Source organism: Deinococcus planocerae (genome assembly GCF_002869765.1).
Lineage (GTDB): Bacteria > Deinococcota > Deinococci > Deinococcales > Deinococcaceae > Deinococcus > Deinococcus planocerae.
Genome location: NZ_PNOR01000030.1, coordinates 1 through 55,353, shown reverse-complemented (window position 1 = coordinate 55,353; position 55,353 = coordinate 1). Strand labels below are relative to the sequence as shown.

Below are 55,353 nucleotides of genomic sequence, written 5' to 3'. Positions count from 1 at the left end.
GCTCTGGCACTGATGACGGTCATGCCAGACGTTCATTTGAACCGCCTGCTCCTGACGTTCAGCAGAAACTCGGAATTTCTCCGCCAGCACGGCTATTCACTGCGCTATGCGAGGTGCAACTCCTGAGTATGAGCGCGGCCTCCATATCAATAAGGCCGCAGAGGGCACCAGGATTCGCGGCATCGGCTTCGCGCACTACGCCGGGGAGGGCTTAAAGTTGGAGGGACCCAACGTCACCCTCGAAAACAACACGTTTTCCTGGAATGCCATCAGCGGCGTGAGAATCAGGGGCGGCTACGGCGGGACCAACGCGACTGTGAAGGGCAACTCGTTCGTTCGCAACGGCATGTTGGGGTTGAGAGGCGGCCAGACGACTGGCAGCGTTTTCGACGGCAACCAGTTTACCGGGAACAACAGTTTTGAACGCTTCGCGGCCACCTGGAGCGCGTCGGGAATAAAGTTGACTGATTCCGAGAATGTCGAAATCTACGACAATGTTCTCGAAGGCAACTGGGGCCACGCCATCTGGATGGACGGAGGTGTGGTTCACCCCACCATCGTCCGCAATACGGTCAGGGGGGTGGGCAGCAACGCTGGCATTCACCTTGAAATTTCCCCGGGTGGCCCCAGGGGCGCCATCATCGCCAGCAACGTCATCAGCGGCGCCGGGGCGGGAATTCAGATCTCCAACTCCAACGACGCCAGAATCTGGAACAACACCCTGGTCGGCAACGACACGAATTTGATCGTGAACAAGGGTGACCGGAGAGGTGGAGGGGAAGAGGGGACCCGAGTTCTGCCGGTGACCAACACCATCGCCAAGAACAACCTGTTCTCCGATCCCACCGGGGGCACGACCTTGAAGGCGAGCAAGTTCGACGCCTGCACCGACCAGACCCCGTTGTTCGACACCCTGAACTTCAACGTCTACCACCGCAGCAATGCGGGCGACCCCGCCACCCTGATCCACTGGGCTCCCGTCGCGGGCACGGCGGGCTGCACACGCTCCTTTGCCAGGCTGACGCAGGCGGGCGGTTTTCAGGACGTGATCGGTCGCGAGCCGAACGGGTTGGCCCTGGATAACGTCGCCAGGGGAGCTTTGTTCGTGAACGCGTCCGCCGGAAACTACCGCCTCGTTTCGGGCTCCCCGGCAGCCAGGGGCGGGGACGCCCTCCCGGCTGATATCGCTGCCGCCGTGCGGCTGGGCCTCAGCTCGGCGGACGCGGCGAGCATCGACGTCGGCGCCAACACTTCGCGCGGCGCGCTTCACCTGCACCTCAGATAGGCAGGCAGCCCCCCTCTTTCCTCGCCGGCAATGGCCGGGAAGTGTTGGACGATCCATGATCCGCGGGAGACGACCGAGGTTATGGGCGAGGAGCGTCTTCACAGCGGTGACCACACGATTTCGAGGAGCACCCTTCAGATCATGGGACATGAGAGACGGACGGAGCGAGTGACCGCGACAGACTGTCGTGAGCGTGGGGCCCTGGGGAGACCAGCTCCTCCCGGGGCTCCAGGGCAGGCGGGGTGAGACCGCCCGGTACCGGCCCGGCGCGTGCTGAATAGCACGGAGACCGGGCTCGAGGCGGCTCCATTCCCGCCGTCCGTGGGGGACCGCCACCCGCCGGACGCTGTGCCGCACCACGTGGAGCGCCTTTGCCGACCAGAAGCACTGCCGCCACCGACGTCACGGGGACTGGCCGCTCCAGGCTGACCGCGGCACGGAGCATCCAGCCCGAACAGGCCGCTCCTGTCGCTCCTGTCGTCCACAGCTCCTCCGGACGGCGCACGGTGGGTTGATGGACACCCAGTCGGCCTCCGGGGGCGCGAAGGTCTGGTCCTCCCGCCGAAACGCCAGCGTCGGCAACCGTCGCTCAGGGCCACGGGCCGACCACGTTTCCTCTCTGCTCTTTGCGACTGGGCACTCAAGTCATGAAGAGTCGGGGCATTCGAGCGGGAATCCTTGCCGACCGTCAAAACTTGAATTTCGTGGGCGAATCGGGCCTCGTCCGTCCCCTGAGCCGGGTGACGCGCGGGGGCAGTTGTTCCTGCCCGGGGAAGCCGGCCACGTCCTTAGGGGAGTCTCGCCGGGGGGACCGGTGCGGGCGGACTCACGGCGACACCGGTCGCCAGACCCCAGAGTTCGAGGACGTCCAGATTCACTCCCCTGCGTTCTTTGCCGAAGCGCAGCGTATTCACGCCGGCGCGCAGCACGACCTGCACGTCGACGTTGGCGTACCTTTCCCAGCCGCCCGTGACCGGATACCGAACCGACGACGTGCTGACCTCATTGACCCAGAGGGGTTGAATCGCTGTTTCCGGGCTGCCGTTGGCATACCTGATCCGGAGGGTATAGGTGCCGTTGCTGGGCGCACGTACGGAGGGGAACGTCACCCGACTGTCGACGGAGTTGATGTACCCCACATGCTGTCCGCCCTCCGCCGTACTCGAGGGAACGACCCGCGCCCGGTACAACACGGCCCGTTCCGCCTCATAGCGCCCGAGCAGGCTGGCGACTTCGGCGGGACCCGTGACCGGCGCCACCGCCACTGGGCGAACAGGCTGGGCCGGCACTACCGCCGCCGGACGAGCAGGTTGGGCTGACACCACCGCCGCCGGACGAACAGGTTGAGCCGGTACCATCGTCGGGCGAACAGGCACCCGGGCGGCGACGGGGCGGGACGGGGGGGCGGGGGTCTGAGCAGCGGGGACGTCCTGAACGACGGCGTAGCGCCGGGGCGCCTGCCCCTGCCCGTCGATCTGCACGACGAACATGGCGACGCGTCCGCCGGTGGTGACCAGCAGGTCGGTCTGCCCCGCCGTCTTGGCCGCCGAGAGGACCACCCGGTTGCCGATGACCTCGTTCCTCAACAGCAGGCCGTTGCCGCTCACGACCTTGGTGACATCAGCCGGGAAATCGAGCAGCGTGATGTAACCCGGCGAGATCGAGATGTTGGCGGGCCGCTGTTCAAGCCGACTGAGCTGAAACGGGGCGGGCGACGGGACAGCGGCAAGACCAGGCGAGAGAGCCAGACACCACAGCAACGGCAGAACTCCTCTCCCCCTCCAGCGTCCTCCCTGCAACATATGGCCTCCTTGAATTCATTTCATGGGGCGTCCAGTGCCTGAACAGGACCTATAACGCTGCCGTGCGGCCTCGGACTCTCCGCGCAAGTTCGCCAGGCACAGGCACCGAGTCTATGTTCCTAGACTGTAAGAATAGTTTGGGCGGGAGTGCTCCAGCGCCTTTTTCCCACAATGCCGTCCGGAGCATCGGCAGAACTGGAAACGCCGTGCTGGAGACGCGGCGCTCAGCACAGGACCGGAAGGGGCTCATCGGCCAAGGGTCGGCGCGTGGGTCCCTCGGCTCTCCCGCGCCAGCCCCTGATCCAAGCTTTCCTCACACGGCCCTCTCACCCCCACCCCTCAAGGCATGGGGAGGGTCTTCTCCGGTGGCGCCGGAAGTTCCCCGCGCACCTCCAGCAGCCCGACGAGGGGGTCCACGAGGGCCTCGACCCGGCCCGGCACCTCACCGAGCGTCTGCGGCGTGAGGGCGAGGAGCCGCTCGACCTGCCCCGTGAAGTCCTCGGGCACGAGCGGCAACCCGGCCGCGAGGGTGAGCAGACGCTTCTCGCCGGGGTGCGGCGTGCGGTTCAGGGCGAAGAGCACGTCGAAATACGAGGCGAGAAACTCCGTCAGGCGGTGATTGACGGCCACGAGGTCCCCCCGCCGCACGGCGAGCGCGATCTGATTCGGGTACGCGCCGAAGGCCCCGCGCAGGAGGGGAAAGTTCAGGGCGATGATCGCCCGCGCCAGTCCGTCCGGGTAGGGCTGGTCGGCCCGCCATTTGAGATCCGCGAGCCAGCCCTCCCGGTCGAAGAGGACCTCGCAGGTGCGGAGGTTGTGCCACAGCGCCGTCGTGTAGCCCAGCCTCGCCTCATGCCGCTCCAACAGGGCGGTGAGGTGGGCGTCGAAGTCGGCGGCGCGGCGGAACATCACGTCGACGTGCAGGCCGTCTCCTCGCTCCAGCCACTCGTCGCCGGGTTCCCACCAGCGGTTGTCCACCTCGGCGCGGCTGCCCCGGCGCTCGGCGACGGCGCGGCGGGCGGCGACGGGCACCTCCTCCCGGCTGTAGACGTACAGGTCGAGGTCGGAATGTCCGTCCCGGTTCCCGGCGGCGCGGGAGCCCCCCAGCGCGACGGCGAGGACCTCCGGAAGGGCGGCGTACTCGGCGGCGATCTGCTGGGCGCGGTCGTCGGTGCTCATCGACCCCCATTCTCTCCCGAACCAGGGAAAATCGCAGAAAGGTTGCCAGAAAGCGGCAACCTTTCCGAGCAGAGCGAGTGGCGAACAAAGGGCGGCGCTTCGTTACGTTGGCGCCTGACACATGCGACAACGTGATGGAGCGCCGCCCTAGAAGTCCTCGACCTCGCCCATCACGTCGTCCTCGGGCACGGCGACGTAGCGGCGGGTGGTGTCCACCGAGGCGTGGCCCAGGAAGAGGCCGACCCGGGTGAAATCCTTTGTGGCCCGGTACAGCCGGGTGCCCGAGTGCTTGCGGGCCGCGTGGAAGCCCCGCCACACGTCCCCGTGTCCGGCGGCGCGAAAGGCCTTGCCCATGCGGTAGGTCGCCTGAGCGTAATTCCACTCGAAGAGGCGGGCGTCCGGCGCGGCGGGGGGCAGCGCGGCGAGCGCCGCCCGCACCCGCCGTCCCAGGGGCACGGTCCGCACCCGCCCGCCCTTGCCCCGGACGGTGACCCGGTTGGGCTGGGAGGCGCTGGGAGAGAAGTCCCCGCCGAGCAGCCCCAGCGCCTCGCCGACCCGCAGCCCCGCGTGGGCGCACAGGAGGAGCAGCGCGGCCAGCCGGGGCTCGCAGTGCGTGAGGGCCGCGTCCACCTCCGGCCCGTACGGCGGGTTGCGGACGATGCCGGGGGTGGGGTCGGGGGGAACGTGCGCGTTCTCGAAGGGCTGGGCGTCCGTGGCCCCGGCCCAGCGCAGCGCCCGGTACAGCGCCCGCGTCCCGGCGACGTACTGCGCGACGGTGGCGGCGGAAAGACGGCCCGCCCTGCCATTGCCCTGCGACGCCCGCGTCTGGAGCCAGGCGACGTACCGGCCACCGTCGCGCCGTCCCGGGCGCAGGAGCTGCACCCCGTTCTCGCGCGCCCACGGCACGAAGTCGCGCACGGCGAGGGCGTAGGCGTCCAGCGTCTTGCGGCTGGTGCGGGCGCCCTTGCGGCTGGCCGTCAGCATATACGCGCGGGTGACGGCGGCGAGGGCCTCCCCGTCGTAGAGCGCCGCCGCCTCCACGGCCCGCACCCGCAGCGCCTGATCAGAGAGCCCGGCCAGCGCCAGCTCACCCTGGACACGGACGAGGGTCACGGGGCGCCGTTCTCCCGAACGTGGGGTGGGGCGAGGTGGGGTGACCGGCAGAAGGTATGGCCCGATTTTCGCACTAAGATAGATTAGCGTGAAAAGACAGGCTGCCCGACGCGGCGAGCGCGCGGGCACCTTCAGGGGCGCCTACCCGGCTGCACGCCCCGGAGAACCACGAGGGGTCGGGCACTCCGAAGCGCCTGGGATGCCCGCCCCCGTCTTAGGTGCCCTCCACCGGGTCGCGGTGGCCGACCTGAGGGGCGAGTTCGCGGTACAGGGCGTCCAGGCGCCGCCAGGTGTGCTCGATGTTGAATTCCTGCCGGGCGCGCGCGTAGGCGGCGTCACCCAGGTGTCGGCGCAGCTCGGGGTCGGCGAGCACCGCGCCGAGGGCCCGGGCGAGGGCGGGCTCGTCTCCGGGGGGCACCAGGCGGCCACTCACGCCGTCCTCGATCATGTCGGGGATGCCTCCCACCGCGGTGGTGACGATGGCGACACCGCGCGCCATGCCCTCCATCAGGGCGAGGGGCTGGCCCTCGAAGAAGGAGGGGAGCACGAGCACGTCGGCCTCTTCCAACAAGCGGGCGCTTCGAGCGGCGTCTACCCAGCCGAGGAGGTCCACGCTCTCCGAGAGGCCGAGGTCACGGACGAGGGCCTCCACGGCGGGCCGCTGGGGGCCGTCTCCGGCCAGCAGGAGCCGCGCTCCCGGGGGGCGCGTGATCCCAGCCCAGGCGCGCAGCAGGCCGAGGGGATTCTTGCGCTCGATCAAGAGGCCCAGGAACAGGACCCGGGGCGGGCGTTCGGGGCGGCGCGGCGCGGGGCCGACCGCCACGCCGTTGGGAATGGAGGTGACCCGGGCGCCGGGCGCGATGGCCGAGACGGCGCGCGCCAGGGAGGGCGAGAGGGTCACCACCCGGTCGGCGCGGGTCAGGGTGGCACGCACGAGGGGACGCAGGGGGCGCGGGCAGCGGGCGTAGAAGTCGGCGAACTCCCCGGCGTGCAGGTGCAGCACCGTGGGGAGGCGGAAGACGAGACTGGCCACCCACAGCAGCAGCCCCTTGCGCGCGAAGCTGCCGTACGCGGCGGAGTGCAGGTGCACGAGGCGCGGGCGGGTGGTGGCGCAGCGCCAGACGAGTCGGCCCGCGCCCGACGCGAAAAGGGCGAGCCGCCGCCGGGCGGGGCCGTCGTCGTGGGTCACGACGGGTTCGACCCGCCAGCGGGTGAACAGCGGGGTGGCCCGCAGCGCGGAGACGTACCCGGCGATGCCGCCCCGCGCGGCGGTCGTGACCCACAGGACCCGGGGGGAGGTCATGCCCGGCCCCCCGCCTGGGCCCCGGGTGCTCTCCGGTCTTCCCTACCAGGAATGCTGCACATGGGTCCGCTCCTCCTGGCGGGGACGTCCCGCCGCGCGAAAGAACACGTCTTGGAACTGCGCGACCATCCGCCCGGTGGAGAAGACGGCCTCGGCCCGGGCCCGCCCGGCGCGGCCCAGGCGAGCGCGCAGCGCCGGGTCGGCGGCGAGTTCGCTCAAGCGGGCCGCGAAGCCCGCGAGGTCCCCGTCGGGCACGAGGAAACCCGTCTCCCCGGGAACGACGATCTCGTTGGGCCCGTAGCGGATGTCCATCGCCACGACGGGCAGCCCGCACGCCATCGCCTCCACGAGCACGTTGGCGAAGCCCTCCGCCCGGGAGGTGAGCAAAAAGGCGTCGTGTTCGGCGAGAAACGCGTGCGGGTCGGGCACGTAGCCCACGAAGCGCACCACGTCCTCCACGCCGAGTGCGCGGGCGAGGGTCTCCAGGGATCGGCGCTCGGGGCCCTCCCCGGCCACGTCCACCCGGAAGTTGGCCCCGGCACGCCTCGCCCGCTCGGCGGCCTGGAGCAGGCGGTCGAAGCCCTTGCCGGGCACGAGGCGGCCCATCGCCGCGAACCGGGCCGGGGCCGAGGCGGCGCGAGGGGCGGGCAGCGGCGGGATGGCGGTAGAGTTGTACACCACCGTGCCGCGCCCCGCCCGCGCTCCCCCCCGGACGAACTCGTCGAAGAGGCCGCGGGTGGGCACGACCCAGGCGTCGGCCTGCGCGACCACGTAGCGGCGCAGCAGCCGCTTGGCCTGTCCCCGGTCGTCGAGGTTGTCGAGGGCGTTTTCCTCGTTGGCGACGTGAAGAAAGCGGCCCCGGCGCGGCAGGCTCGCCACCGTCAGCCCGGCGTACCAAAGACGGGTGTAGACGATATCGGGCCGGAACTCGCGGATGCGCGCCGCGAGCAGAGGCCGGGCCCGCCGCAGGTTGCGCGCCGCGTGCAGGGCGCCCTGCTCCTCGTCGCGCATGGGGGCCACCGCGAGGTCACGCAGGGGGAGCGCGCGCACGTTCAGGCGGCGTTCGAGTTCGGGGTCGAGCCGGGCGCTGAAGAGCGTGACGAGTTCACACTCGAACTCCTCGCGCGGCAGCCCGTGCAGCAGTTGCGCGAGCTGGACCTCGGCCCCTCCGGGCGCGAGGCCGGGCAAGACGGCCATCAGCCGGAGCGGGCGGGTCATGGACTGTTCCTGACGGGAAGGGCATCGTTCATGGGATTCTCCTGCGGGGCCGAGGACCGGACTCCGGACCCGCCTCGGGAAGGGCCGCGCCGACCTGCAACAGGTAGGGGCAGGCCCCAGGAACAACCGGGCTTGCCCGCAGTGTTGTGCTTTTGCCGCCGGATAGAAAGGTCACCCCCGATGCACAACCGCTGTCCAGTGCCTGATCAACGGTTGTGCACCCCTCGGAAGGGCAACCCCGTCCCCGTCCACTTCAACCCGCGGGCAAGAGCGGACTGAAGCCACCGACGCCCCTGGGTCCTCTCCCCTCCCTCGGCTCACGCGGAAAACGTCTTTCCCGACACACTTCTTGGCGAGCGGAGAGCGCGGTGTCGGGGCGAGCCTGGGGCCTTCCCGGGAAGTGTAAAGGGAGAGAGTTGTGTCAGAAGTCCAGTCGGCACCCCTCTCGGCTCTCCACTTCGCCCCTGCCAGGGCAGGACCTGACCTTGCGAGCGTCGGACGACCGGGTTCGAACGCACGCATCACATCGTCTTCCCCTTATGCCTGAGCCTCACCGTTCATGCCGACACGTCTGCATTCGAGCAAGAGCCAGACGCACTCTTTTCATTGATTCGCTTGAATTCCAAGTCTGACAAGACTCTGACAACGACGACAATTCGTGGCTGATTTCGCGCATTGCCGTCACAGCTTTCTTACAAATTGCCGCTGTGCAGTACCTCATGTCCTTAATGTTTTCCTGTGGGGAAGCTAATAGAGGCGGGTAAAACGCTCATGTATCGTCCACAGTCATGAGCGCCATTAAGAAGCCTTCACTTTTCGTTCAAGGGTTCTTGACCTTCACGACACTTGCGTTGATGGTGGGGTGTGGAAGTACCCCCCCGGCGGTGCAGGGGCCGAGCAGCCTGCAACTGGAGGCGGAGGCGGGAAGCGCCGTGACGGAGGGGCTCTCCCCGCAGGCGAATGTCGAGGACGGCGGCGTCACGAACGGATACGTCTTCGACGACGCGGCGGCGAGCGGCGGCAAGGCGATGATGCTGCACTCGACGAACAGCGCGGTGCGCTTCACCGTGCCCAGCACGCTGGCGGCGGGCAGCTACACGGTGCGGGTGCGGGGGCGCGGGCAGAGCTACAACGGAAACCCCGTCGTGGCGCTCCGGCTGGGCACCACGGGGCTGGGCACCCAGGAACTCGCCTCGGCGACGTACGCGACGTCCACCTTCGGGACCTACGCGCTCAAGCCGGGCGACTCGCTGGACGTCGTGTTCACCAACGACGCCTACGGCGGCACGTCCTCCACCGACCGCAACGCCGTCGTGGACTACCTGATCCTCGACCCGGCGACGAGCGCGAGCACTCCCACGTCGACGTCGACGCGCAAGGTCGAGGCCGAGAGCGTGGTCACGGGGGGAGCCCGCGTCTACCGGGACGATCCCGCCGCGTCGGGGGGCGCCTACGCGGCCATCCTCGACCAGAACAACGGGCTGGCGTGGACCGTGCCGGGCGACCTCGCGGCGGGCACCTACGCGCTCTCGGTGCAGGCCCGCGAGACCTACTACCAGGGGGACGCGGCGCTCACCGTATTCAAGAACGGCGTGCAGACGTCGGTGACGCCGATCACCAACAACACGACGACCCTGAAATCCTTTGCGCTGGGCTCGCTGGCCCTCGCTCCCGGCGACCGGGTGGAGGTGCTGTTCAAGAACGACCTGTACGGCGGCGGCCTGCCGAACGACCGCAACGTGTACGTCGACTTCCTGACCGTCACGCCGGGCAGCGCGCCCGCCCCGGTGTCCGAACCCGCGCCGACGCTGGCCCCGGCCCCGACGCCCTCGCCGTCGCCCACCCCGACCGCTCCCGCCGACGCGGTGGACGTGAAGACCTTCGGCGCGAAGGGCGACGGCGTGGCCGACGACACGGCGGCGCTCCAGCGGGCCGCCGACAGCAAGAAGGCCCTGTTCTTCTCCCCAGGGACGTACCTGATCTCGAACCAGGTCAACTTCAGAGGGCTCAGCGGCGTCACGCTCTCGGGGACGGGCGCGACGATTGTCGCCAAGTCCAGCACGCCCGACACGGCGGCGCTGCTGCTGCTCGACACCCCGCGGAACGTGAAGGTGAGCGGGCTGACGCTGCGCGGCAAGGACGGCGGGAACCTCCTCGCCGCGTGGTGGCAAGACGGGCTGCGCATCCAGGGCGGCTCTGACGTGCTCGTGGACGGTGTGACGGTTTCCGAGGTCTCCGGGGTGGGCGTGGACATCCTGGCGTCCACCCGCGTCACCGTCCAGAACAGCGCCGTCTCCAAGATGGGTGCCCACGGCATCTGGGCGAACGGCTCGACCTTCCAGACCTACCGGAACAACACGGTCACGGGCCTGCTCACGGGCTCGACCACCTCGAACAGCCGCGGGATCGGCATCATGGGCACCGGCGGAAACGACTTCCTGATCGAGGGCAACACCGTGCGGCAGATCGCCAACACCGCCACAAAGACCGAGGGAGCGAGCAACGTCGTCTACCGGGGCAACACGGTCCAGGGCTACCGCATGGACGGGATCAAGATCATGGCCCTGCAAGACCGGGAGTGGAACGTGCCCACCGTCTCGAACGGCGTGATCGAGAACAACGTCGTGCAGGGCGCGGTGGGGGCCCCCGACCTCGGCGGGAGCGGGTTCAAGCTGGCCTCGGTGATCGGCGGCGCCGTGCGCGGCAACACCTACAAGGGGGTCTACGGCCTGGCCACCGCGGGGGCGCGCCCGCCGAGCGGGTACGAGGACGGGATCAACCTGGAGCCCTACAAGACCAACCCGCTTCCCCGCAACATCACCATCGAGAACAACGTCATCGACAACGCCTACGTGACCCTGCGGCTGAACGCGCAAGACAGCGTGGTGCAGAAAAACACCCTGACCCGCGCCGGGCAGCACGTCGTGGTGGTGCAGCCGAACTCCACCGGCAACCGCCTGCTCTCCAACACGCTGTCGGGCGGCGCCGGGATCAACACCATCCTGCTCACGGGCGCGGCCAGAAACACCTTCCAGGGCAACCTGTGGACGAGCCCCGACGCCGGGGTGTACTCGGAGGCGAGCGCGAACACGGGCAACGTCTTCACGAGCAACGACTTCGCCGCCACCCCGAAGCCGGTGCGCGTGCTCAACGTCTCCTACACCTGCTCGGGCAACCTCGGCACGTACGTCCCCACGAACTGCCGCTGAACGACCCACCTCCCCGCCCGCACCCCCCGGCCACCGCCAGGGTGCGGGTTGTTCGTGCTCACTCCCGTTCGCCGCGGCCCCGCCGGGTCTTGGTCAAGCCTTGAAATTGGGCGGTGGCCCGCACGCCTGCGCCGGGGCCCCCGGCAAGCTGGACCCATGCTCAAGCAGACCCGGCACGGCGACCTCGTGATCCACACCTCGGACGACCCCGGGCAGCGCACCCGCGCCGTGGTGGAAGACGGGGGCCGCTACACCCTGGTGGAGACCCTGGAGGCGACCTACACCGAGAACGAGGGGGCCGCCTACAACCCGGGGCAATTCCTGGAGACGGTCGCCGACTACTACCGCCAGGGCCGGGGCCAGCCCGTCGGGAGCCCGGGGGCGGCGCTGGGCGAGGGCGGGTAGGAGGGCCCCCGCTCCCCGGCGGGAATGCGGGAGGCGCCCCCCTGCCTGGGCAAGGGGGCGCCTCCCGGAGAGACGGACGGGCTTCAGGGCGCCCGCAGCGCGGTCCAGGTGGAGTCCACCTGGGTTCTGCGGTAGATCAGGTCGTCGGTGCCGCGCGCCAGGGTGGTGAGCCGCCCCGCCGAGTCGGGCATCGCGCCGATGAGGGCCACGAAAGACCCGCCGAGGTTGGTCCAGTCGAGCCAGCCGCCGTTCGGGCTGCCCTGCCGGACGCTCTGGACGCTGCCGCCCACGCTGCGCACCGTCGCGACGATGATTCCGTCTGGGGTGATCGTCACCGCCGGGGAGCCGCTGAACTGCACGTCGCCGAGCTTGCTCCAGCCGCCCCAGCCTCCCGAGGGCGTCTGCCAGCGGTGGTAGAGCTTGTCGTCGCTGCCCCGCACGAAGACCTCCAGGCGACCGTCCTGGTTCGCCCCGGTGACGGGATGGACCCCGGCCCCGAAGCTTCCTCCCAGGGACTGCCAGGCACCCCACCCGCCGTTGGGCGCGGTCTGCGAGACGGTGTAGATGGCGCCGTCCGTGGCGCGCACGAAGAGCACCAGGCGCCCAGAACGGTCGAGGGCGACCGCCGGGTTCGAGGTGAACTTCGGCCCGCCGATGCCCACCCAGTTGCCCCACTCCCCGTTCGGCGCGAGCTGCGACTTGAGGTAGACCTGGCCGTCGTTCCCCCGCACGAAGACGCTCAGGGCGCCGCCCGACTGCCGGGCCGCCACCGGGACCGAGGACACGACGCCTCCCAGGCTGACCCAGTTGCCCCAGGCCCCCCCGCTGCTGAGCTCGGTCTTCACCATCACGCGCCCGTCGTTGCTGCGCTCGAAGGCCACGAGGCGCCCGTCGGCCATACCGACCACGTTGGGGGGGGCGGGGTAGTTGCCCTTCAGGTCCTCCCAGGCGCTCCAGGTGGCTGCGCCGGGGCTCGTCTGCACCATCTTGAGGGGGCTGCTGCTGCGGTCGCCGATCACGAAGGCGGCCAGGCGCCCGTCCGCGAGGCGGGCCAGGGTGCCGCCCTGGGTCACGTCGACATGGAAGTACTGCCGCCAGCTCCACTCCACGTAGAAGCCGCCGGTTCCGCCCGGCACCACGCAGGCCACCCCGCCGGTCGGGGGGCAGATGATCGGGTCGTAGCCCGCGTACGTCTTGAAAGCCCCCAGCTTGGTGTCGAACTGCTCGGTCGTCACGTTGTACGGCTCCGCGCCGATGTTGTAGTCGCGGTGCTGCACGGTGACGTGGGGGGCCGCGTAGGCCCTGTCCGCCGCGTCGCCGAAGCGTCCGGCGGCGATGTGATCGGGGTGCTCGTTCCGGGTGCCGTACACGACCGGGGCCGTATCCTGGAGGTGGACGTACTTGGCCTCCGACACCGTGAGCACGTTGGTCAAGACGCCCAGCACCTCCTGACGGGTGAAGGTGTTGGAGTTGTCGAGGGCGGTGGCGGCGAGGGTGGGGTCTGTCGTCTCCCACAGGGCGCGCATGGTCACGCCGCTGCTGCTGCTCTCGCGCAGGCGCAGGAACATCAACCTCACCCGGGGGTTTCCCTGCAACACCGAGGTTCGGATCGCCTTCCCGGCGAAGGGGTAGATCTGCTGGGTCCAGGCGTTGGGCACTCCCGCCATGCGGGCGTAGGTGTCGCGCTCGCCGTCCTCCCGGCTGCGCCAGTACTGCTGGTAGTCCAGCCCGTACTGCCGGGTCCCGTACTCGTTGTCCCCCGCCGTCAGAAATACCGTGACCACGCAGTGCTTTTGCGAGATCGCCGTGGCGATGTCCGGGTTCATGAACAGGAGATCGTCATCCTGGTGGGCCACGAAAAAGACGTCCTGCGCGTCGTTGCACAGGTCGGGCGCGAAGCTCAGCGACTGCACGAAGGGCAGGGTCGTGATCTCGAAGTTGGAGGTCGAGTCGGGGGGCATATAGGCCGAGAGGCCGCCCTTCGGCGCGCTTCCCGAGGGACCGGCGGGCACGTCGGAAGACGGGTCGCTACAAGCTCCCAGCAGCAGGGCGGTGAACAAAGGGACGGCCAGGAGACGAAGACGGGGCATAGACGATGACCTCCCAGGGGGAGAACCAAAGCGTCCGGGTCCGGTCTCACCATTCGCTCTTCCGCCCCCCTTGGTGACCGTGCGGTGGAGGCGGCCTCGTTGCTACCCGATAATTCACTCTAGGCTAACTGGCGCCTCATGTAAATACCCCGCAGGGACCGGGAGTACCAGGGCGCGGAGGCTACCCGCCGCGGGACATGGCCTCCAGGTGCGGCAGCATCCGGTCGACGACGCGCTGCCAGGTGAAATTCTCCTGGACCCGCGCGTAGGCGTGGCGGCCCAGTTCGGCGGCGAGCGCGGGGTCACGCAGGAGTTCGAGCATGGCCGCCGACAGGGCCGGAACCGAGCCCTGGTCCACGAGCAGGCCGGTGCGGCCCTGTTGCACGATCTCGGAGGCGGGGCCGACGTTGAGCGCGACACAGGGCAGGCCGTGGCCCATCGCCTCGCAGAAGACGTGGCCCCAGGGCTCGAAGGACGGCATCACGAAGAGGCGGGCCCGGGCGTAGAGGTCGGCGAGCGCGGCGCGGTCACGGACGCGTCCGATCCACCGCACCCCCGGCTGGGGCGCGGCCTTGGGAAGGCGGGGACCCACGATCCAGAGTTCGGCCTCCGGAAGCTGCGACCGGACCTCCTGGAAGGCCCGCAAGACGTCCAGCCCCCCCTTGCGCTCGAAGTCGATGCCGACGAAGAGGGCCACGGGCTCGTCGTAGCGCTTGCCCTCCAGCGACGGGGCCATCAGGTTGGTGCCCGCGCCGACCCGGACAACCCGCCCCGGATCGCAGCCGTAGTCTTCGGTAAGCGAGCGGGCCGCGAAGTCGCTCCAGGGAAAGAGCCGCGCCGCGCCCCGGTACACGTCCCCCTCCAGGCGCAGCCACTCGTCGGTCGCCCGTTTCGAGAGGGGGTGGTCGACCGGGTAGTAGCGGCGCGACATCTCGAAGGTGGCGTCGAGGTACACCGCGTAGGGCGGGCGCCCTGGCCCGGTCCCCGGCGCGAATTGCAGGTAGGTCTGGAGAATGACGTCGTACTCCCCGCGCCGGGCGTCGAGGTACCGCCCCGCCGCCGCGGTCCTCTGCCGGAAGAGGAAGGGGTTGAAGTGCATGTTCCGGCGCCAGTTGGAGACGTTGGGCTGGAACTGCAACACCTTGTTGACGAGGTTGGCGGCGCGCGTCGGGGTGGGCGAGGTGCGCCCCACGACCTGCACCCGCTCGTCGAGCGCCCGGTAAAGGGCCGCGTTGCGCGAGAACTCCTTGCGGTGGTCGGTGATGAACTCCAGGTCGAGCCCCACGAGGCGAAGGGCCCGCGCGGGGTCGCGCACCTCGGCGCCGGCTGGCCGTTCGGTCAGCATGGGACGGCACCGCGCGGGGGGGCGAGACCGGGGGCACCCGGCACGTCGAGCGGGGTGGGTGTCCGGAAGACCCGGGCCGCCCCGCGCGGACGCCGGGCAGGTCTCCTCTCGGAACCTGGAAGAGAACGCATCGGGCAGACTGTACCGCAAGACGGGGACGGCAGGGCACCCCTTTGGGGAGCACCCCCACCCGGGGGCAGGGGCGGCGTCCTCAGCACGCGTCAGCACTCATTTGCACGGCACCCGCCCACTCCCCCCACGATGGGCTGCGGCACGCCCGCGCCGAATGAATTGCCCTTCACGGTCGTGCCGGGGTTGTCGTTGTCCGCGTAGAGGCCCGTCCCGGGATGGTTGGCGAAGCGGTTGTTCTCCACGCGGGTGCGGGCGACCCCACGGTCGAGCAGCACGCCGATGGCGGGACCGTCGAAGGTGTTTTTCGCCACGGTGACCTCGTTCGCCGACACGATCAACCCGGTGCGCGCCCAGGGGTCACGGCCCCGCACGGTGTTGTCCCGGAAGACCGTGCCGCTCGCCTCCAGCCTCACCCCGCGGCGGGTGTCGACGATCTCGTTGCCCTCGACCAGGATGTCGCGCGAGGTGGGCCCGCTCTGGTAGGCGTTCACCCGAATGGCGTCCTCCTCGAAAAAGGAGCCCGGGCGGTAGGTGCTCTCGATCCGGTTGCCCGTGATCCGGCCCCCCTGCACCGAGTGAAACAGGATGTACGAACTCCCGTCGGAGGCCCAGGGGTGACGGTTGAGGATGGTGTTGTTCTCGACCACCGCGTCTGACACCGCCGTGGTGTGGCCGGGCCGAGGCATGACCTTGATGCCGTCCTTGCCGAAGACGTCGATGGTGTTGCCCCGGTAGGTCGTGTGGTCAATGCCCTCGGTCTTCGTGGCGGTGTTGGAGAGGTTGCGCAGCACGTTGCCCTCGGCCAGGAAGGTGTCTCCCCCGTAGCCGAAGATGCCGATGCCGGGGGAAAAGCGGTACTTCGCCGGGTCACCCAGCCCCGTGACCGTGTTTTTCAGCACCTTCACGTCGTTGCTCATGGACGTCTCGATCCCGACCGCGTACGCCTCGTTCACGGCGTTGCGCTCGATGGTGACGTTGCTGCTCCGCTCGACGGAGATGCCGATGGAGTGGGTCCGCTGCACGCTCAGGTCGTGGAGGTGGACCCCCTGGCTCGCCTCGACCTGGAGACCGTCCACCCGGCTCGACAGCGGGTCGATGTTGTAGTTCGGCTTGCCGACGAAGGTCAGGTCGCGCACCGTCAGGCCGCTCGCGTTGGTCAAGGTGAGCAGGCCGCGGTCCTCGACGGGCGTGAAGTCGTCGCTCGCCCGCAGCGTGGCGCCGGAGCCGTAGACGACCTGATTTTTCAGGCCGTCGAGGCGAACGGGGCGGCGCAGCAAGTAGGTGCCGGGCGGGAAGTAGATGTTCTTCCCGCCCGCATTGCCGATCCGCGCGAGGACCGCCGAGTCGTCGGTCACGCCGTCGCCCTTGGCCCCGAAGGTCTTCACGTTCAGGACATTCTCGGCGGAGGCGGGCGGGGCCGCCGCCACGAGCGGGGTGAGGTCGAGGCGGTCCACGACGGCGTTGCGGTCCTTGGTGCGCGCGCCGCCGTACGCGTCGTTCACGAACACGACTTCGAGGCGCTGCCCAGGGCGCAGATCGACCTCCGCGAGGACTTGCGTCGAGTAGGCCTCCCCCTGCACGGTGGCGGTGGCGACCCGGCGCCCGTCGAGGCGCAACTCGACGGTGGGCCAGCCCTCGAACGCCTCGCCGCGGGCACGCAGACTCACGGTATAGGTGCCCGGCCTCAGGTGGTCGGGGAGAAGCTGCCGCACGGTACCCCCGTTGCTGGCGAGCATCACGGCCTGGCCGCCGCTGGCGGCGCGTTCGGACAGGACCCAGGCGGCGCCCGCTCCCGGCTGGGTGGGCAGCGGCTGGTTGTCCGGCCCCTGCGCTCCCTCGGCCTCCAGTGGCCACTGGGAAGGGTCCGGCGCGCTTTGGCCCGTCTGGAACAGCAGGGCGCCTCCCGCGATCAATCCGCCGAGCACCCGCAGGGTGCGGGCGGCAGTCGAGCGGGCGGGGGGGGCGCGGCGTGACGAGGAATGTGGTGGTGTGGAATTCGGCATGGGGATGCAGGGCCTCCAGGGTTAGGCTTGGACACAGGGGGAGCTTGGAGCGCGACAATACGCCTGAGAAGTTTCTCACGTTTTCCGATGAGGAACTTGCGTCCCGGGGACGGCCAGCTTTCCAGGCCGGGGCCGGACCCGCGTATGCCCCGCGCCGAAGGGGCGAGACCGCTCCCCTTCGCCTGGAAGCGGTCTCGCCCCTGATCCGGACGCCGGGGCTCAGGGGGTGAAGGCCCCCACGTTGAACCGGACGTCGAACTGCCCCCCGGGCAAGACGGTGGTGACGGGGGCGGTGGTGTCGAGGCTCAGCGCGTGGACGGCGACGTAGGACGTGTTGCCGGGCGTCAGGCCGGGCGCCGGGATGACCGCCGCGGCGTTCTTGACGTACAGGGGCGGCTGGAAGCCGATCACCTCGGCGAGGTAGCTTCCCCCCGGCGTCACGTCGTCCCACGCGGCTGTGACGGACGAGCCGTCGTACTTCGTCACCCGGATGTTGGTGGGCTGGGCCGACGAGTTTGTGAGCGAGGTGATCCGGGCAGAGGAGACCCACTCCTCGCCGTCGACGTTGAACCTCACCGCGTAGTCGCCGATCACCGCCGGGAGGGTCCCCGTCTTGGTCCAGCCGAACTCGAACCAGTGCAGGCCCGTACCGTCCCCGTTGGGGAAATAGGTCGACACGGCGGGAGCGAACGCTGGGCTTTGACCGCCGCCCCAGCCCGCCGGGCCAGTCACGGTGAAGCTGACCTGGGCCGGATTGCGCCCGGTCTTCGTGCGGTAACGGAAGAACATCGCGGTGTCGGAGCCGCCGTCACGGATGCCCGCGAAGACCTCCAGGCCGTACGTCCGCAGGGTGGCCGTCCTGTTGCCCGCCACCCCGTCCACCATGGCTCTGATGGTCGTCTCCCCGAAGTGTTTGGCCGTCACCACCCCGTTGGCGTCGATGCTCGCCACGTCCGGGTTGCTGGACTCCCACGTCACGGTCTTGCCCGTCAGGACGCTGCCGTCCTGGGCCTTGGCGACGGCGGTGAAGCGCGTGGTCGTGGCCGTGTCGTTCAGCTTCACGTTGAGGTCACTCGGGGCCGTGACCTCGACGGTCGCCACCGCCGAGGGGGTCCGGGTGCCGTTACAGGCGGCCAGCAGGAGCGAGACGCCGGTGACGAGCGCGAGGATTCGGAAGTTTTTCACGGTTGACCTTCTTTCCGGGCAAGGCCGGGGCAGACGGGAGTCGGGACTCCCTCGACTTGAGCGGGTCGGCGAGGCGACACCTGAAGCCTCGCCCTCCCTCCTAGTGGTTCTCTCGCTTCCCCGAAGTGTAAGACGGCACCGAAATGAGCGACGGTAACTCAGCCGTAGCCCGGTTCCTGGGCTGCGGGCCCGACAAAGGTCTCCCCACGCACAGGACTCGGCGTGGGGAGGGGGACAAAGGGGGCCGGTCAGAACTGGTAATAGAGGAAGGTGCTGTTCGCGCCGTTCATGAAGAGGTAGGCGAGGAGCAGGCTCAGGGCGTACACGGGGGCCCAGCGCACCGTCTTGGGAAAGCGGATGTCCCAGGTTTCGGGCAGGGTGTTCACGGCCACGAAACACAGCACGCACATCACCATCAGGGTCTGGGGCACGTCGCCGTTGCCGGTGCCGATGCCCACCATCTTACCCAGCCAGTCGAGGGCCATCGGCAGGCTCTCGGCGCGGAAGAACACCCAGCCGATGATCACGAGGAGGAAGGTGGACCAGCGGTAGAGCAGGGGCGGCCAGCGCGTGAGCCAGGGCTGGAGGGCGCGGTCGATCACCAGCAGGAGGCCGTGGTACGCCCCCCAGATCACGAAGGTCCAGTTCGCCCCGTGCCACAGCCCGCCGAGGAGCATCACGATGATCAGGTTGACGTTCGTGCGCGTGGGTCCCTTGCGGTTGCCGCCCAGGCTGATGTAGAGGTAGTCGCGCAGCCAGCTCGACAGGCTGATGTGCCAGCGCCGCCAGAAGTCACCTATGCCGAGTGCCCGGTAGGGCGCGTTGAAGTTCTGCGGAATGCGGATGCCGAAGAGGTAACCGAGGCCCACCGCCATGTCCGAGTACCCGCTGAAGTCGAAGTAGAGCTGGAAGGTGTACCCCAGCGCCGCCATCCACGCCCCCAGCATGGAGAGGTTTTCATGGTTGGCGAGCATGGGATCGACCATGCGCGCGATGGTGTCGGCGATGATCACCTTCTTGATCAACCCGACGGCGAAAAAGCCCACGCCGAGCGCCATCTGATCGGTCTGGGGCGGCTTGTCGATGCGCTCGAGGTCGGCCTCGATCTGCCGGAAGCGCACGATGGGCCCGGCGACGAGCTGGGAAAAGAGGCTGACGTACGTCAGGTACTCGAAGATGTTGCCCGTCGCCCGCACCCGGCCCGCCGCCACGTCCACCACGTACGAGATCGTGTGGAAGGTGTAGAAGCTGATGCCGATGGGCAAGATGATGTTCAGGAGGGGCGGCGCGATGGCGGGGTCGACGGCGTGCAGGCTCTCGGCGAAGAAGTTGTAGTACTTGAAAAAGCCCAGCAGCGCGAGGTCGACGCAGATCGTGCCGATCATCCACGCCCGCTTGGTCCTCTGCTCCTGGGCCCGCTGGATCATCAGGCCAGAGCCGAAGCTCACCAGGCTGGAAAACAGCATCAGGAAGCAAAAGCGCCAGTCCCAGTACCCGTAAAAGATGTACCCGCTAATGGTGAGCAGGATGTAGCGGGCCTGTTTTTCCCGCAGCAGCCAGAACAGCGCGAAGACGATGGGGAGGAAAGCGAAGAGGAAGATGTCGGAATTAAAGACCATTCGGGCTCCCCTCGGCGGTCAGCGGCGTCTTGAGAGACGAGGTGGGGCGGCCCGTTCCGGACGTGTCCTCTCCCTCGCCGAGCAGGCGGCTGCTCAGCAGCTCGGCGCCTCTGTTGTCGATGTGCGCGCAGTCGTACCAGTCCTGCGCGTTGCTGCCGAAGCGCTCGGGCGAGGCGTAGTCGCGCACCGTCACCCCCGTGCGGCGGCTGAGTCCTTCCAGGGCGGCGCGGGTCTCGGCGAGGAGCGCCGTGTAGCGCGTCTGGCTGGCGAGCAGCTCGGTGGTGGCCGGGTGAAGCGGGGAAATCCAGATCTCGACCTCTCCGCCGCCCTGCTGCACCTCGCGCACGAGCGTCTCGATGTAGCCCCAGCGCTGGGGCGAGAGTGAGCGCATCCCCCCGTAGATGCTGAGGTAGCCCGGCAGGCAGGCGCTCACCTCCCGCGTGAGGTCGAAGGTCCCGGCAGCCCGCTGCTGCTCGCGGCCCGGGTAGTGCAGGTAGCCGTTGGCCGTGAACTGCATGAAGGGCACCCGTTCCTCCGAGCGCGCCGCCGACGCGACCACCCGCAAGGTGTCGCGCAGGTAGTCCACGGTGAACATGTCCTTGAAGCGGCTTACGCTGGCCGACACGCCGACGAGCGCGGCGCCTCCCTGCCCCTGGCTCAGCATCCGCCGCAGCTCGGGGTTGTGGCGGAAATTGGTGAAGTACATGTTGTCGTCGTGCAGCGCCTCGACGTCGAGGCCGAGCATAACCCGCCGGATGGGCGCCCCCTGCGCCCTCGCCCAGCGGTAGATCGAGAGGTAGTCCTCGGCCTTGGCCGCGTCCACCGTGAAGTTGAAAAAACGCAGGCCCGTCCGCTCGCTGAAGACCGCCGGGTCGAGCTTCATGGTGCGGCTGGACCCCAGAATCAGACCCTCGACCGGCGCCTGCGCCTCGAAGGTCCGGAAGAGGTCCATCTTCTGGCGGCGGGCGTCCAGCGTGACGGTCGGAAAGCGCCCTCCCCCGAACTGCCCGCGCGGGTCCACGTACCACAGCACGGCGCCCAGGGCGAGCGTGAAGACCAGAATCCAGCCCAGCACCACCCTCAGGAAATGCATGGTCGCCCCTCCGGGGACCGGGGCAGGGTCCACCCCGCGCGGCGGCCCTGATGGGGAGCGGTGGGCCGTTTCTGTCTGCCGTGCTGCAAATTCATGTTCACCTCGGAGGATGCCGTGACCACCTGGACGCACGCCGGGACCCGTCTGGGGACAGACGTGGGGCCTGACGCGGGCTGGGAACGCTCGGGGAGTCGCTCGCCAAAGACGCCGCACCCGCGACACGGTCAGTATCGATTTCCTGCGACCTGAGCCACGGTTGCTCAAGGGGAGGGGAACGGGGGGACTCGCCCCACAAACGACGTGGACGCCCTTCCTGACGGGCGCCCACGTTCGGCGCGGTGTGCGTCGGTGGCCCGGACCCCGGGCAGGGTCCTTCCCGGCCTCAGTCGCCCGGCACCCGGGGGGAGCCAGACCGCGGCGTGAAGAGGCGGCCACTCGTCGCGGTAGCGGTGGTTTTGACGTTGGGCTGCGCGAAGCCCTCCCAGGCGCCCCGGGCCACGGCGCGCGCGCGCCCCCATTGCCCGCGCAGCACCCGTTTGGCGAGGTGGAAGCCCGGCCCCGCGAGCAGCGGCACCAGGGGAACAGGAGCGTGCTTGCGGAAAAAGCGCACGGCGCTGCGGGTGAAGTTCAGCTCAAAGGTCTCGCTCTTGTGGGTCCGGGAGTTGCCCTCTCCCATGCTCGCGCTGCCGATGTGCCAGACCCGCGACCCCTGCGCCACCGCGAGCTGCCACCCGGCGGCGCGCAGCCGGAAGCTGAAGTCGGCGTCCTCCCAGTACATGAAAAAGCCCTCGTCGAACAGGCCGAGCCGCTCCAGCACCGTGCGGCGGACCAGCCAGCTCGTGCCGCTCAGGAAGTGCAGCCGCTCCTGAGGCACCGGGCCGAAGTAACCGTCGGCGACGCCGCCCCACAGCCGTACGAAGCCGCCGCCCCAGCACTGCACCCGTTCGGGCGGGTCCATGTCGTAGAGCACCGAGGCCGCCGCGCCCACCCGCGGCCCGGCCTCCAGGGTCGAGACCAGGGAGCTCAGGGCAGGCGGGTCCACGAGCGTGTCGTTGTTCAGGAACCAGACGTACTCGGCCCCCTGCTCCAGGGCGCGCCGGGCCCCCACGTTGTTCGCGGCGGTGAAGCCCACGTTCGGCGTGATCTCCACGAGGTCGAGGTCCGGCCAGCGCTCACGCAGCCGGGCGAGCGAGTCGTCGGTGGAGCCGTTGTCCACCACCACGACCTGGAAGGCCGGGTAGTCGAGGCGGCGCAGGGAGTCCAGGCAGGCGTCGGTGAGGCGCCAGCCGTTGTAGTTGATGAGCACGATGGTGACGGGAGGGTGGTTCATGAGCGGCCTCGGGGGAAAAGGAAACGTGGATTCACGCGGGTTGGAGGTCGGGGGTCTCGGGGGACGAGACGCGCTGCGGGCGGGCGGCGCGGGCACTCAGGTACGCCGCGCACAGCCCCACCATGAAGTTCCAGTCGGGAGAAGTGAACACGATGGTGTAGCCGCCCACCAGGGCGATAAAGAGGGTGGTGAAGGCGAAGGGCAGCACCCAGCGCCCCCGGGCCCACAGGGCCCTCACGAGCGGCTGCACGATGCCGAACGCCACCAGCAGCCCCAGCCCCACGTAGCCGAAGGTCCACAGAATCGAGTGGTACGAGTAGTGCAAGTCGTTGGTGGCGCCGATCAGCAGATCCGGGTTGCTCGGGATCAGGGTGTTCGTGCCCACCCCCCACACCCGCTCCGCGTCCGTGTTCACGAGGCTGAAGGCCAGGTCCACCTGCCGCTCGCGCCAGGTGATGTTCGCGCGGTCGAGGGTGAGGCGGTCGGAGCGTTGCAGACCCGAGAGCGAGTCGCCCAGCGAGGCGCCGAGCGACGAGAAGGACAACACCAGCGTGAGGGCGCCGAGCACGACGACGCCGCCGAGCGCGATCCGGGCGAGGCGAAACTGCGCGACGGGACGTTGCAAGACCCGCACGAGGACGTACAGCACGGTCAGCAGCACGGCGAAGATGATCGTGCCGCGCGAGAACGTCACGAGCAGGGCCGCGAAGAACAGGCCCACCTTGAAGACCTCCGGCCACAGCCGACTGACCCGGCCCGACAGCGCGTTTTCCAGCGACATGAGCAGCCCGAGGAACACCAGGGCCATCCCGGGGTAAAAGACCCGGGCGAGGCCCCCCACCCGCTCGTAGATGCTGAAGTCGTCCGCGAAGGCCGAGCCCCCCCCACCCGCCGCCCCAGGGTGCAAACCGGGCAGGGCGAAGGCGAGCAGCGCCCGCACCGCGGCGACCAGGGCCAGCAGCATCACGACGCGCTCGACCTGCCCGTCGTCGTGACGGCGTGCCCACCACCACACGAAGGGGGCGAGGAGAAAGCCGCCGAATTTGTACAGGTAGATGAAGGCCCCGGCGGTCGACTCGCCCGTCGCCCAGAAAAAGGCGTAGTGCGCGTAAGGCAAGAGCCCCAACAGCACGAGACCGAACATCGGAACGCGCCGGGTCCGCAAGACGGTGACGATCAGCAGCAACAGGGTCAGGCCCAGCAGGCCCACCTGGGCGAGGTTCCCGAGCGTCTCGTTCAGGCGTTCGGCCAGCCCGAGCAAAGACAGCGTGCCCAGGTACAGGCTGAATAAGCCCGCGTGCAGCCAGAACTCCACTTTACGGCGCGACAGATGCACGTTCGACCTCCACGTTCTCCACCTTCAGGCGGGTGCGCAGGGTGTGGCGGCACACCAGGGCAAGCCCCGCGAGGACCACGGTCTCGCCCAGGACGACTGCCGCCGCCGTGCCGATCAACCCGTAGGTTGGGGCGAGCACGACGATCAGGAGCGCGCCCAGCACCGTTCCCCCGATGATCGCCGTGTTGAAGGGCCGGTCGAGCCCCAGCGGCAGCAGCCACAGGATGCCCAGCGACAGGTTGAGCCCGATCACCAGCGGGAGCAGCGCGAGGACCCGCAGCACCGGAACCGAGGGGGCGAACTCGGGCCCCAGGAGCACCCTCACCCACAACGGCGCGCCGAGCGCGACCGCCAGGCACAGGATCAGCCCCACCCCCCCCACCAGCCGGACGCTGACGGGCAACAGGGCCCGCGCCTCCGCCCGGCTCCCGTGCGCGATCCGGCTGAAGCGGGGATAGAGCGCCCGGGTCAGCGGTTGCAGCAGGCCCTGGGCGGCGCGCGCGATGCGGTCGGCGCCGTTGTAGTACCCCAGCAACCGGGGCTCCACGAAAAGCCCCAGCAAGAACGCACTCCCCGTGGTGGACAAAACCGCCGCCCCCGAAAATAAGAACATGCTCCAGCCCATCCTCAGCGAGGTGAGCGCGCGCCCCAGGGAAGGACGCAGCATCGGCACCTCGCGGTGCGCGAGCCACAGGGCAAGGAGGCTCGACACCAGGGCCGCGCCCCCCTGGAGGGCAGGAATCCACCACGCGTCTTGCGGCCCGCGCACGAAGACGAACAGCCCCACCGTGGCGATCACCTTGGCGATCACGTCCAGGGTGGAGGCCACGCCCGCGCGCTCCAGGCCCACGAAGTACCACATCAGGTTCGAGGACTGCGCGAGGGCCGCGAAGACGCTCGCCCAGAGGAGGTCGGGGTGGGCGCGCAGCGAGGGCACGGTCACCGAGGCGAGGAGGGCGAGCGCCACGGCAGGCAGCGTCAGCAGCAGCTTGGCGCTCATGACGCCCGACAGCAGCCCCGCCAGCCGGGCGGAGTCGCCGCGCGCGCGGGCCACCTCGCGGTTGGCGGAGAGGTCGAAGCCGTACTGCACGAGCAGCCCCAGCAGGCCCCCGAACGCCTGCGCGAACACCAGCAGGCCCAGCGCGGTCGGCCCCAGCACGCGGGCCAGGAAGGGCGTGGTGAGCAGGGGAAGCACGTACGTTGCCGCCTGCACCCCGAACAGGGCCGCGAGGTTCCCCAGAAAACCGCGCCGGTCCGACCCACGCTCTTCCATGAAACCTACGCTCCCGCGCCGGGAAGGGCGCGCCGAGGAGAACGTTCGGCGGGCACGGCCCCGCTCACGTGGGGGTCACTCACAGCACCCTCGACTCGGGCTTGGGAGCCGTGGCCGGAGTGGAGCGGCGGGCGTACCCGTACCCGTAGCGGGCCACCTGGCCGCGCGGGTTGACCTTGTTCAGCGCCACGCCGAGCACGTTCGCATTCACCAGCAGCAGGGCGTCGAGCACGCGCTGCACGCTGGCGACCGAGGCGCGCCCCGCCTCCAGCACGAGCAGCACACCCGCCGCGTGGGGCGCGAGCACCAGCGGGTCCGCCACGGCGAGCGCGGGCGGGCCGTCCACCACGATCAGGTCGTACCCGGCGCCCCACTGCATCATTGCCTCGCGGAAGGCCTCCGCCGGGAGGTGGGCCTGGGTCTGGGCGTGGACGCCGGGCGCGGGGGCGAGCAGGTGCAGGTTGTCCCGCAACCGGCGGGCCTGCGCGGTCACGGGCCGCGCCAGGGCGCCTTGCAGGTCGCGGCTCTCCTCGCCGGGGAAGGGCACGGCGCCGGGCAGGTCCACCCACTCCGCCGTCTGGGCCCCGGCCTGCCAGATGCTCGCCTGGGTGGGGCGGCGCAGGTCCGCGTCGATCAACAGCACCCGGTCACCGCTCGCCGCGCGGGCGTCGGCGATGGCGGCGCTGATGTTCGACTTGCCGTCGCCGCTGAACAGCGAGGTCACGAGCAAGACGGGCGGCCTGCGGTCCCCCTTGGGCAAGACGCTCTTGATCCCGGCGGCGAGGAAGGCCACGCTGTCCGACCAGCGGCCCTGCCTGAGCGCCACGAGCAGCGACTGGCCGCGGCGCAGCATCCGCACGCGGGGCACCTCGCCGAGCAGGCGCAGGTTAAGGAGCTTGAGGTCGGCGTCGGAGGCCACCATGCGGTTGACCGAGGACCAGACCACCAGCAGGGCGCTGAGCAGCAGCAGGACGAACGCCCCCACGAGCAGGGCGTTGCGCAGCGGCTTGGGCGCGACCGGCTGGAGGGGCACGGCGGCGGGGGCGACGACGCTCAGCGAACCCACCACCGTCTCACGCAGGGCCGTCAGGTTGTTCAGGGCGTCGAGGCGGTTGGCCCGCTGGGCCAGCAGGGTCTGTTGCAGGCTGGTCGGCGTGCCCCCCACCGGCCCCGCCGCCGCCAGACGGCGTTCGACATCGGCCAGCCGCGTGCGCAGCCCGGTGATGGCGGCGTTGACCTTCACAAGCCCGCGCTGGGCGTCCCAGTCCACGAGCGTCTCGGCGGCGAGGTTCGCCAGCCGCGCGGCCACCACCGGGTCCCGGTGCACGGCGCTGAGGGTGTAGGTACCGTTGCCGTAGATGTCGGGCTGACCCGTCACGTCGAAGACCCGCCCCCGGCCACTGGCGATGTCCTGGGCGAGGCGGTCGGCGAGCACGATGCGCTGGGCGCGGGTCAGCTCGGGCACCTCTGCCAGGCGGCGGCGCACCACGCCGAGCACGTTCTCGCTTTGCAGCGCCCCCTCGATGGCCCCGGCGGGCAGGGGCGGGGGGCTGACGGTGTTGGGGTTGAGCGCCGGGTTGTTGCTCTGGCCGCCCGCCGAGAGGATCAGGGTCTTGGCCTCGTAAACCGGGGTCTGACGGCTGGAGAGCAGGTAGGTGACGGCCCCGGCGGCCAGGGAGAGCAGCAACACGAGCCACGCGAAGCGCTTGAGGGCCCGCAGGGGACGGGAGAGATCGAGGTCGTCATTCATCGGGGGCATGGGGGCTGGTCCTCCTGGGCGGCGAGAGCGGGTGGGAAGGGTCATGCGGCGAGGTCACGGACTTCTGGGCGGGGGCGCTGCGGGAGGGACCGGGCGGTGAGCGCGAGAACCGCTGCGCCTTCCAGACTCTGCGCACGAAGACTCCTTCCCCCTGGCGGGGCGTTCCCCATCATGCTCAGGCCCGCCAAGTGATCAGCCGTTGCTCAGAAACGGGGTGCGGCAAGATGCGGCCATGAGCGGCGCAGACCGGACCCACACGTTCTCCCGGAGGCCGGCACCTCCGGCCCGACTGTGCGCCAGCCTCTGTCACAGCCCCCTCACATTCTGCCGCCACGACGAGAGTTCAAAGGAGAGCCTGTCCATGACCCACACCCGACCCGCCCGCCTGACCGGGGGCCACGCATGAAAGCCGTCATCCTCGCCGGGGGCCTGGGCACCCGCATCAGCGAAGAGAGCACCACCCGCCCCAAGCCGATGGTCGAGATCGGGGGCCGCCCCGTGCTGTGGCACATCATGAAGATCTACTCCGCCCACGGGGTCAACGACTTCATCATCCTGTGCGGCTACAAGCAGCACATGATCAAGGAGTACTTCGCCAACTACTTCCTGCACATGTCCGACGTGACCTTCGACATGCGCACCCAAAACGCCACCTACCTGTGCAACCAGGCCGAGCCCTGGCGCGTCACGCTGGTGGACACCGGCGAGGACACCCTGACGGGCGGGCGCCTCAAGCGGGTGCGGCACTACCTGGGCGACGAGAGCTTTTGCTTTACCTACGGCGACGGGGTGGGGGACGTGGACATCAGCGGGACCATCGAGTTTCACCGCAGCCACGGCAAGCTCGCCACCATGACGGTGATGCAGCCCCCGGGCCGCTTCGGCGCCGTGAACATCGAGGACGGCGGCACCGTCACCGCCTTCCAGGAAAAGCCCGACGGCGACGGCGGCTGGATTAACGGCGGCTTCTTCGTGCTCGAGCCCGGCGTGATCGACTACATTGACGGGGATCAGACGACCTGGGAGGCCGAACCCCTCAAGGGCCTCGCCCACGACGGCCAGCTCGCCGCCTACCGCCACCCCGGCTTCTGGCAGCCGATGGACACGTTGCGCGACAAGCACTACCTCGAAGACCTCTGGAAGGCGGGCAAGGCCCCCTGGAAGACGTGGTGAGAGCGTGAGATACGACTTCGCGGTCATCGGCGGGGGCATTGTCGGCCTCGCCACCGCCTATGCGCTGGGCCAGCGCTACCCCGACGCCCTGATCCTGGTGCTGGAGAAAGAAGAGGCCCTCGCCCGCCACCAGACGGGGCGCAACTCGGGCGTGATCCACAGCGGCATCTACTACGCGCCCGGCAGCCTCAAAGCGCGGCTGTGTCAGGCCGGAAACGTCAGCATCCCCGAGTTTTGCGACGAGCACGGCATCCCCTACGACCGCTGCGGCAAGGTGATCGTGGCGACCCGCCAGGGGGAGCTGCCCGGCCTGGAGAAACTGCGGCTGCGCGCCGGGGAACACGGGCTGCCCGTGCGCTCCCTGAACGCCGAGGAGGTGCGGGAGATCGAGCCCCACGTCGAGGCGCTCGCGGGCCTGCACGTCGCCAGCACGGGCATCGTGGACTACACCGAGGTCTGCCTCGCCCTCGCCCGCGAGGTGGAGGGGCGCGGCGGCAAGATTCGGCTGGGCACCCGGGTGGAGGCCCTGCACCGCGACGAGCGCGGCTACCGCATCGAGACGAACGCGGGGCCCTTCGCCACCCACTACCTCGTGAACTGCGCGGGGCTGCACAGCGACCGAATCGCGCGGATGGCGGGCTCGGACCCGGGCTGCCGTATCGTGCCCTTCCGGGGCGAGTACTACGAGCTGCGCCCGGAGAAGCGGCATCTCGTCAAGCACCTGATCTACCCGGTGCCCAACCCCGACTTCCCCTTCCTGGGGGTGCACTTCACCCGCATGATCGACGGCTCGGTCCATGCGGGGCCGAACGCGGTGCTCGCCTTCGCGCGCGAGGGCTACCACAAGACGAAGGTGGACCTGCGCGACCTCGGCGACGCGCTCGGCTACTCGGGCTTCTTGCAACTCGCGCGTAAGAACGTGGGCGAGGGGGCCAAGGAAATGTGGCGCTCGTTCTCCAAGCCCGCCTTCGTGCGCAGCCTCCAGGCCCTCATCCCCGAGGTGACGGAGAATGACGTCATCCCCAGCGAGGCCGGAGTGCGCGCGCAGGCCCTCACCCCCGACGGGAAGCTGGTGGACGACTTCCTGCTGATCGACGCGCCCGCCGCCCTGCACGTCTGCAACGCGCCCTCCCCCGCCGCCACGTCATCTCTGGAGATCGGGAAGACCATCGCCGCGCGGGTTCAGGCCCCCGCCCACCTCAAGCCTGTCCCCGTCAAAGGGCTCGGCGCCGAAGGAGTGCTCGCATGAAGATTCTCGTCACCGGCACCGAGGGCTACCTCGGCTCCCTGCTCGCCCCCGAACTCCTGCGGCGCGGTCACACGGTCGTCGCCGTGGACACCGGCTACTACAAGGCGGGCTGGCTCTACAACGGGACCGACACGACCGCGCTGACCCTGGGCAAGGACCTGCGGCAGATCACGGCCCAGGACCTGGAGGGTGTGGAGGCCGTCGTCCACATGGCCGAGCTGTCGAACGATCCCCTCGGGCAACTGTTGCCCAACATCACCTACGACATCAACCACGCGGGCTCGGTCCGGCTGGCGAAGCTCGCCAAGGCGGCGGGGGTCACCCGCTTCGTCTACATGTCCTCGTGCAGCGTGTACGGGGTGGGCGGGGCGGACTTCGTGGACGAGACCTCGGACGTGAACCCCCAGACCGCCTATGCCGAGTGCAAGGTGCTCGTCGAGCGCGACCTGCGGGAGATGGCGGACGACAGCTTCACGCCGACCTACCTGCGAAATGCCACTGCCTTCGGCGCCTCGCCCCGGATGCGCTTCGACATCGTGCTCAACAACCTCAGCGGGCTGGCGCGCACGACGGGGGAAATCCGGATGACCTCCGACGGCACGCCCTGGCGGCCCCTGGTGCACGCGCTCGACATCGGGCAGGCGATCATCGAGGTCCTGGAGGCCCCGCGCGAGGCCGTCCACAACGAGGCCTTCAACGTGGGCAGCACCCAGCAGAACTACCGGGTGCGCGAGATTGCGGAGATCGTGGCGGAGGCATTTCCCGGATGCAAGCTGTCGTTCGGCGAGAACGGGGCGGACAACCGCAGCTACCGGGTGAACTTCGACAAGATTCACGCGGCGTTGCCGAACTTCCGTTGTGCGTGGGACGCCCGGCGCGGCGCCCAGCAACTCGCCGCCCTCTTCGAGCGTATTGACCTCCAGGCCTCCGACTTCGAGTCGCGCGGCTACACCCGGCTCAAGCAGCTCGAATACCTGCTGCGCACCGAGCAGATCGACCACGACTTCTACTGGAAGGCCACCCCGGTGCCCCAGCCCGTCCTCGAAGGGAGGGGCGCGTGATCTTCACTGAGACGAAGTTGAAGGGTGCCTTCATCATCGACCTGGAGGTCCGCGAGGACAAGCGCGGGGGATTCGCGCGCACCTTTTCGCAGGACGAGTTCGCGGCGCACGGGTTGAAGGTGGAAGTCGTGCAGGCGAACCTCAGCTACAACCACAAGGCGGGCACGCTGCGCGGGATGCACTACCAGCTTCCGCCCGCCGCCGAGACGAAGCTCGTGCGCTGCACGCGGGGCGCGATCCTCGATGTGATCGTGGACCTGCGGGAAGGCTCGCCCACCTACCTCCAGCACATCGCGGTCGAGCTGACCGCCGAGAACCGCCGCGCGCTGTACGTCCCCGAGATGTTCGCCCACGGCTACCAGGCCCTCACCGACGGGGCGGAGGTCGTGTATCAGGTGAGCGAGGCGTACACCCCCGGCTACGAGCGCGGGCTGCGCCACGACGACCCTGTGCTCGGCATCGAGTGGCCGATGCCGGTGACGGTAATCTCGGCGAAGGACCAGGCGTGGACGCTGCTCTCTGAGCGTGAAGGGGTGACAACATGATTATCGTGGATACCGCCCTGCGCCACCGGGAGGCCGAGGGGCGCCCGGTGAAGGTGGCGATGATCGGCGCCGGGTTCATGGGCCGGGGCGTCGCCAACCAGATCATCAACTCGGTGCCGGGGATGGAGCTCGTCGCCGTCTCCAACCGCAATGTGGCCGCCGCCGAGCGGGCATACACGGAGGCGGGACGCACCGACTTCGTGCGGGTGGAGACGCAGGAACAGCTTGAAGACGCGATTCGCCGCGGCCAGCCCGCCGTAGCCCAGGACGCGCTGCTGCTGTGCCGCTCAGAGCAGGTCGACTGCGTGATCGACGTGACGGGCGACGTGGAGTTCGGGGCGCAGGTGACCCTGGAGGCCATCGCCCACGGGCGGCACATGGTGACGATGAACGCCGAACTCGACGCGACGGTGGGGCCGCTCCTCAAGCGCCGGGCGGACGCGGCGGGCGTGATCCTGACGGCGGCGGACGGAGACCAGCCGGGCGTGCAGGCGAACCTCTACCGCTTCGTGAAGAGCATCGGCCTGACGCCGCTGGTGTGCGGGAACATCAAGGGCCTGCAAGACCCCTACCGCACGCCGACGACGCAAAAGGCCTTCGCCGAGCGCTGGGGCCAGAACGTCCACATGGTGACGAGCTTCGCGGACGGCACCAAGATTTCCTTCGAACAGGCCATCGTGGCGAACGGAACCGGGATGCGGGTGGAAAAGCGCGGAATGCGCGGCACCGAGTTCCCCGGTCACGTGGACGAGCTGACGAAGATGTACGACGTGGACGAGCTGCGGCGCCTGGGCGGGGTGGTGGACTACACGGTGGGCAGCAAGCCGGGCCCCGGCGTGTTCGTGCTCGCCACCCACGACGATCCCAAGCAGCGCCACTATCTCAACCTCTACAAGCTGGGCGAAGGGCCGCTCTACTCCTTTTACACGCCCTATCACCTCTGCCACTTCGAGGTGCCCCTCTCGGCGGCGCGGGTGGTGCTGTTCGGGGACGCGGTGTTGCAGCCGCTCGGCGCCCCGACCGTGGACGTGATCGCCACGGCGAAGACCGACCTGCCCGCCGGGACGGTGATCGACGCCCTGGGCGGCTACCACACCTATGGTCAGTGTGAGAACGCAGATGTGGTGGCCGCGCAACGTCTCCTGCCGATGGGCCTCGCCGTGGGCTGCCGTCTGCGCCGGGCCGTCTCCCGGGATCAGGTGCTCACGTACGACGACGTGGAGTTGCCGCAGGGCTCGCTGGCCGTGGCGCTCCGCGCCGAGCAGGACCGACTATTCGCACCAGTCGTGATCAGTTGAGAATCGAAGATTAGACAGGGGGGTGGAGAAGGACCTGCTACTCCCTTGTCTTCGTCAAACGCCCTCATAAAGACTAGATAAAAGCTGATTAAGCTCGTCAGACCTGACGCGTCGTGAGAGTTTCATATTTCACATTCCATCGGGAATGAAGTACGCTCAATCCTGTGCTGCGGTGCCTCTGACGGGGCAGAAGCCACACGATACCGACCGCCGTCCTGCGGCGTCCGAATGGGTTGAGGTTCTCTCCCACTGTATCCGAAACTCACACGAATGGGGTGCGTCAGGCACCGGCGGGGGCCAGTTTGAAGAAATCCATTTCCAATCGGGACGTGGAGCGCATCGCCCACCACGCCGGGTTGACGACCGAACAGGTGCGGGCGGCGCTCGCCATGCGCGGCGACGTGTTCCCCGAGGTGCAAGACCGGGTGGCGGCGAGTGCGAGCGAGCTGCGCTACACGGTGACGGTGCGCGACCGGGTGGCGATGGCCGCCGGAACCTCGGTGGCGACGGTAAACCGCGCGTACCGGCCCGAGGCGCGGCACCTCGTCCGGCCCGAGGTGTTGCAGGCCATCGAGCGGGAGGCGGCCCGGATGGGATACACGCCCGACCCGGTAGCGCAGGCGCGGCGCACCCAGCAGAGCACCATCGTGGCCATCTGCCCCGAGATGACGCAACTGTCGAGCCCGTACCATGCGGCGATGATCCGGGCGCTCACGGAAGTCGTGACCGAGCGGGGCCTGTATCCGGTGATCACGCCCATTCCGCAGGAGCGGCTGCTGCCCGACATCGCGCAGTCGAGCATCACCAGCCTGGTGGTGCTGTGGGAGGGGCCGCGCACCGATCAGCAGGCGGCGGCGCTGCGAGCGGCGGGGCGGCAGGCGGTCTTGATCGGTCACCACGAGCGGCTGCCCAGCGTGGCGCCCGACTGGACGGAGGCCTATGAGCGGCTGACCCACCGCGCCCTGGAGCAGGGCTACGACGTGCTCCACCTGGGCTACTACAGCGAGCACCGCTGGGCGGCGAGCGCCCGGCTGGAAGGCATGGCCCGCGCGCTGGCGAGCAGCCGTCAGCAACCGCGGCTGAGGCTGTGGCTGCACTCCGACCTCGACCTCGCGCGGGCGGTCGAGGCCCTGCACGGCCAGGAGATGTTCGCCGCCGCCACCCTGCTCACGGTTCTGGCCGAGACGCCGGGCGCCCTGGAACGTCGTCCCCGGCTCGGGGTGGAGGGCATCATTCAGGAATTGACGGAAGAGGTGCGCTGCCTTCAGAAGGGCGGAAGCCAGCGGGTCGCGCTGCTCGGCTACTCGGACATGACGATCCGGCAGCTCATGTGGCAGCTCACCGTGGACGGCTCCGGGCCGCGGCTGGGTGACCACCTCGGGCTCGCGGGGCACGACAACCTCGAACCCATCATGCGCTACCTCAACCCGGTCCTCACCACCATCGCTTACGACTTCAGCGACTTCGCGGGGCAGCTCATCGACCAGATGGACCCCGAGAACGAGGGCGGCTTCACGGGCCTGCCCACCGAACTCATCCTGCGCGAGTCGCTCTGATCCGCCCGGACTCCGCCCACGCTCGCCCCGAGGGAGTGAGCGTGGGCGCTTCTGTTCGGCCTCAGGACCCCGCTTCGGAGCCCAGCCGTCCCAAGGGCAGAGGCGTTCCGGTGCCGAGGGCCCGCGCGTAGGCCGCGCGTAGGGTAGGCACCTGATGCTCCCAGGCGAGCTGCTCGCGCATCCGCCGCAACCCGGTCTCCCCCATCGTCTCCCGGCGCTCCGGGTCGTCGAGGAGGGCGAGGAGCTCGTCGGCGAGGGCCTGCGCGTCGTTGGGCCTCGCGTACACCGAGGCGTCCCCGGCGGAGGCGCGGCCCTCCTTGAGGTCGAACTGCACGATGGGTTTGCCCAGCGACATGTACTCCACGATCTTGTTCATCGAGGACACGTCGTTGAGGGGGTTGAGGGGGTCGGGGTTCACGCACACGTCGCAGGCGGTGAGGCGTTCGAGAAGCTCGTCGTCCGGGATGCGCCCGGTGAACTCCACGTACTCGCCGATCCCGAGCTGCCCGGCCAGAGCCTTGAGGTCCGCGAGGCTGGAGCCGCCGCCGATGAGCATGACCTTCACGTCGCGCCGGCCCCGGTCCACCATCTCGCGCACGGCGTGGAGGAGGTAGTCCACCCCCTCCTGCGGCCCCATCACGCCGAGGTAGCCCACGAGGTACCGGAAGCCGCCCCGGTGCCGCTCGCCGCCCGGGCGGGGGCGGAAGCGCTCCAGGCTGGGGGCGCTGCGAACCACGAACACCTGCCCTGGCCGCTTGCGCCCGCGCGTCAGGGCGATCTTGCGGTAGGACTCGTTCGTGGAGATCACCGCGTCGGCCAGCAGGTAGGTCAGCCGCTCGGCGAGCACGAGGGCGCGGTAGGGCAGGTCCTGACGCCCGAACTTCGTGATGTACAGCTCGGGGTTCACGTCATGCTGGTCGAAGATAAAGCGGGTGCCGTAGAGCAACTTGAAGGGGGCCGCCACCAGGAAGATCAGGTCGGGCGGGTTGCAGGCGTGGATGACGTCGAAGCCGCGCTCGCGCCGCACGCGCCACGCCAGCCGAGTCTCGTGCCACAGGGCGGCCAGGTACTCGCGCACGAAGCCCAGGCCCGCGTTGCTCTCGGGGGGCAGGGAGTGGCGGTACACCGCGATGTCCTCGATGGTCTCGAAGCGCTTCTCGTACCCCTTGCCCGTCGGGCAGATCACCGAGACGAGGTAGCCCGCGTCGCGCAGGGCGGTCGCCTCCATCCAGACTCGGCGGTCGAAGGGAACGGGAAGGTTCTCCACCACGATCAGGACCCGGCGCTTGAATGCCCCGGGGTCGGTGCGCTGGCTCACCAGGCCACCCCGTGAACCTGGAGGTGCGCGGGCGCTCCCTTCAGGCTCGCCACGTCGAACACGGGCACGTCCGGCCCCACGCCCTCCAGGATGCGCGCGAACTCGGGGAGGTTCTGGGTCACCACGACCGCCTGGGCGTCGTGGACGAGTTCCTCGGGGTCGTCGGTGAGGAGGCGCGAGACGTGGGGCAAGCGGCGCTCGATGTACTCCTTGTTCGCGCCGAGGAGCTTGGCGGTCTGCACCGCCCGGTCGAGGATGCGAACCTCACACCCCTTGCCGATCAGGCGCTCGACGAGTTCGACCGCCGGGCTCTCGCGCAGGTCGTCGGTGCCCGCCTTGAAGGCCAGCCCCAGCACGGTGACGCGCCGGGCGCCGGTCGCCAGCACCTGCTCCGCCACCCGCTCGATCTGGCTGCGGTTGCTCTGCGGCAGGGAGGCGAGCAGGGGCACCGGGACCTCCTCGCGGCGGGCGAGGTGGAGCAGGGCACTCACGTCCTTGGGCAGGCACGAGCCGCCGTAGGCGAAGCCGGGGCGCAGGTACGCGGGCGAGATGTTGAGCTTGGTGTCCTGCACGATCAGGTTCATGACCTCGCGGCCATCCACGCCCATCGCCTTGGCGAGCAAGCCGATCTCGTTGGCAAAGGTAATCTTGAGCGCGTGGAAAGCGTTCGCGGTGTACTTCACCATCTCGGCGACGCGGGGCGCGACCACGATCAAAGGCGCGGGCACGTCCGCGTACAGCTCGCGCAGGGCGGCCTCGGCCACGGGGTCGTCGCTGCCGATGATCGTGTAGGCAGGCGCGTCGAAGTCGCGGATGGAGCTGCCCTCGCGCAGGAACTCGGGGTTGAAGGCGACGTGGACGTCCGTTCCCCGGGCCGCCTCCCGCAGAATGCCGAGGCAGGTCTCGGTCGTGCCGGGAAGCGCGGTCGAGCGCAAGACGACCACGTGGGGGCGCCCGGTCTCGGCGAGGGCTTCCCCGATCTGCTCGCACACGCGGTACACGTACGAGAGGTCGAGCGCCCCGTTGGGCTGGCTCGGCGTGCCCACCGAGACGATGCTCAGGTCGGCCTCGCGCACCGCGTCCAGCACGTCGGTGGTGGTCCGCAGCCGCCCGGCCTGGACACCTTGGAGCAGCAGGTCGTCCAGACCTTCTTCCACGATGGGCGAGCGGCCCGAGGCGATCATCTCGCACTTCTGGGGGTTGACGTCCACCCCGATGAGGGTGTGGCCGCGCTGGGCGAGGCAGGCGGCGGTGACCGCTCCGACGTATCCGAGACCGAAAACAGCAACTTTCATAAGACCTCCAGGGTGGTGTGCAGGGTGATGGGCAACGTGGCCGTGAGGGTGGCGCGCAGGGACGGGCTGGCCTGTCTGGCCCCGTAGCGCGGGAAGTACCAGCCGAGCGGGGGGTCCCCGGTGTCGGGAGCGTCCTCGCCCTGGCCGCAGCGGACCTGAAGCCGCGGGTCGAAACGCACCCGCAGGGCCCCACCCGGCCAGGCGACCCGCCAGACGGACGGGGCCTCGGGCTGAACCTCGCAGTCGGGGTGCAGGTGCAGGTGCAGGCGCAGGAGGTGGCGGCCCTGGCCCTCCAGGTGGTCGGTGACGCTCAGGCGCCGGGCGTCCAGGTCGAGTTCGCGGTGGTGGACGGGCGCCCCCGGCAGGCGCTCGTACCCGTCGTGCGAGGCCACGAGGCGCCCGCCCTCCTCGCGGGGTTCCCACAGGTGGGCGACGGCGCCGCCGCGGCCCCACGGGGAAGCGCCCGCCTGGGGGCTCTGGTCCTGCCCGTCCACCTCGACGGTGTTATGCGCGGCGGTCGAGTGGAAGGCGCGCGGCCACCCCGCGTCCGCAGGGCCGGCGTACACGCCCGGGTCCACCACCACCTCCTGGGGACCCACCGCCAGGGTGAAGCTCAGCGCGTCCGCGTGCCCGGCACCCTGCCCGGCGGGGGGCGGGAACGCCAGCGGCCCGACAGTGGAAAGCACCCGCACCTCGCGGGGGGCGCCCTGCCCGGCGCTCAGGACGTAGAGTCCCGCGTCGGGGTAGGCCACCTGGCCCCCGGCGTCCTCCCCCGGGCAGGGCAGCGGCACCCGGTGGTCGCCCAGCAGCAGGGTGGCCCCCAGGCGCCCGCCCCGGGGCTCGGGGACGGGCACGCCCAGCCAGTCGCGCCCCACCCGCAGCAGCCAGTCGACCCGGGAGGCGCTCCGGGGTTCGAGCTGCACCGTCAGCCGCTCGTCCGAGTCGCCGTAGCGCGGAAGCAGGTCACCCGGGCCGCGCAGCCGGTCTACCGCCCGGATGGCCCGCGCGAGCCGCGCGAGGTAGGCCGGGTGAAAGGCGTCGGCGCAGCGCTCGCCGAGCAGGGCAGGCAAGAGCAGCAGCTCGGTGGCCCACACGTGGCGGCTGAAGCTCGGCTCGCGGCTCACCCCGCTCTCGAAAAATTGCAGGGTGGCCTCCCGGGTCAGGGCCGCCTTGGCCTCGCGCTGCCACCCGGCGGACTCGGAGAAGACCGGCCAGGTGACGCTCGCCACGTACTGCCCGCCCAGCGCGGCGAGCAGGTCGCTTCCGGCGGGGCGGCCCGACCTCACGGCCTCCTGCACCAGGACCTGGTGGCGGTACACGCTCGGCCACAGCGGGGAGGCGGGCCCGAACCAGGCGCCCCACTCCGGGTGGGGCCGCAGGAGCTCGTAACACCACGCCCAGGCCATCAGGCGCAGGCCCGCCTCGGCGGCGCTGATCCAGTTCACGCCCCGCCGCGGCGGGTTGGCCCGAATCCAGTCGGCGATGCGCGCCGCCGCGCCGACGGCGTAGCGCGGCTCCCCGCTCAGGGTGTAGGCGACGGCGAGCAGGGTGGTGTGGTGGTGGCGGCTCTTTTCCCAGATCGTCCGCACGTCCCCCAGTTCCGGGTCGCGCGGGTCGAGCGCGGCGCCCGGGGCGTCCGGGTCGGTGCGGCGGCCCGTCACCTCGCAGCGGTGCCAGTCGGTCATGCCGTCCGGGGTGGGGTCGGAGGGCGCGTCCGCAAAGGCGAAAAAACGCCAGCGGCCCTGCAAGACCTCCTCCGCCTCGCGCAGCAGGGCGGCGCAGGTCGCCTCGTCCACCATGCGTCTCAGGCGCGGCGGGTTGAGCGGCAACCCGTAGAAATGCTGGCGGTGCGGCCTTTCAAACAAGGCGCCCTCCGCCCCCCGCAGCTCCTGCGGACGCCCGCGCCTCCCGCCGTGCTCCCTCCCCACCTGCCACACCGCCTCCCCCGGGGTTGCCCCCCAGCCGCGCCCGTCCCCCCGGCGGGCCCGTCCCGAATCCTGTGACCTTGCGCTCACGCGCGCCCCCACCCCGCGCCCCGTTCAACCGCAGGAGCGTCGTCGAGGGCCCTCACGCCACCACCGCCCGCGAGTGCACGGCCTGCAACCACAGCTCCAGGCACACGGCGGTCCAGGCGAGCTTGGCACCGCCCGTCTGGGCGAGGGCCGCCGGGGCGAGGAGGGCCTCGAGTTCCGCGCCCGACATCCAGCCGCGCAGCCGCGCCCCGGGCGAGAGCAGCAGGTCGCGCGACATGCTCCGCAGCGCCGGGTCGCCCACCAGCCACTCCCCCAGCGGCAGGCGGAAGCCGCTCTTGGGCCGCTCCAGCACCGCCCGCGGCAGCCGGTCGCCAAAGGCCTGACGCAGCGGCATCTTGCCCCGCAGCCGCTGGATCTTGACCCGGCCCGGCAACGCGACCGCCCAGGGGGTGAGCCGCGCGTCGAGGAGAGGCACCCGCTGCTCGATGGAGGCCTGCATGGTCGTGTAGTCCCCGCGGTGCAGCAGGTTGTTGGGCAGCCACGACTCCAGGTCGAGCACCTGCATCCGCTGGAGGTCCGACCAGCCCCGGGGGTAGCCCTCCAGGCGGTCTTCCACCCAGTTCCGCGCCCGCTCGGGACGCGCCCCGGCCCCCACCAGCGCCCCCACCAGCGAGGGCGGCGCGTCGTCGTTGGCAAACCAGCGCATCCAGCGCGCGGCGCGCCCCGGCTCGCTCAGGGCGTCGGCGGCGATCCCCAGCCGTCCGCGGCGCCCCAGCCAGCGGCTTCCCAGGCGCATCGCCGGACCCAGCGGGCGGGCGAGGCCGTCCACGGCGTACTTCGGGTAGCCCGCGAAGGACTCGTCGCCGCCCTCGCCGGAGAGGACCACCTTCACGTCCTGGGCGGCGCGCAGGGAGAGCTTGAGCATGGCGACGTCGGCGGGCTCCGAGAAGGGGCCGTTGAGGGATCCCGAGAGTCTCGGCGCGAGCGCCACGAAGTCCTGCGCGCCCACCGTCACGGGGTGCAGCCGCGCCCCGAGGTGCTCGGCGACCATCCGGGCGTAGGGCAGCTCGCTCGCCTCGGAGGACGCACCCTCGAAGCCCACCGCGTAGGCATTCAGGGGTTCACCGCCCCCGCGCGACACGAGCGCCTGGGCGACCACGCTGGAATCCAGGCCGCCGCTCAGGAAGCAGCCCAGCGGCACGTCGGCGAGGGTGTGGTGTTCGACCGAATCGAGGACCCGCTCGCGGACCTCCTCCGGGCTGACCCCCCCGGCGGCCTCCAACCGGCGGCGCTCGACTTCCTCGGTCACGCTGGCGAAGCGCACGTGGATCACCGCGTTCGCCTGGGGAGCGACCACGAGCGCGGTGCCGGGCTCCACCCGCTTGACGTTCTCGTACAGGGTGTTCAGGCCCGAGGGGTGCCGGGAGACCAGGGTTTCGAGCACCGAGGTCAGGTCGAGGTCGGTGGAGCCGCCCGAGAGCCCCAGCAGGGCGCCGATCTCCGAGGCGAAAAACACCGAGCCGTCACGCCCGCGCGTCCAGAAGAGGGGCTTGATCCCGAAAGGATCCCGCGCGATGACCGTGTTGCCGTCGCGGCGGTCGTGTAGGGCGAAGGCGTACATGCCGCGCAGCCGCGCAAAACCCGCCACCCCCCAGGCGAGATACGCCGCGAGGATCACCTCGGTGTCCGAGCGGGTGGCGAACTCGTGCCCGCGTGCCGTCAGTTCCTGCCTCAGTTCCAGGTGGTTGTAGATTTCCCCGTTGAACACGACCGTCGTGAGTCCGTGCACGTCGCTCATGGGCTGATTGCCACTCGACAAGTCGATGATGCTCAGCCGCGCGTGCCCCAGGTGGGCGCTTCCCACGAGCGCGCTCGTCTGCGCGTCCGGGCCGCGGTGGCCCAGCGCCGCCAGCCCGAGCGTCTCTGTGGCCGAGGGCCTCCTGCGCACACTCCCGATGATTCCGCACATACCTCATTCCCCCCACCCCGGGCCCACGGCCCGAATGCTCGTCTGTGTCTCCGGGCGCGGCGTCGCCGCCTTCCACACCCCTGTCACGCGCCGAGGCCCGTGTCCCCCGGCCCCTGTGCCCGGCTCCCGCCGCGCCCGGTCAGTGCGCCCCCTTGCGCCGGAGCACCACGTGCACGGTCGCCGCGAGGAGCGTCAGGTCGAGCCACGGGCTCCAGCGCCGCACGTACTGGAGGTCCATCTGCACCCGGTTTTGAAAGCTCGTGCCGCTGCGCCCCGAGACCTGCCACCACCCGGTCATGCCGGGGCGGCAGCTCAAGATCACGTCGGCGTGCGGCCCGATCTTGGGCCGTTCCCGCGCGAGGTAAGGCCGCGGCCCGACGAGGCTCATGTCTCCCAGCAACACGTTGATGAGCTGGGGCAGCTCGTCGAGGCTGGTGCTGCGCAGAAAGTGGCCCACCCGGGTCACCCGCGGGTCGTCCTTGAGCTTGTGGTAGGTCTCGTAGTAGGCGCGCGCCTCGGCGTCTTGTTCGAGCAGGTCGGCGAGCCGCGCCTCGGCATTCTCGTGCATCGTGCGGAACTTCCAGCAGCGGAAAGACCCCCCGCGCCAGCCCATCCGGGGCGCCCCGTACAGCACGGGCCCGCGCGAGTCGAGCGCCACCGCCAGCCCCACGAGCAGCAGCAGCGGCGTCAGGACCGGGAAGAGCAGCGCGACCACGAGGAGATCGAAGACGCGCTTTTGCCGCAGGTCCCCCGGCTCCAGGTGGCGGCGCCGGGCTTCGAGCACGCTAAAGCTGCCCAGGTGGTGCGAGCCCGCCCAGCGGCTGTCGGAGGCGGGCTGGCTCACCATCACGAGCACCCGGCGAAACAGGGCCAGCGGCCCGTCGAGCAGCCGGTCGCGCACCGCGTAGGGGATGTTGGGCACCGCCAGGATGGCGACGTTGGCCTGACCGTCCGCCACCGGGTGATAGCCCAGGCTCCAGTCGCTTCTGAGGGTCTGCATCAGCAGCGCGGCGGCCTCCCCGTGCCCGATCACGGCCACGTCCACCCCCCACGCCCCCACGCGGTGCAGCAGCCAGCGCGCGCCGATGCGCGCCACGAGCGCCGCCGGAATCCCCAGCACCAGCCCCAGGACGAGAAGCAGCGCCGCCGCCCCCGCCCCCAGGCCCCCGGCGAGCACGGCGCCCACCAGGGTCGGGAAGGCCGCCACCGCCGGAATCACCGTGCGCCGCAGCCGCTCGCTGGCGTCGAGGCCGTACCCGGGATAGCTGCGGATCAGGGTGGCCGCCGTGAGCCAGGTCGCCGTGAAGCCGAGCTGCCAGGGCAGGCGGTCGAGGTGGTGGACCGTGAGGTGCAGCACCAGCCCGGCGGTCAGCCATACCGCCAGCGCCTCCGCCGCGGCGAGCACCAGCCCGTTCATAAGGGCCCGCCGGTCGAGGTCCCCGGTGGTGGGCACCCGCACCCGGACGTCGGGCGACTCTCCGGACGGGGCGGTGGTCGAGGCCGGGGCCTCCCCCGTCCGCAAAAGTTCTTCCGAGATGACCGAGTGCGTCACGCGCATTTCCCCCTGAGACTGCCCCTGAAGCGGTGGGCGGATGGGTCTGTGCCCCCCGTGCCAGGTCGATGTCTGAGATCAGGCCTGTGCCTGTCTCCGAAGGTAGGGGTTTTCCAGGATGATCAACGGACGCTCAGGTCCCCGGAGACGGGAGGGACAGAGCCCCGGCACTGGACCCGGCTCCAGCCGGGCACCCGAAATCCTGAGAGACCAACTCCGCGTTCCACAACGCCTGGAGCGGTGGGCGAGAGCGGCCTTCTCATTCCCTGTAGGATTTTCTCATAGATGCGCGCTTATAGTCGGCCCCGTCTGCATCGTAATGGGTGCCGACCACCATTGTTGATCCATGCGCCCGAGGATGGGGAGAGAAAGGACAAGCCCTGCCTCACCGTGGCGGCCCTTGCGTGTGGTGACGGACCACACCGACCGCGACTTTGTTAAATAACAAGCAAACGACTGTCCCACCGAATATAGAAGGCGTGGGAATTCTCACGTCTTTGCGTGTTTTGTAGACACAACGAATCGATGAAGAAAGTGCGAAATTTTCTATGTACATCCAGTTAAGATTGAAGTAAGGTTGCTGACGTGATGAATCAGTTTTCCGTAGCCTCTCGCTCGTCCTTCGCCCTGCTCGTCACGACCGCGCTGCTGGTGGGTTGTGGAACCTCTCGGCCCGGCGGGTCGCCGGGGGGCTCGGCGACGCCCCCTGCCGGAACGGGGGCCACCACACAACTGGAGGCCGAGGGCGCGACGACCGTGACGCTGCCGCAGCAGGAGATTCAGGCCATGACGGTGGTGAACCCGGGGGCGCCCAGCGGCGGCAAGGTCATCAGCGACGCCGGGGCGAGCGGCGGGCAGGCAGTCAAGCTGCTGAGCAACGGCAACGCGGTGCGCTTCACGGTGCCCTCGGGGCTGGGGGCGGGGCGCTACACCGTGCGGGTGCAGGGCCGCGCCGATCTCTACCAGGGCGGGCCGGTGGTGAGCCTGCGGGTCAACGGCACCGAGCGGGGCCGGGTCGAACTCAGCAGCGCGACCTACGCGGCCTTCACGGCGGGCACCTTTGACCTCAAGGCGGGCGACACCATCGACGTGACGCTCGTGAACGACCTCTACGACGGCGACGGCAAGGACCGCAACGCCATTATCGACTACCTGATGATCGACCCGGCGGGCACGGCCACGACCTCCAGCCCGGCGGTGGCGGCGCCCTCCGGCGCGGTGGACGTCAAGAGCTTCGGGGCGCGGGGAGACGGCAGCACCGACGACACCGACGCCCTGCGGCGGGCGGCGGCCTCGGGCAAGAGCCTGTACTTCCCGTCCGGCACCTACCGGGTGCGGCGCGTGATCTCCTTCCAGAACCTGAACGGGCAGACGATCACCGGGCAGAACGCCACCCTCAAGCAGGACTCGAACTTCACCCGCGACGGGGACAACGCGGTGCTCTTCCTCAAGAACAGCAGCAACGTGACCATCCAGGGCCTGACCGTGATCGGCAACCGCACGTCCTCCACCCCGAGCTCCATCGACATCGACGGCGTGAAGGTGGCCGACAGCTCGAGCGTCACCCTGCGGGCGATGAACGTCTCCCGGGCCACCACCAACGGCATCACGGTCCGCGACACGAACGGGCTGGTGATCGAGAACACCACGGTCGCGCAGAGCAACCACCACGGGATCTGGATCTGGCGCGGCAGGAACACCCGGCTGAGCGGCAATACGGTCAACGACAGCGGCATCGGCATCCTCGCCACGGCGGGCGACGGCTTCACGGCGGAGAACAACCGCATCTCGGGCACGAGCGACACGGGCACCAAGACCGAGGGTGTGAACAACGTCGTGTACCGCGGCAACACGGTGAGCAACTTCGGCAAGGACGGCATCAAGGTGATGCCCCACACCGCCTCCGGCGTCACCGTCATCCGCAACGCCGTGATCGAGAACAACACCGTCTCCGGCTTCCGCGGCCTGACGTACGACGCCACGAGCAACATCCTGGTGCACTCCACGCTCGGTGGCCGGGTGGTGGGCAACACCGTGACGGGCTCGGGCGGCACGACGGGCAGCCCCGAGGAGGACGGCATCCGGATCAACGCCTACGGGGGCTACACCCGCTCGCGCGATATCGAGGTGCGGAACAACACCCTGCGCAACGTGAAGACGGGCCTGCGCCTGATCTCCGACAACATCACGGTGACGGGCAACCGCGTCCAGGCAGTCGGGTACGCGGCCCTGCTCGAGGGCGTCGGCCTGAGCCTGACGAACAACCCCGAGATCCGGGGCGGCGCGGGCATCACCGTGCTGTACACCACGGGCGCCCAGGGCGACGTGATCGGCAACTCGCTGTTCGGCAATGACCTCGCCATCTACGCCGCCAACAGCGGCAACCGGGGCCGCATCTCCGGCAACACCTTCGCCTCCACCTACCGCAACCGGGTCGTCGCCGGGTCGGGCGTCTCCTACACCCCCTGAGCCCACCCGCACGAAAGGGGCACCCTCACCCGGCGGTGGGGGTGCCTCTCCTTATCACGGTTGCTCGCTCCGCTCGGGCCGGACCACTGGAGGGGAAGACCCTCAACTCGTCCGGCCACCGCCGTCAGAAGGCGTAGCGCACCCGACACTCCGGCAACTCGCGGGTCAGCAGTTCGGTGAAGCGGGCGACCGCCTGGCCCTTGAAGCCGTGGCGGTAGCGGATATTTTCGCCGCCGTGCTCCGACCGTTTGGTCTCCTGCCACGCCGGGCGCCACAGCAGCCGCTCGGCCCGGGGGTGCCAGCCCAGGTTGACCTCGTGCAGGCCCGCGTTGTGGGTCAGGAAGATCACCTCGGCGGCGAGCTGCGCCCTGGCGCGCGGGGAGAGCACGTCCCGGACCTCACGCAGCAGCTCCGTGTAGTCGGCGGTCCAGCCCTCGTAGATCACCACGGGCGAGAAGTTGAGGTGGACCTCGTACCCCGCCTCCACGAAGTCGTTCACGGCGGCGATGCGCTCCCGGATGGGTGAGGTCCGCACGTCGAGCACGCGGGCGACGGGGCGCGGCATCAGCGAGAAGCGCACGCGCGTCTTGCCCTGGGGGTCGTAGGTCAGCAGGTCGCGGTTCACGTACTTGGTGGCAAAGGACGCCTTGGCGTTGGGCAGCTCCCGGTAGAGCGCCACGAGGTCGCGCACGTTGTCTGAGAGCAGGGCGTCCACGCTCAGGTCGCTGTTCTCGCCCACGTCGTAGACCCACAGCTCGGGATCGACCTGATTGGGCTGGGTCTTGGGCCCGAGCTTCGCGGCGTGGCGGCGCAGGGCGGCGAGCGCCTCCTCGATGTTCACGAAGGTGGTGATGGGGTTGGCAAAGCCCTTGCGGCGCGGCACGTAGCAGTACGCGCAGGCGAGCGCGCAGCCGTTGGCGAGGCCCGGCGCGATCCAGTCCGCGCTGCGCCCGTTGGCGCGGGTGGTGAAGGTCTTGCGCACGCCGAGGACGAGCACCTGCCGCTTGAGCCGCACCCAGTCGCGCACCAGCCCCGCGTTGCCGTGCAGACCAGGAATGTTCCAGTGGGAGGGGACCAGGGTTCGCTCGGCGTCCGGGAAGCGGGCCAGGATGTCGCGGCCCCGCGCGTACTCGGTCACCCGGGGCTCCAGGTAGATGTGGCGGACGTCGAGGAGCCAGGAGGCCATGCCGCCAGGAGAGCACGGGCGCGGGCTGCCCGCCGTCCCCGATCACCCAGAGTCGGGGGGGCGGGGGCCGGGGGTCGTCTCCCCCACCACCGCCGCCTCCCCCTCGCTCGCCGCCCAGCGGACGAAGCGCATCACCTCGGGCAGGGCCGAGGGGTCGGGCGTGTCGTCGAGGTGCCACGCCCGCGAACGCTCGATCAGGGAGCGCCATGGCCCCGGCAGAGCACCGAGGGCCCAGGCCACGGCGCGGGGCTTGCTGGGCAATTCGCCCGTGAGCAGGGTGAAGAGCGCCCGGCACATCGTCTGGACCGCGAAGGCCTGATAGCTGCGGCGGCGCAGCCACTCCGGCTCGTCCGGCTGAGAGGCCCACGACCGCAGCGTCTGCCGGACGCTCACCCGGAGCCCGTCCGCCGTAATGGGCTCAATGAGTGTCCTGGGATCGGGGCCAAGCAGGGTCACGCCGCGCTCACGCACGACCCAGCGTTCGAGCATCCAGTCGGCGCCGTGCTCGCCCCGGGAGAAGGCCCAGTCCGGGCCGACCGTGGGGTGACGCCGCTCGTGCGGGGCGAAGTGCCGCAGCGAGGCTCGGTCGATGTAGGAGCCCTCGATGTGCCCGGCGTAGGGGTTGTCGAGCGCGGCGAGCCGGGTGTGAAGGTCCGCGAGGGCGGCGAACTGGGCATCCGACACGGGGGGCCCGGTCACGACGAGAAAGTCGAGGTCGCTCGATTCCGGGTCGAAGTCGCCGAGGGCGAGGGAGCCGCGCAGGTACACGCCGACGAGATCGTCCCCCAGCGCCGCCCGCACGCCGGACACGAGGGCGCCGAGCATCGCGCGCACCTCGGGGGTGAAGCGGAGGTCGTCGGTGGGAGGCGGCATGGGGTGGCCTTCATTCTGGGGAAGGCGCGGGCGGCGCTCGCCTTCATCCGGCCTTGAGGAGTTGACGGCCCGGGCAGGCGCGGTGCAAGGTGGGGCACCAGAGCCCGAGGCCGCCGCGGGTCGCGGCCCACGCAGGGGGCTCAGCCGCCGGAGAGCCGGGCGCCGGGCGGCCACTGGATGGGCAGGGGCCAGCGGACGGGTAGACGCCCCCCTGCCCCCCGCATGTGGACTCCGCTCCGGAGGGGGCTCAGGGCTCAGCCCACGTCGATCATGACCTTCATGCTCGTCTGCTTTTCGCGGTCGGCGAACTCGAAAGCTTCCGGCGTCCGCTCGAAGGCGTAGCGGTGGGTCACGAGCGCGTCGAGGTTCACGGCCCCGCTCTCGACAAGCGCGATGGCCGCCGGGTAGCAGTTCGCGTATCGGAACACGCCCCGGATGTTGACCTCACGGCTCGCCGCCGCCACGAGGTCGAGGCTCACCTCCGGGTCGGGCGGCAACCCCACGAGGACGGTCGTGCCGCCGGGCCGGGGTGCGGCGAGGCTCAGGCGGGTGGTCGGCAGGCTCCCTGCCGTCTCGAAGGCTACGTCCACCCCGGCGTGCGTCTCCGGGAGGTCGGAGCGGGTGATCTCCCGGATGCGGGGGATGGGGTCCTCGTGCCGCGCGTTGACCGTGTGCGTCGCGCCCACCCGGCGGGCGAGGTCGAGGCGGAAGTCCTCCAGGTCGACGGCGATGAGGGTGGTCGCCCCAGCCGCTCTCGCCGCTTGCAGGGTGGTGCAGCCGATGGGCCCGGAGCCGAAGACCGCGACGCTCTGCCCCGGAGACACCGCCCCCTTGCGCGCGGCCCACACGCCGACCGCCAGGGGCTCGATCAGGGCGCCCGCGTCGTCGCTGAGAGCGTCGGGGAGGGGGAAGGCGAAGTCGTCGGGCCAGAGGACGTGCTCGGAGAGCGCGCCGTGGACGGGCGGGGTCGCCATGAAGGTCATCTCCGGGCAGAGGTTGTACTCGCCGCGCTTGCAGTAGGCGCAGCGGCGGCAGGGGAAGCCAGGTTCCAGCGCCACCCGGTCGCCCGGCCTCACGCGGGTCACCCCCTCGCCCACCGCGTCCACCACGCCCATCACCTCGTGGCCGAGGACGAGGGGAGCCTCCACCACGAACGGGCCGATTCTCCCGTGCGTGTAGTAGTGCACGTCGCTGCCACACACACCGATGCGCCGCACACGCACGCGGACCTCGCGGGGACCGGGGGGGGCCACCTCGCGCGTCTCCCAGCGCAGGTCGCGCAGGCCGTGCAGGACGCTGGTGCGGGAGGAGCGGGGAGAGGAATCGGAGGCGGTCATGATCGCTCCTTCCTGGCGGGAGGACCCACCGGGCCGAGTTCCGGGGAAGGGGGACGGCGGGACCTCAGCCGCGCGTGGTCTCCAGGCCGTCGCCCACGTGCCCCACGACGAGGGCGAACCGCTCGCCGGGGGGAGGTCGAGGACGCAGGCGGGTCAGGCCACGGTCACCGCTGCGGGGTGGAGGTCAGGACGGAGCCGGTGTTCGCGGGCAGCGGTCCACCTGGTCCATCTCGCAGCGCCCGCATCGCCCCGAGGGGCCCCCCCAGGTGCAGGCGCTCGCGGGCCTCCAGGTACGCCCCCCGGAAGCGTTCGTCCTCGCCCAGGTCTCCGAAGACCTCCCGCAGCCCCAGGAAGGCCCCGGGCTCCTCCGCCTCCCGCCGCACCGCCCCGGCCAGGGCTTCCGCACGCTGGTCGTGCAGGGGCGGCAGATCGACCGCCGCGCCGTCCCCGCGCGTGACCGCCTCCAGGTAAAGGCTCCAGGCCGCGACGACGAGGGCCGCGTGTTCGACCTCGCCCCCCCGGCTCAGTTGCTCGCGCACGACGGGCAGCAGGAACTTGGGGATGCGCTCGGAGCTGTCCACGATCAGCCGCGCCAGGGTGTCGCGGATCGCCGCGTTCGAGAAGCGGGCGATCAGCTCGTGGCGGTAGGCGTCCAGGTCGATGCCGGGCACCGGGCGCAGGGTGGGCGTGGCCTCGCGGGTCATGTAGTCCAGCAGGAAGCGGGCGAAGGGCGGGTCCTGACAGACCTCGTGGACGAGGGTATACCCGGCGAGCAAACCGAGGTACCCGGCGGCCTGGTGCGAGGCGTTGAGCAGCCGCAGCTTCATCAGCTCGTAGGGCTCCACGTCGGCCACGACCTGCACGCCCACCTGTTCGAGCGCGGGCCGCCCGAGGGTGAAGCTGTCTTCCAGCACCCACTGGGTAAAGGTCTCGGCCACCACCGGCCAGCCGTCCTCGACGCCGTACTCGGTCTCGACGGCCCGGCGGTCCGCGTCGGTCGTCGCGGGCGTGATGCGGTCCACCATCGAGTTCGGGAAGGCGACGTGCCCGGCCATCCACTCGCCCAGCTCCGGGTCTTTGAGGCGGGCGAACGAGGTCAGCGCCCGGCGCGTCACGTGGCCGTTGCCCTGGAGGTTGTCGCACGACATCACCGTGAAGGGCGCCAGGCCGCGCTCCCGGCGGCGCCGCAGCCCCTCGGTGATGAGGCCGAAGACCGTCCGGGGCGCCCCGTCCGTTCCGAGGTCGTGGGCGATGTCCTCGCCCGTGGGGTCGAACTCGCCCGTCGCGGGGCTGACGCTGTAGCCGCCCTCGGTGACGGTGAGCGAGACGATGCGGGTGGCGGGGTCGGCCAGCCTGTCCAGCACCTTCCCGGGGTCGTCCGGGGCGAACAGGAACTCGCGGATCGCGCCGATGATCCGCGCCTCCGACGTGCTCTCCGGCGACCGGGTGACCAGGGTGTAGAGCCCGTCCTGGGCGGCGAGCACGTCCCGCATCCGCACGTCGGAGGGCAAGACGCCCACCCCGCAGATGCCCCAGCCGTCACCCTGCCCGGCGCCCAGCAGGCGGTCGAGGTACATGGCCTCGTGCGAGCGGTGGAAGGCCCCCACCCCGAAGTGGACGATGCCCGGGGTCAGCGCCCGTGGGTCGTAGGCGGGAACGGCCACTCCCGGACCGAGGGCGTGGAGCGTGGATAGGGCGAGTTTGACCATAGGGGTTTTCTCCTGAAACGAGTGGCACGGGCCCTGCGCTGCGGGGGGAAAACCGGGCCCGGCCTCCTGTCCCGGCTCCTGCCCCGCTTCCGTCCGGGCCCACCGCGGAAGCGACCCGAGCTTACTTCACCGCCCCGAAGCTCAGGCCGCGCACGAGCTGGCGCTGGGCGATCCAGCCGAAGACGAGCACCGGCAACACGACCAGGGTGGCGGCGGCGCTGAGCTGGGCCCAGAACAGGCCCTGGCTGGTCTTGAACTCGCCGATGAACACGCTCAGCGGCGCGGCGTCCGCCGAGGTCAGGTTCAGGGCGAAGAACACCTCGTTCCACGCGAAGATCAGGGCGAGCAGCGCCGTCGCCGCGACCCCCGGCATGGAGAGCGGCAGCGCGATGCGGAAGAATTCCTGACTCACCGAGGCCCCGTCCACCTTCGCGGCCTCGTAGATGGCAAACGGTATCTCGGACATGTACGAGTGCATCATCCACACGACCAGCGGCAGGTTCATCGTCGTGTACATCAGGATCAGGCCCAGCCGCGTGTCGAGCAGCCCCAGGTTGCGGAAGAGCAAGAAGATGGGCACGATCACGCCGACCGCGGGCATGAACTTCGTCGAGAGCATCCAGGTCAGGACCCCCTGCGCCCGGCGGGTGGGGTACACCGCGAGCGCGAAGGCGGCGGGCAGTCCCAGAATGAAGGCGAGCAGGGTCGAGCCCACCGCCGCGACCAGCGAGTTCGCCAGCGCGGGCAGGTAGCTCGGCAGCGCCCGCTGGAAGTTGTCCCAAATCGGTGTAAAGAAAAAGACCGGCGGCGTGGCGAAGGCCTGCGCCTCGGTCTTGAAGGCGTTCAGGATCATCCACGCGAGCGGAAAGAGAAAGGCCAGCACGATCAGGTAGGTGATCACGGTGAGCACGATGTTGCGCGCCCGGTGGCGGTCGCTGACGGTGCGGCCTGCCCGGGAGGTGGGCTGTGATCTGGGAACCGTGGTCATGTCAGCCTCCCCGGTGGTGGGCGGTCGTGCGGCCGATCAGCCTCAGCAGGTACACGGCCAGGATATTCGTCAGGATCACGGTGAGCACCCCCGCCGCGCTCGCCAGACCGATGTTGTACTCGGCGAAGGCCTTCTGGTAGATGAAGTACGGCAGGTTCGTCGTGGCGATGCCCGGGCCGCCCGAGGTCGAGCCGTAGATCTCGCCGTACACCTGAAGCAGGGCGACGGTCTCCATCAAGACGACCACCTGGATCGCCTGCGTCCAGTGCGGCAAGACGATGTGCTGGAACTCCTGCCAGGGCGAGGCGCCGTCGAGCCGCGCGGCCTCGATCTGGTCGTCGGGCAGGCTTTGCAGGCCGGTGAGCAGGATCAGCGCCGCGAAGGGGGTCCACTCCCAGGTGATCATCACGATGACCGAGAACATGGGAAACTGGCCCAGCCAGTCCACGGGCGCCAGGCCCAGGCTCTGCGCCACCCAGGCGAAAAAGCCCGAGGTGGGGCTCAGCAGCATGTTCTTCCAGATCACGGCGGTCACGAGGGGCATCACCAGAAACGAGGAGATCAGCAGGGTGCGCAGCACCGTCCGCCCCAGGAACTGGCGGTTGAGCAGCAGCGCGAGCGCCGCGCCGATGATCAGCGTCAGGATCAGGGTGCCGCCCGCGAGCACGACCGTGTTGAGCAGGATGCGCAGGTTCTGGGGATCGGTCAGCAGCGTCTGGTAGTTCGCCAGCCCAATGAAGGGGCGGCTCGCTGGATCCACGAGGTTGTACCGGAAAAACGAGTAGTACACCGTCATGAAAAACGGCACCTGCGTCGTCAGGATCAGGTACAGCATCGCGGGCCAGATCAGGGCGGCGGGGGTGAGCCGGCTGCCGCGTTTGGGCGCGGGCGGCACCCGCGTCGCCGTGGTGGGCAGGGACTGAACCGTGGTCATGGGGTCACCTCGGCTGTGCTCTCTTGAATGGGGCGAGGGGGAGCCGGAGGAGTGCCTCTGCCTCCAAGCCCCCCTCGCCCCGGCGCCTCGTCGCGGGCGGCGTTACTTCTGGAACCCGCCCTCCTTGGCGACCCGGTTGGCGGCGTCTTGCCCCTGCTTCAGCGCCTGGTCGACCGAGGTCTGGCCGCTCAGGGCCCCCGCCATGTACTGCCCGACCTGGGTGCCGAGTGCCTGGAACTGCGGGATCGACACGTACTGGATGCCGGTGTAGGGCACCGGGTCCTTGGTGGGCCGCGTCACGTCGGCGCGGTTGATGGCGCTCAGCACGAGGCCGCTGAAAGCCCCCGCCGCCCGCTTGTAGTTGGGGTTGTTGTAGGTGCTCGTGCGGGTGCCGGGGGGCACGGCGGCCCAGGTGCCCTTCGTCCGGGCGACGAGGCCGATGTACTCGGGGCTGGTGGCCCAGGTCAGGAACCGGAAGGCGGCGTCCTCGTTTTTGGTGCTCCGGGGGATCGCCAGGTTCCAAGACCAGAACCAGTTGCTGCCGCGCGGGGTGCCGGGGCCGACGGGCGCGTTGGCAAAGCCCACCGACTTCACGATCTTGGAGGACGCGGGGTCACTCAGGAAGCCCGCCGCCACGGTCGCGTCCACCCACATGCCGCACTTGCCCTGGCTCATCAGGGTGAGGTTCTCGGTAAAGCCGTTGCTCGTCGCGCCGGGGGGGCCGTACTTTTTGAGGGTGTCCACGTAGAAGGTCAGGGCGTTTTTCCACGCGGGGGTGTTGAGCTGCGCCTGCCAGTTCTGGTCGAACCAGCGTCCGCCGAAGGTGTTGACCATGGTGGTGATGAAGGCCATGTTCTCGCCCCAGCCGGGCAGCCCGCGCAGGCAGATGCCGTACACGCCCTGCGAGGGGTTGTGAATCTTGCTGGCGAAGCCCTGCACCTGTTGCCAGGTGGGGTTCTGCGGCATGGTGAGCCCCGCTTTCCCGAACAGGTCCTTGTTGTAAAAGGTCATGCTCGACTCGGCGTAGAAGGGCACGGCGTAGAGCTGGTTGTTCACCGTCAGGGCGCTCCGCACGGCGGGCAGCAGGTCGTTCACCCGGTACGAGGCGGCGATGTTCGGGTTCTTCTGGAACAGGGGCGTGAGGGGGTCGAGCCAGCCGTTCCTCGCCCAGATCGGCACCTCGTACGAGCCGATGGTGAGGATGTCGTAGCTGCCCGCGTTGCTCGCCACGTCGAGGGTGACTTTCTGCCGCAGCTCGTTTTCGGGGAGGACCACCCACTTCACGTTGATGTCGGGGTACTTCTTCGTGAATTCGGGGGTGAGCCGCTGCATCGTCACCATGTCGGGATTGTTCACCGTGGCGATGGTGATGGTGGTGGCCGCTTGGGCCGAGGCGCACAGGGCGAGGCCGAGCAGGGCGAGTCTTCTCATGACAAAACCTCCTGAAACCGCGCGGGGACGGCAGGCGAAGGATGCGGGCGGCCTGGGCGGAGCAACCTCGCGAACATGGGGCGGGGCCTCTTTCCCCGAACTCCCCTGAAATGGTCTCGTGTCCATGATTGAAACACAGTCCCCCCGCCGCGTCTAGCCCTGTGCGAATGGACCGAGTACAGAGATGGCCTCGGGGCCACCCCCGGTGGGGGCGGGGGGCGGAAGGGTCCTAGAATGCCCTCGTGTCCACGATTCAGGACGTCGCGCGGCTCGCGGGCGTCTCTCCCACCACCGCCAAGCGGGCCCTGCGCGAGCCCGGCAAGCTCACGCCCGAGACGCTCGCGCGGGTGCGGGCGGCGATTGCGGAGCTGCACTACGAGCCCGACGTGCGCGCGGGGAGCCTGCGGGGCGGGCAGAGCCGGACGGTGGGGCTGGTGGTGGGCAGCATCGTCGAGCCCTTTTTCGCCGCGTTCGCGCGCACGGCGGGGCGCACGCTCCAGGCGGCGGGCTACACCTTGATCATCAGCGAGAACGAGTACTCGGCGCGGCTGGAGCTGCCCGAGTTGCAGCGGCTCTACGGCCAGCGGGTCGCAGCGATCTTGCTGCGGCCTGGGTACGGCCCGGAGAGCCGCGAGTACCTGGGGCGGCTGCGGGACCGGGGCGTCTTCCTCTTCGAGTACGACTACAGGCCGCCGGACTCGCCCTTTCCGGGACTGACCCTCGACAACGCCGCCGCGATGCGGGGGGCGGTCGCGTACCTCCACGGGCTCGGCCACACCCGCATCGCGGCGCTGGGCACCTTTGACCCCCTCGTCTTCCCCGAGGAGCGGTCGCGCACCTTTCCGGAGGCGATGCGCGAGCGCGGCCTGAGCGTCCCGGCGGCCTACGGGCGCGTGGCCCTGCCGAGCGAGGACACCGCCTACGCCCTCACCCACGACCTGCTGGGCCTGCCCGAGCCGCCCACCGCATTGATCGCGCTGACGGGCACCCAGGCGGTGGGCGCCTTCCGGGCGATCCGGGAGCGGGGGCTCACGCTGCCGGGTGACCTCTCGCTGCTGACCTTCGACAACTACCCCTGGACCGCCCTGGTGGACCCGCCCGTCACCGTGATCGAGCAGCCCGTGGAGGCGATGGCCGAGGAGGCGGCGCGGGCCGTGATCCGGGCGCTGGAGGGCGGCGGGGTGGCCCCGGGTCACCGGGTGATGCCCGGGCGGCTGATCGTCCGCCGGAGCTGCGCCGCGCCGCTCCTCCACCCGGCGCGGCGCTGAGCCCGCCCCACCGGCTCGCGCCCGCCCGCTCGCCTCCACTGGAGGTCCACCATTCCCTTCCGGAACAGTCCGCCCGCCCCGAACCCGGTTTCCCCAGCCCGTGCGAGGACAGCGTGAAGCACCAGGCCGCGAACAACCCGACGGGCCGCACCCTCACCTGGGCGCTGCGGGGGCTCGGCGCGCTGCCGCTGCTCGCGTACCCCCTGGTCCTGCCGGCGAGCCTGATGACGCTGGGCACCTCCGACCCCAACTCGCCGCCCGCCCTCCTCACCACGGTGAAGCAGGCCTTTTGCTGGGGCTCGCTCGCCTATCCGCTGGTGTACCTCGGCGGCCTCGTCCTCGCCGGGCGGGCGGCGGGCCGGGGCGAGGCGCGCGGCAGCGTGGTCTGGAGCGCGCTGCCCCTGGGGTACATGCTCGCCCTGGCGGTCTTGTTTCAGGCGTGGGGGGCGCTCGACCGGGCGCGCTGAGGAGCGCCGCTCCCCGAAGCTCCCTCCGGGCCATGACTTCCGGCACATGTGCGCCCACGTGGGGGGGCACTAGCATCTGGCCTCGCACCCCCTCGCCCCCGGCCTCCCCCTTCGCGCGTCGGTCAGGCCCTCACCGCGCTCCTCGCCCGGGTGGGGCGGACGTGGGGCCCTTTTTCCAGGAGGATGTCGATGAGAACGGTTCACCGGGTGATCACCGCGGGTGTGTTGACCCTTTCGCTGGGCTTCCTCTCACCGGTCGGGGCGCAGATCGATCCCCAGAGCCTGAGCAACACGGCCCTGAGCATCTACCAGACGATGCACTGGAACAACGTGCTGAGCGCCAAGGCCCAGCAGGATCAGGCGCTGCCGGGCCGCCCCGCCCCGACTCCGCGCGGGCCCACCACCTTCCGCCCCAGCCCGGAGGTCCGAAAACGGAACCTCGCGGGGTTCGTGGCGAAGACCCGCGCCGCCGATCCGCAGGGGGCCGCCGAGCTGGAGAGGCTCTTTGCCTCCACCGACGTGATCGGCGAGATCGGCAAGGCGCTCGCCCCCTCCGGGTTGAGGACCGACGACGTGGCCGACGCGACCGCCGTCTATCTCGTGGCCGCGTGGTACGGGGTGCGCGGGCGGGACGACGACCCCAGCCGGGCCCAGCTCACCGCCGTGCGCGACCAGATGGCGCGGGCGCTGGCGAACACGCCCCGGTTCACCGCCGCCACCGACGCGCAGAGGCAGGAACTCGCCGAGGCGATGCTGATCCAGGCCGCCCTCGTCAGCGCGTCGGTGGGCGCCGCGAAGGGCCAGCCGGCGGCGCTGGGACAGGTCAAGGCCGCCGTCGCCCGGGGGGCCCGCGCCACCCTCAACCTCGACCTGACCACGGTGCAGCTCACCGACCGGGGGCTGCAAAGGGGCCCGTGAGGAGGGGGCGCGCCTCCGCGCTTGGGCCGGGGAGCCCGCAGCCTCACACCGGGGTGAGGCCACCGAACGGAGGAGGGGCCCGCCACCCGCGCAGGCCCCCCTCCT

General features: G+C 70.1%; 40 protein-coding genes. 13 read left to right on the top strand and 27 right to left on the bottom strand.

Translation table 11 applies throughout. From position 1 onward, the window contains the following. Positions 1-106 precede the first annotated feature (106 nt). On the top strand, positions 107-1,285 hold the full coding sequence (locus A7B18_RS15920) for a right-handed parallel beta-helix repeat-containing protein (RefSeq protein WP_102127693.1): 1,179 nt from the start codon (positions 107-109) through the stop codon (positions 1,283-1,285). Positions 1,286-2,073: 788 nt separating this feature from the next. Here A7B18_RS15920 and A7B18_RS15915 read toward each other — a convergent pair. From A7B18_RS15915 to A7B18_RS15895, 5 genes are all read right to left on the bottom strand, one after another. Continuing rightward, positions 2,074-3,045, bottom strand: a complete 972-nt coding sequence (locus A7B18_RS15915) for a carbohydrate-binding protein (protein WP_180970194.1) — start codon at positions 3,043-3,045, stop codon at positions 2,074-2,076. 381 nt (positions 3,046-3,426) lie between these two features. After that, on the bottom strand, positions 3,427-4,266 hold the full coding sequence (locus tag A7B18_RS15910; RefSeq protein WP_102127691.1) for a nucleotidyltransferase domain-containing protein: 840 nt from the start codon (positions 4,264-4,266) through the stop codon (positions 3,427-3,429). Between the two features lie 147 nt (positions 4,267-4,413). Continuing rightward, positions 4,414-5,379, bottom strand: coding sequence for a tyrosine-type recombinase/integrase (locus tag A7B18_RS15905; RefSeq protein WP_102127690.1), 966 nt, complete (start codon positions 5,377-5,379; stop codon positions 4,414-4,416). A 214-nt stretch (positions 5,380-5,593) separates the two neighbouring features. Further along, positions 5,594-6,682, bottom strand: coding sequence for a glycosyltransferase (locus A7B18_RS15900; RefSeq protein WP_102127689.1), 1,089 nt, complete (start codon positions 6,680-6,682; stop codon positions 5,594-5,596). Between the two features lie 42 nt (positions 6,683-6,724). Continuing rightward, positions 6,725-7,900 (bottom strand): glycosyltransferase, encoded by a 1,176-nt coding sequence (locus tag A7B18_RS15895; protein ID WP_102127688.1) that lies wholly within the window; start codon positions 7,898-7,900, stop codon positions 6,725-6,727. An 854-nt stretch (positions 7,901-8,754) separates the two neighbouring features. Between A7B18_RS15895 and A7B18_RS15890 the strand changes: the two genes are divergently transcribed. Together A7B18_RS15890 and A7B18_RS15885 are read left to right on the top strand one after the other, a co-directional pair. After that, a complete protein-coding gene (locus A7B18_RS15890) occupies positions 8,755-11,109 on the top strand; it encodes a carbohydrate-binding domain-containing protein (protein ID WP_180970193.1) in 2,355 nt (784 codons plus the stop codon). A gap of 156 nt (positions 11,110-11,265) precedes the next feature. After that, entirely contained in the window at positions 11,266-11,514 is a 249-nt protein-coding gene (locus tag A7B18_RS15885; RefSeq protein ID WP_102127686.1) for a hypothetical protein, read from the top strand. A gap of 83 nt (positions 11,515-11,597) precedes the next feature. Here A7B18_RS15885 and A7B18_RS15880 read toward each other — a convergent pair whose 3' ends face one another. From A7B18_RS15880 to A7B18_RS15835, 10 genes are all read right to left on the bottom strand, one after another. After that, positions 11,598-13,604: a DUF8189 domain-containing protein gene (locus A7B18_RS15880; RefSeq protein ID WP_102127685.1), complete on the bottom strand. Its 2,007-nt coding sequence runs from the start codon at positions 13,602-13,604 to the stop codon at positions 11,598-11,600. A 181-nt stretch (positions 13,605-13,785) separates the two neighbouring features. After that, positions 13,786-14,949: a glycosyltransferase family 4 protein gene (locus A7B18_RS15875; RefSeq protein ID WP_102127684.1), complete on the bottom strand. Its 1,164-nt coding sequence runs from the start codon at positions 14,947-14,949 to the stop codon at positions 13,786-13,788. 221 nt (positions 14,950-15,170) lie between these two features. After that, positions 15,171-17,084 (bottom strand): right-handed parallel beta-helix repeat-containing protein, encoded by a 1,914-nt coding sequence (locus A7B18_RS15870; RefSeq protein ID WP_102127683.1) that lies wholly within the window; start codon positions 17,082-17,084, stop codon positions 15,171-15,173. Positions 17,085-17,303: 219 nt separating this feature from the next. Next, on the bottom strand, positions 17,304-18,269 hold the full coding sequence (locus A7B18_RS15865) for an Ig-like domain-containing protein (RefSeq protein ID WP_219722145.1): 966 nt from the start codon (positions 18,267-18,269) through the stop codon (positions 17,304-17,306). Positions 18,270-18,517: 248 nt separating this feature from the next. Beyond that, complete coding sequence (locus tag A7B18_RS22275) at positions 18,518-19,888, bottom strand: MBOAT family O-acyltransferase (RefSeq protein ID WP_102127681.1); 1,371 nt, start codon at positions 19,886-19,888, stop codon at positions 18,518-18,520. After that, positions 19,878-20,981, bottom strand: a complete 1,104-nt coding sequence (locus A7B18_RS15855) for a hypothetical protein (protein ID WP_102127680.1) — start codon at positions 20,979-20,981, stop codon at positions 19,878-19,880. Before A7B18_RS15855 ends, A7B18_RS22275 begins: the two co-directional genes overlap by 11 nt. Before the next feature lie 382 nt (positions 20,982-21,363). Further along, a complete protein-coding gene (locus A7B18_RS15850; protein ID WP_102127679.1) occupies positions 21,364-22,311 on the bottom strand; it encodes a glycosyltransferase family 2 protein in 948 nt (315 codons plus the stop codon). A gap of 31 nt (positions 22,312-22,342) precedes the next feature. Further along, positions 22,343-23,647: an O-antigen ligase family protein gene (locus tag A7B18_RS15845; protein ID WP_146009563.1), complete on the bottom strand. Its 1,305-nt coding sequence runs from the start codon at positions 23,645-23,647 to the stop codon at positions 22,343-22,345. After that, on the bottom strand, positions 23,628-24,920 hold the full coding sequence (locus A7B18_RS15840; protein ID WP_102127677.1) for a flippase: 1,293 nt from the start codon (positions 24,918-24,920) through the stop codon (positions 23,628-23,630). The genes A7B18_RS15845 and A7B18_RS15840 overlap by 20 nt, the downstream gene beginning before the upstream one ends. 79 nt (positions 24,921-24,999) lie before the next feature. Continuing rightward, positions 25,000-26,679, bottom strand: coding sequence for a nucleotide-binding protein (locus A7B18_RS15835; protein ID WP_180970192.1), 1,680 nt, complete (start codon positions 26,677-26,679; stop codon positions 25,000-25,002). 402 nt (positions 26,680-27,081) lie between these two features. Between A7B18_RS15835 and rfbF the strand changes: the two genes are divergently transcribed. From rfbF to A7B18_RS15805, 6 genes are all read left to right on the top strand, one after another. Further along, positions 27,082-27,852, top strand: a complete 771-nt coding sequence (rfbF, locus tag A7B18_RS15830) for a glucose-1-phosphate cytidylyltransferase (protein WP_102127675.1) — start codon at positions 27,082-27,084, stop codon at positions 27,850-27,852. 4 nt (positions 27,853-27,856) lie between these two features. Beyond that, positions 27,857-29,101, top strand: a complete 1,245-nt coding sequence (lhgO, locus tag A7B18_RS15825) for an L-2-hydroxyglutarate oxidase (protein WP_102127674.1) — start codon at positions 27,857-27,859, stop codon at positions 29,099-29,101. Then, positions 29,098-30,162: an NAD-dependent epimerase/dehydratase family protein gene (locus A7B18_RS15820; protein WP_102127673.1), complete on the top strand. Its 1,065-nt coding sequence runs from the start codon at positions 29,098-29,100 to the stop codon at positions 30,160-30,162. The genes lhgO and A7B18_RS15820 overlap by 4 nt, the downstream gene beginning before the upstream one ends. Next, the gene (gene rfbC / locus A7B18_RS15815) at positions 30,159-30,707 is read left to right on the top strand and encodes a dTDP-4-dehydrorhamnose 3,5-epimerase (RefSeq protein WP_102127672.1); all 549 of its coding nucleotides are present in this window, start codon (positions 30,159-30,161) and stop codon (positions 30,705-30,707) included. Before A7B18_RS15820 ends, rfbC begins: the two co-directional genes overlap by 4 nt. Beyond that, on the top strand, positions 30,704-32,005 hold the full coding sequence (locus A7B18_RS15810; RefSeq protein WP_102127671.1) for an NAD(P)H-dependent oxidoreductase: 1,302 nt from the start codon (positions 30,704-30,706) through the stop codon (positions 32,003-32,005). Before rfbC ends, A7B18_RS15810 begins: the two co-directional genes overlap by 4 nt. Positions 32,006-32,307: 302 nt before the next feature. After that, positions 32,308-33,561, top strand: a complete 1,254-nt coding sequence (locus A7B18_RS15805; RefSeq protein WP_146009562.1) for a LacI family DNA-binding transcriptional regulator — start codon at positions 32,308-32,310, stop codon at positions 33,559-33,561. Between the two features lie 61 nt (positions 33,562-33,622). Here A7B18_RS15805 and A7B18_RS15800 read toward each other — a convergent pair whose 3' ends face one another. From A7B18_RS15800 to A7B18_RS15780, 5 genes are all read right to left on the bottom strand, one after another. Further along, entirely contained in the window at positions 33,623-34,879 is a 1,257-nt protein-coding gene (locus tag A7B18_RS15800; protein ID WP_245872920.1) for a glycosyltransferase family 4 protein, read from the bottom strand. Further along, positions 34,876-36,174, bottom strand: coding sequence for a UDP-glucose dehydrogenase family protein (locus A7B18_RS15795; RefSeq protein ID WP_102127668.1), 1,299 nt, complete (start codon positions 36,172-36,174; stop codon positions 34,876-34,878). Before A7B18_RS15795 ends, A7B18_RS15800 begins: the two co-directional genes overlap by 4 nt. After that, positions 36,171-38,039, bottom strand: coding sequence for a heparinase II/III family protein (locus A7B18_RS15790; protein ID WP_146009561.1), 1,869 nt, complete (start codon positions 38,037-38,039; stop codon positions 36,171-36,173). The genes A7B18_RS15795 and A7B18_RS15790 overlap by 4 nt, the downstream gene beginning before the upstream one ends. A 202-nt stretch (positions 38,040-38,241) precedes the next feature. Continuing rightward, a complete protein-coding gene (gene asnB / locus A7B18_RS15785) occupies positions 38,242-40,116 on the bottom strand; it encodes an asparagine synthase (glutamine-hydrolyzing) (protein ID WP_102127666.1) in 1,875 nt (624 codons plus the stop codon). 139 nt (positions 40,117-40,255) lie between these two features. Then, on the bottom strand, positions 40,256-41,668 hold the full coding sequence (locus tag A7B18_RS15780) for an exopolysaccharide biosynthesis polyprenyl glycosylphosphotransferase (RefSeq protein ID WP_180970191.1): 1,413 nt from the start codon (positions 41,666-41,668) through the stop codon (positions 40,256-40,258). Between the two features lie 588 nt (positions 41,669-42,256). Between A7B18_RS15780 and A7B18_RS15775 the strand changes: the two genes are divergently transcribed. Beyond that, complete coding sequence (locus tag A7B18_RS15775) at positions 42,257-44,137, top strand: right-handed parallel beta-helix repeat-containing protein (RefSeq protein WP_102127664.1); 1,881 nt, start codon at positions 42,257-42,259, stop codon at positions 44,135-44,137. A gap of 124 nt (positions 44,138-44,261) precedes the next feature. Here the strand turns inward: A7B18_RS15775 and A7B18_RS15770 are convergent, their stop codons facing one another. The 7 genes from A7B18_RS15770 to A7B18_RS15740 all read right to left on the bottom strand — a co-directional run bounded on the left by A7B18_RS15770 (position 44,262) and on the right by A7B18_RS15740 (position 52,595). Then, positions 44,262-45,323 (bottom strand): spore photoproduct lyase family protein, encoded by a 1,062-nt coding sequence (locus A7B18_RS15770; protein ID WP_102127663.1) that lies wholly within the window; start codon positions 45,321-45,323, stop codon positions 44,262-44,264. 42 nt (positions 45,324-45,365) lie between these two features. After that, positions 45,366-46,196 carry an aminoglycoside adenylyltransferase domain-containing protein gene (locus tag A7B18_RS15765; protein ID WP_102127662.1) on the bottom strand — a complete coding sequence of 277 codons (831 nt, stop codon included), beginning with the start codon at positions 46,194-46,196 and terminating at the stop codon, positions 45,366-45,368. Between the two features lie 254 nt (positions 46,197-46,450). After that, complete coding sequence (locus tag A7B18_RS15760; RefSeq protein WP_102127661.1) at positions 46,451-47,533, bottom strand: NAD(P)-dependent alcohol dehydrogenase; 1,083 nt, start codon at positions 47,531-47,533, stop codon at positions 46,451-46,453. A gap of 164 nt (positions 47,534-47,697) precedes the next feature. Beyond that, positions 47,698-49,242, bottom strand: a complete 1,545-nt coding sequence (locus tag A7B18_RS15755) for a mannitol dehydrogenase family protein (RefSeq protein ID WP_102127660.1) — start codon at positions 49,240-49,242, stop codon at positions 47,698-47,700. 121 nt (positions 49,243-49,363) lie between these two features. Further along, positions 49,364-50,230 (bottom strand): carbohydrate ABC transporter permease, encoded by an 867-nt coding sequence (locus A7B18_RS15750; RefSeq protein ID WP_102127659.1) that lies wholly within the window; start codon positions 50,228-50,230, stop codon positions 49,364-49,366. A gap of 1 nt (position 50,231) precedes the next feature. After that, complete coding sequence (locus tag A7B18_RS15745; protein WP_102127658.1) at positions 50,232-51,164, bottom strand: carbohydrate ABC transporter permease; 933 nt, start codon at positions 51,162-51,164, stop codon at positions 50,232-50,234. Positions 51,165-51,266: 102 nt separating this feature from the next. Then, on the bottom strand, positions 51,267-52,595 hold the full coding sequence (locus A7B18_RS15740) for an ABC transporter substrate-binding protein (RefSeq protein ID WP_102127657.1): 1,329 nt from the start codon (positions 52,593-52,595) through the stop codon (positions 51,267-51,269). A 242-nt stretch (positions 52,596-52,837) separates the two neighbouring features. On the opposite strand from A7B18_RS15740, the gene A7B18_RS15735 reads away from it, so the two are divergent. The 3 genes from A7B18_RS15735 (at position 52,838) to A7B18_RS15725 (ending at position 55,248) form a co-directional block, all read left to right on the top strand. Continuing rightward, complete coding sequence (locus A7B18_RS15735; protein ID WP_102127656.1) at positions 52,838-53,863, top strand: LacI family DNA-binding transcriptional regulator; 1,026 nt, start codon at positions 52,838-52,840, stop codon at positions 53,861-53,863. Positions 53,864-53,976: 113 nt separating this feature from the next. Beyond that, a complete protein-coding gene (locus tag A7B18_RS15730; RefSeq protein ID WP_102127655.1) occupies positions 53,977-54,330 on the top strand; it encodes a hypothetical protein in 354 nt (117 codons plus the stop codon). A 189-nt stretch (positions 54,331-54,519) separates the two neighbouring features. After that, positions 54,520-55,248, top strand: a complete 729-nt coding sequence (locus A7B18_RS15725; protein WP_102127654.1) for a DUF6683 family protein — start codon at positions 54,520-54,522, stop codon at positions 55,246-55,248. Positions 55,249-55,353 lie beyond the last annotated feature (105 nt).

Excerpts from the sequence above, each read along its gene's own strand:
- A7B18_RS15725 (WP_102127654.1), top strand. The coding sequence starts at position 54,520 with ATGAGAACGGTTCACCGGGTGATCACCGCGGGTGTGTTGACCCTTTCG.
- rfbF (WP_102127675.1), top strand. The coding sequence starts at position 27,082 with ATGAAAGCCGTCATCCTCGCCGGGGGCCTGGGCACCCGCATCAGCGAA.
- A7B18_RS15870 (WP_102127683.1), bottom strand. The coding sequence starts at position 17,084 with ATGCCGAATTCCACACCACCACATTCCTCGTCACGCCGCGCCCCCCCC.
- A7B18_RS15885 (WP_102127686.1), top strand. The coding sequence starts at position 11,266 with ATGCTCAAGCAGACCCGGCACGGCGACCTCGTGATCCACACCTCGGAC.
- A7B18_RS15855 (WP_102127680.1), bottom strand. The coding sequence starts at position 20,981 with ATGCATTTCCTGAGGGTGGTGCTGGGCTGGATTCTGGTCTTCACGCTC.
- A7B18_RS15890 (WP_180970193.1), top strand. The coding sequence starts at position 8,755 with ATGGTGGGGTGTGGAAGTACCCCCCCGGCGGTGCAGGGGCCGAGCAGC.
- A7B18_RS15810 (WP_102127671.1), top strand. The coding sequence starts at position 30,704 with ATGATTATCGTGGATACCGCCCTGCGCCACCGGGAGGCCGAGGGGCGC.
- A7B18_RS15760 (WP_102127661.1), bottom strand. The coding sequence starts at position 47,533 with ATGACCGCCTCCGATTCCTCTCCCCGCTCCTCCCGCACCAGCGTCCTG.
- A7B18_RS15770 (WP_102127663.1), bottom strand. The coding sequence starts at position 45,323 with ATGGCCTCCTGGCTCCTCGACGTCCGCCACATCTACCTGGAGCCCCGG.
- A7B18_RS15765 (WP_102127662.1), bottom strand. The coding sequence starts at position 46,196 with ATGCCGCCTCCCACCGACGACCTCCGCTTCACCCCCGAGGTGCGCGCG.
- A7B18_RS15740 (WP_102127657.1), bottom strand. The coding sequence starts at position 52,595 with ATGAGAAGACTCGCCCTGCTCGGCCTCGCCCTGTGCGCCTCGGCCCAA.
- A7B18_RS15840 (WP_102127677.1), bottom strand. The coding sequence starts at position 24,920 with ATGGAAGAGCGTGGGTCGGACCGGCGCGGTTTTCTGGGGAACCTCGCG.
- A7B18_RS22275 (WP_102127681.1), bottom strand. The coding sequence starts at position 19,888 with ATGGTCTTTAATTCCGACATCTTCCTCTTCGCTTTCCTCCCCATCGTC.
- A7B18_RS15775 (WP_102127664.1), top strand. The coding sequence starts at position 42,257 with ATGAATCAGTTTTCCGTAGCCTCTCGCTCGTCCTTCGCCCTGCTCGTC.
- A7B18_RS15850 (WP_102127679.1), bottom strand. The coding sequence starts at position 22,311 with ATGAACCACCCTCCCGTCACCATCGTGCTCATCAACTACAACGGCTGG.
- A7B18_RS15820 (WP_102127673.1), top strand. The coding sequence starts at position 29,098 with ATGAAGATTCTCGTCACCGGCACCGAGGGCTACCTCGGCTCCCTGCTC.
- asnB (WP_102127666.1), bottom strand. The coding sequence starts at position 40,116 with ATGTGCGGAATCATCGGGAGTGTGCGCAGGAGGCCCTCGGCCACAGAG.
- A7B18_RS15875 (WP_102127684.1), bottom strand. The coding sequence starts at position 14,949 with ATGCTGACCGAACGGCCAGCCGGCGCCGAGGTGCGCGACCCCGCGCGG.
- A7B18_RS15795 (WP_102127668.1), bottom strand. The coding sequence starts at position 36,174 with ATGAAAGTTGCTGTTTTCGGTCTCGGATACGTCGGAGCGGTCACCGCC.
- A7B18_RS15900 (WP_102127689.1), bottom strand. The coding sequence starts at position 6,682 with ATGACCTCCCCCCGGGTCCTGTGGGTCACGACCGCCGCGCGGGGCGGC.
- A7B18_RS15920 (WP_102127693.1), top strand. The coding sequence starts at position 107 with ATGCGAGGTGCAACTCCTGAGTATGAGCGCGGCCTCCATATCAATAAG.
- A7B18_RS15880 (WP_102127685.1), bottom strand. The coding sequence starts at position 13,604 with ATGCCCCGTCTTCGTCTCCTGGCCGTCCCTTTGTTCACCGCCCTGCTG.
- A7B18_RS15745 (WP_102127658.1), bottom strand. The coding sequence starts at position 51,164 with ATGACCACGGTTCAGTCCCTGCCCACCACGGCGACGCGGGTGCCGCCC.
- A7B18_RS15755 (WP_102127660.1), bottom strand. The coding sequence starts at position 49,242 with ATGGTCAAACTCGCCCTATCCACGCTCCACGCCCTCGGTCCGGGAGTG.
- A7B18_RS15750 (WP_102127659.1), bottom strand. The coding sequence starts at position 50,230 with ATGACCACGGTTCCCAGATCACAGCCCACCTCCCGGGCAGGCCGCACC.
- A7B18_RS15835 (WP_180970192.1), bottom strand. The coding sequence starts at position 26,679 with ATGCCCCCGATGAATGACGACCTCGATCTCTCCCGTCCCCTGCGGGCC.
- A7B18_RS15910 (WP_102127691.1), bottom strand. The coding sequence starts at position 4,266 with ATGAGCACCGACGACCGCGCCCAGCAGATCGCCGCCGAGTACGCCGCC.
- A7B18_RS15895 (WP_102127688.1), bottom strand. The coding sequence starts at position 7,900 with ATGACCCGCCCGCTCCGGCTGATGGCCGTCTTGCCCGGCCTCGCGCCC.